The organism is uncultured Winogradskyella sp., assembly GCF_937958655.1.
In the GTDB taxonomy this organism is placed as follows: domain Bacteria; phylum Bacteroidota; class Bacteroidia; order Flavobacteriales; family Flavobacteriaceae; genus Winogradskyella.
The window spans coordinates 1-57671 of the sequence record NZ_CALGNH010000024.1 but is presented as its reverse complement, the minus strand read 5'-3'; the positions used below and the strand labels follow the sequence as shown (position 1 = coordinate 57671).

Below are 57671 nucleotides of genomic sequence, written 5' to 3'. Positions count from 1 at the left end.
AAAGTAATGAGCCTATTCCGTTTGCAAACGTTCTTTTTAAAGGATCTACAGAAGGAACCATTACCAATGAAGATGGAAAATTCTATTTAGAATCTGATGAAGTTTGGGAGACTTTAATAGTATCTTTCATTGGTTTTGAAGTATTAGAAATACCACTCACAAAACGTGTTAATTACGATTTAAAGTTTGTTTTAATAGAAGAGGCCGCCTCCCTTAATGAGGTTGTTATTGTTACTGGTAAGCAATCTAAAAAAGCTTCAGAGAATCCAGCAATACGTATACTCAAAAAGATTTGGGAGCGTAAGCGCAAGAACGGACTTAGGCAATTTAACCAGTATGAGTACGATCAGTACGAAAAGGTTGAGTTTGATATAAATACCATTGACAGTTCCCTCATTAAAAGCAAACTTTTTAAAGGTATGGAGTTTGTGTTTAAAGAAGTTGACACTTCTAAAATTACAGGAAAAACCTACTTGCCAATTTTTTTAAATGAATCTGTTAAAAGAGTTTACGGTAATAATCTTAAAAATGAAAAGCGCGAAGATTTAAAAGGAAATAAAAATTCTGGCTTTAGTAACAATCAGGTGATTATAGATTTTATCGATGATTTGTATGCAGATTATAATATCTACGATAATTACCTTAAATTTTTTGATAAGAGTTTTGTAAGTCCCTTAAGCAAAACAGGTGTGCAAACCTATAATTATGTGCTATCCGATAGTGCTTATATAGACAATAAGTGGTGTTACAATATTATTTATTACCCAAGACGTAAAAACGAGCTTACTTTTAAAGGAGATTTTTGGGTTAATGACTCTACATACGCTATTAAAGACATTAATCTCCAAGCTTCTAAAAGTGCTAATATTAATTGGGTAAAGGAGATTTATATAGAACAAGAATTTGAGGTGCTTAACGATTCTGTGTTTTTGATTAAGCGCGACTATTTTTTATCAGATTTTGCAATCAATAAGAAAGAAAAATCTAGAGGTGTTTATGGTAAAAGAACAACACTTTACGATAATTATCTCTTTAATGAATCAAAAGAAGATCCTAAGTTTTACGAAAAGCAAGTTTATAATTACGATGCCGATGTCTATAATAGAGAAGATGATTTTTGGGATAAGAATAGGCTAGAAGCCTTAAATAAGGACGAAAAAGGGGTTTATAAAATGCTAGATACGCTTAAAACGGTTAATAAATTTAAGCGTATTTACAATCTTGGTAGCATACTAGCATCGGGTTACGTTGAGTTTCCTAGTATTAACTTTGATTATGGTCCAATATTTTCAACCTTTGGTTTTAACGAAGTGGAAGGGCTGAGGTTACGAACTGGTGGTAGAACCTACTTTGGGCGTAATGACCTTTGGCGACTCGAAGGTTTTTTAGCCTATGGCTTTAGAGACGATAAGTTTAAATATGGTATTTCTGGCAAATGGTTATTAGATAAAAAAAGTCGCTTTACATTATTTGGTGGTAATAGACGCGATGTGGAGCAAATAGGAGCTAGTTTAACAAGTTCTACCGATGTTTTAGGGCGTAGTTTAGCTTCGTCTTCAGTTATAAATACTGGTGCTAATGATAAGCTCAGTTCTATTAAATTAACCAACTTTGGAATGTCAATAGAGCCACTTCGCAATTTTGTTATTCGATTAGATGGTAGTTTTAGAACTATCAGTTCTGCGTCACCAACGTTTAGTTTAGATTTTATTGATCCTAACGCTCTAAATGGTGTGTCATCTGAGGTGAGGCAATTTGAAACACGATTAGCCTTAAATCTTTATCCCAAGCGCGAAATGACAGGCTTTGGTGTAGAACGGAGAACTAAAAATGATAACTTTGCTAAGCTTTTTGCACAAATAACGAGAGGAGATCGTAATTGGTTTAATAGTGATTTTGATTATACTAAAGTACAGTTCTCTTACGTACAACCATGGCAAGTTGGAGGTTTCGGAAGACTCACCACATCCATTGAGGCTGGTAAAACCTTTGGAGAAATACCTTTGGCTCTCCTAAGTGTAGTGCCTGGTAATCAAACCTATTTTTCAATCTATAATACCTTTTCGCAATTAGATTTTTATGAATTTGTAACAGATACCTACACCTCTATGCACGTAGAGCATAATTTTAATGGACGTCTGTTTTCTAGAATTCCATTTTTAAAGAAGTACAATCTGAGAGCCATAGCTAGTATTAGAGGAGTCTGGGGGGAGTTATCTGATGAAAATAGAGCGCTTAGTACCACAGGAAATCCTGTAGAGATTCCATTAATTGCACCAAACACAAGGATCTATTACGAGTATAGTTTTGGCATTGCTAATATTTTTAAAATATTAAGATTAGATTTTAATTTTAGAGGGAATTACTTAGATAATCCTAATGCCAGACGTTTTGGTGTTACAGGTAGTTTTGGATTTTATTTTTAAAGGACACGGTTATAGTTATTGATTCAATACTCACTTATTCTTATAATACTTTTTTGTTTTTTTATAAACTTTAATGTTTGGGCTATAAAGAAAAGTTAACTACCGTCATTGATTAATAACAACTAATTCGTTAGTGTTTAAATATAATTTTAGTTGTTTACGTTGAATTGGGTTTCCGTGTTCTATAATAAAGTTAGTTTCACAATCCTTTATATCCACCCAATCTACAATTACAGGGTTTAAAAGCGGTCCAATATCATAAACGCTCTGCTGGGGAAATTCATCACTTTCGGAAACCGCAATCAGCAAACGATACAACGATTTACTTCTTTTATCTTTAGATGTGAATAAGTCGTTTTCAATACTATAGACTTTTACGTCAAAATAGTCTGAGGCAATTCCTTCAATTAAGTTAGCATAATTAAGGATTTTAATGAGCTGTGCATCATTAAACCTAGTTACGTTCAATGTATCCTGTCCTATTATATTTAGGGAAAAGAATAAAGTAGTTAGTACTAGTACTGCGGGTTTTAATTTTATATTTCGCGATCTCATTTAAGATTAATTATGTAGATAAACGTTTAATAAACGAATATTTGTCAGTGAAAATTGTGTAGTATTTATGTCTTCAAATTTTCTTTACAACGACTAATTTGTACAATGTTATAAAAGCCATAAAAAAAGATACTCATATTAAATCGTAACAAGATGTTGTTTGTTAAAAACCTTAAGCTTTTTAGTTGTCTTAATTAAAGACTTAGCTATCTTTGAGGCCTGAAAAATTTATCATCCCAAATTTGGGGTAAAATTAGAATGACAATGAATATAGATAAGAAAATAACTTTTGATGTTTTAATTGAAATCCCAAAAGGGAGTAGAAATAAGTACGAATACGATTTTAAATTGCACAAAATCCGTTTTGATAGAATGTTGTTCTCATCCATGATGTATCCTGGTGATTATGGTTTTGTGCCAGAAACGTTAGCCTTAGATGGCGATCCTTTAGACGTACTCGTTTTAACTGCTGAGCCTACGTTCCCTATGTGCGTCATGGAAGTTAAGCCAATAGGCGTGTTTCATATGGCAGATGAGAAAGGGCCAGATGAAAAAATAGTTTGCGTCCCAGTTTCAGATCCAATTTGGGGTAAAAGAAATGATGTTTTTGATCTTAATCCGCATCGTCTTAAAGAAATAGAACATTTCTTTCAGGTGTACAAAGATTTAGAAAACAAGAAAGTTGATGTAGGTGATTGGGGAGATGCAGCAGAAGCCATTAAAATTTACAATAAATGTATTGAGAGATACGAAAATAGTGAACACAAAGCAAAAGGTGATTTTAAGATCTAATTAGCTTTTAATACTAGCAATTATAAGACCCTTTGGCAATACTCGCTAAAGGGTTTTTCTATTCCCATTCATTTTACTACTTTAGCCCAGCTAAAATTTAATCAAAATTAAAAGTTATAATATGGAATCATACATGATTTATATGCCAGTAATATTGGCAATTCTGGGCTTAATATATATGGGAGTAAAGCGCTCTTGGGTAATGAAGCAAGACGCAGGCGATGGCAAAATGAAAGAGATTTCCGATCATATTTATGTTGGTGCATTAGCGTTTCTAAAGGCAGAATATAAATTACTTACTTATTTTGTTATTGGAGCAAGTTTAGCCTTAGCAGGTATTGCTGCGATTGTACCTACTACACATTGGATGATTATAATAGCGTTTATCGTTGGTGCAGTTTTCTCTGCTGTTGCAGGTAATATAGGCATGCGTATAGCTACAAAAACTAATGTTAGAACTACACAAGCAGCAAAAACAAGCTTACCAAAAGCACTAAGTGTTTCTTTTGGCGGTGGTACCGTAATGGGACTTGGTGTTGCAGGTTTAGCGGTATTAGGTTTAACAGCTTTCTTTATTATATTTTACCAAATGTTTATGGGTGGAGAATGGACAAATACAACAGACATGACGTTGGTATTAGAAACCTTAGCTGGTTTTTCATTAGGTGCTGAGTCTATTGCCTTATTTGCGCGTGTTGGTGGTGGTATCTATACTAAAGCAGCCGACGTTGGAGCGGATTTGGTAGGTAAAGTAGAAGCAGGTATTCCTGAAGATGATCCGCGTAACCCAGCAACCATTGCAGATAACGTTGGTGATAATGTAGGTGATGTTGCAGGTATGGGAGCAGATTTATTTGGCTCTTATGTGGCAACTGTATTAGCGGCAATGGTACTAGGTAACTATATCATTAAAGATATGGGAGGTGCAATTAATGATAATTTTGGTGGTATAGGAACCATCTTATTACCTATGGCAATTGCAGGAGTAGGAATTATAATTTCTATTATTGGAACATTTTTGGTTAAAATATCATCTAATGATGCAAAAGAAGCCCAGGTACAAAAAGCTTTAAATATTGGTAACTGGACGTCTATCGTATTGGTAGCGCTAGCATGTTTTGGTTTGGTAACTTGGATGTTACCAGAAACAATGAAGATGGAATTTTTTGGTGAAGGCTTAAAAGAAATTTCTTCAATGCGCGTATTCTATGCCACTTTAGTTGGTTTAATTGTTGGTGGTGCTATTTCTTCTTTTACAGAATATTATACAGGTTTAGGTAAAAAACCAATTTTAAATATCGTACAACAATCTAGCACAGGAGCTGCAACTAATATTATTGCAGGTTTAGCTACAGGTATGATATCTACATTTAGCTCTGTGCTATTATTTGCTGCTGCAATTTGGTCCTCTTATGCTTTTGCAGGATTTTATGGCGTAGCCATGGCTGCATCTGCTATGATGGCAACAACAGCAATGCAATTAGCAATTGATGCTTTTGGACCTATTGCTGATAATGCAGGTGGAATTGCTGAAATGAGTGAGCAAGATCCAATAGTAAGAGAGCGCACAGATATTTTAGATTCGGTGGGCAATACTACTGCTGCAACAGGTAAAGGATTTGCCATTGCTTCTGCAGCTTTAACAGCATTAGCATTATTTGCAGCTTATGTAACCTTTACTGATATCGACGGCATAAACATTTTTAAAGCGCCAGTTTTAGCTATGTTATTTGTTGGTGGTATGGTGCCCGTTGTATTCTCGGCATTAGCTATGAGTTCTGTTGGTAAAGCAGCCATGGAAATGGTAGAAGAAGTACGTCGTCAGTTTAAAGAGATTCCCGGTATTATGGAAGGTACAGGGAAGCCAGAATACGATAAGTGTGTAGATATTTCTACAAAAGCCTCATTAAAACAAATGTTATTGCCAGGTTTATTAACCATTGGTTTTCCTATTGTAATTGTATTAATAGGAATTCTTATCTATCCAGAAAATCATAAGCTCGTTGCTGAAATGTTAGGTGGCTACATGGCAGGTGTTTCTGTGTCTGGTGTGCTTTGGGCGATTTTTCAGAATAATGCTGGTGGCGCTTGGGATAATGCTAAAAAATCATTTGAAGCAGGTGTAGAAATTAATGGGAAGATGACTTACAAAGGTAGTGATGCGCATAAAGCAGCCGTAACTGGTGATACCGTTGGAGATCCTTTTAAAGATACTTCAGGGCCATCAATGAACATATTAATTAAGTTAACCTGTTTAATTGGTTTAGTGATTGCTCCAATTTTGGGAGGACATGGTGCTGAGGATGGTTTAGCAACGATTGAAGATAAAGTGTCTGTACAGATGACTGTTGCTTCTAAAGATATGGCCAAAGCTACTATAGATTACACGACCATAAAAGACGGTAAAAAAACAAGTGAGGTTATCACTTTTGATGGTACTGAAGCAGAGGTTGAAAAACAAATCAAAGCTTTTGAAAAGACATTAAAAAATGATACTGATGAGGTTGAAATAGTGATTCAAAAAGTAAATACGACAAAAAATTAAATAATAATGTTTAGAAATTAAAACCACGCTAATGAGCGTGGTTTTTTTATTACTTTTATTTAAAATACTATAACATGGGCTGGTTTAAAAAAGATCCGCTTCAAATAATAGCGTTTCAAGGCTATGGCACCAATTCACATTTCTATGCAAGAGGTAGAGCTCTAGAAGATGAATCTATTAATTTAGATCAACAGAATCTATGGCAAGTGATGCTTAATACCTGGAAACGTTTTGAAACCGATGAAGTAAAGCATGTAGCTATACACATAACACTTCCTGATGCAACTGTTTTAAAGGGCAAAACAGATAATCACGGGTATTATAGAATTGAAGCAAATCTCCAAAATTTAGCAGCCCTATCTAATGAAGAAGGTTGGTTGTCCTTTGAGTTGTCTTATGACGATGCTGTTATTAAAAACTATATTCAAAATAACAATAAGTTTGCTGGCAAAATTTTAATTCCAGCTTCTAATGCAGCATACGGAGTTATAAGTGATATTGATGATACGATTCTTCATACAGGTGTTATCTCTAAACTTAAGTGGCGAGTAATTGTTAATTCTTTTTTTAAGCACGCTACAGCTCGGATTCCTCTAGAAGGTGCGGCTTATTTTTACCATAAACTGCATAAAGGGGCTTTAGGGACTGATACTAATCCTATTTTTTATGTCAGCCATAGTCCATGGAATTTATACCGTTATTTAGAGTTGTTTCTAAGGCAGAATGATTTTCCTAATGGACCGATCTTATTAAGAAGTATGAAGCATATTTTTAGAAAAAAATCTGTAGATACTCAACCGCAAAAGCAAAAGGAAATATATAATCTTCTTAAAACCTATCCAAACTTACCTTTTATTTTAATAGGTGATAGTGGAGAGCATGACCCAGATATTTATATGGAAATTGCATCAGCATTCCCAGATCGTATTCTAGCTATTTATTTACGAAGTGTAAAGCATAAAAAGAAAATGCTACGTGTTAGAAGTTTATTAGAACACTTTAAAACCACCGAAGTTGTAATGGCTGAAACTAGTGCGCAAGCTATAGAGCATGCTAAACAACATGGGTTTATTGCTTAAAATAAGCCGTTAATCTGAGCATCAATTTTATTAATGATATCACCTAAATCTTCAGGATTAGTTACAAAATCTAAATCGTCCACATCTATAATAAGCAAGTTGCCTTTATCGTATTTAGAAATCCAAGCCTCATAACGTTCGTTTAATCGGCTTAAGTAATCAATACTAATAGTGTTTTCGTAATCGCGTCCACGTTTATGAATTTGGGCAACTAAATTAGGAATAGAACTGCGTAAATAAATTAATAAATCTGGACCTTTTACAAAGGATTCCATTAATTCAAATAAGGATGCATAGTTTTCAAAATCGCGATTGGTCATTAAACCCATAGCATGCAGATTTGGTGCAAAAATGTGCGCATCTTCATAGATTGTACGGTCTTGTATAATATCTTTTTTACCAGATTGAATTTGATTGACCTGACGAAATCTACTGTTTAAGAAATACACTTGTAAATTAAAGCTCCAACGTTCCATCTGATTGTAAAAATCATCTAAATATGGGTTATCTACAACATCTTCTAATTGGGCTTCCCATTTGTAGTGTTTGGCAAGTAATTTTGTGAGCGTCGTTTTTCCTGATCCTATATTTCCAGCGACAGCAACATGCATAATCTTATTCTAGTTTAAGTTGGTATTGACGTAGAATTTCGTCGTGGTAAATATACAAGGTTTCGTTGGTTACTAAAAACTGACTTATTAACAAAATTGGGTGCTTAATCGGTTGTATATCTTCACTTTTTTTAGACAAAATATGGAGTTTGTCTTGTTTTTTTAAAATCAAATGTGCCTTGCTAAACGCTAAACTTTTATAACCTGTATTTTTATGTTTAGCGATGAGGCTGCCAAAATAACTATACACGTACAAATAATTTTCGGTGAGCATGTAACAGTTGTTGTAATCGCTTTTTAAATCTAGTATTTGAGACTGAACAGGCACTGTTTTTAATCGTACTTTATTCGTTTTATAATCGTACAACTCTAATTGCTGTAAATCTTGATTAAAAATCCAAAGTGTATTATCAAATCCTGTAGAAACAAAACTCACATTTGTGTAAGGTTGTACGGTATTAAAATCTATTTTAAAAACTTCTGCCAAACGGTTATCTAAAATTACAACGGTATTAAAGTCTCTGTAAAACAAATTAATTTTTAAAGGATTAAACGCATCGGCAGAGGTAATTTCGCTAAGCTGAAAATTGGTATAGGTTATCGTGGTGTCTTTAGTCTTTTTATGAAACGTATTATCATCTGTTGTATAATACAAAGTGCCAAAGGTATCGACCCCAAAAATAGCCTTGGCTTTAAATACAGTTGAGTCTTTTAGTATTGTCTTAACTTGCTTTTGGGCAATCACAGTAGAACTAACTAGAACTAGTAAATAGAATAATTTTTGCATACCAATTTGAAAAATACAAAAATTGAACCAAAGGCACTTGTCATTCTGGACTTGTTTCAGAATCTACGTCTAAGTTTTTTAATTATATGCTGAAATGATCCCGAAAGTCGTCGGGACAGCATAACACGAATTTATATGGCTGTTTTAAACAGTGAGTTTATATCCAAAACCACGAACATTAATAATCTGAATATTATCGTCTTGCTTTAACTTTTTTCGAAGTTTAGTAATAAATACGTCCATACTGCGTGCCGAAAAAAAATCGTCTGTTCCCCAGAGTTTATTCAATATCAAAGAACGATCTAAAACTTGGTTTTTGTTTTTAATCAAATGAAATAGTAAGTGTGCTTCTCTATGTGTCAATTGTACTGCATTTTCTTCTCTAAATTGTAGTTGCTGCTTCATGAAGTCGAAGGTGTAATCTCCAACGGCTAAAACTTTCGTTGTTTTTTGAATCTGTGCTCTATTCACTAAATTATGCACGCGAACAATAAGTTCCTCCATGCTAAAGGGCTTTTTAAGATAATCGTTACCACCAATAGAAAAACCTTCTACAACATCGCTGGTTTGAGATTTGGCGGTTAAAAAAATAATAGGAATGCTATCGTCTAGCTTACGAATTTCCTTGGCTAAGGTAAAGCCATCCTTTTTAGGCATCATAACATCTAGTACCAAAACATCAGGTGACGTCGATTGGTATTTTTCAAAGGCCTTTTCTCCATTATCGCACAGGGTAACTTCGAAGTTACGAGTCTCTAAACTTTCTTTAATGATTTGCCCTAAAGCCGCTTCATCTTCGGCTAACAATAGTTTAATTTTTTCAGCCATTTGGAAGTGTAATTTTAAATGTGGTAAGCTGATTAGACAAATCTATGTCTATTTCACCTCCATGTTTTTCTACAATGGTTTTTGTGTAATACAAGCCAATACCAAAGCCTTTAACATCATGGGTGTTACCTTTTGGAACACGATAGAATTTTTCAAATATTTTGTCTTTGTTGGCTTTAGATAAATTAGTACCGTTATCCGAAATATGAATTTCAAAAGTATTGTCTCTAGGAATTAAGGCTACACAAATGATGTCACCTCCATATTTGACAGCATTGTCCAAAATATTATTGAGGGCATTTTCAAAATGAAAAAGATCCACATTAGCCAAGAGCTGATTTACCTTAAAACTTTTATTAAACGTTTTATCTGTAAATCGAATTTTGTAGCGGTTGGTTAAAGAAGTCAACAGTTCAACCATGTTGGCGGACTCTGTGTTTAAATTAAGGCTATCACTATCTAAGGTAGCCGTTTCTAGTAATTTTTCCACCATGGTATTCAATTTAGAGAGTTGCTCGTTAGACATGCCAATATATTTTTGTGTTTTGGCTTTATCGTCGATGCCATTAAAATTACTAATGCTTTCTAAGGCTACTCCTATGGTTGCAATTGGTGTTTTAAACTCGTGGGTAATGTTGTTAATGAGGTCATTTTTTACTTCGGCCAGTTGCTTTTGGTGTTTGATGATTTTTAGGAGGTAAAACAAGCAACTGATTACTGCTAAAATCAGAAGTGTTGAAATTAGTATGCCTGCTAAACTGCGTTTAATTATTGTAGCTTTAGGATTGTTAAATCGCAATTCTAAGGTGCTACCCTTCGGTAAAAATGTAGAGGTAGAGCTTATATGTAATTCAAATGCTTTGTTCTTAGCGTCTTTTTTAGAATTAAGCGAGTCCTTTTTTGGAATTGCCCATACAGGTTGATTTGGAGTATAATTTAGTTGCTGAGCCATATTAATATTTTTACGATCCAACTCAACATTTAAGAGACTATCTACTTTTTTTAAATCTAAGGTATCATTAGTAATAGAAAACAGGACTTTTGTAGTGAGCTTTTCTATATTTTCAAAATAAATACTATCATTTCGTTGTTTTTGATTCGCCTTATATTTAAAGGAATCAGTAACTTTACTTGGAGTCTTCTGGCTGTGAGTACTCATCATAGAATCCGCTCTTCTACCTCTAAAAACCGTTAGACCGTTTATGCGGTTTATATCTAAAGAATCTAAATTTTTAAATTCGTTTTTAGTGTCGTCAATTTCTCCTAAAATCTTATAAAGCTCGCTATCTTCACCCAAAGCATCAGTTTGCGCATCGCCAACTAATGAAATACCAATCGTGGTACGTTCTGCTAAACTGGCATAGTAATCATCGACAGTTTTATCTAAAATTGTTTGAACATCAATAATTAATTGTTGTTTATTCGTTTGGTAATTTTTGTAATTCCAAAACAGCTGAATACCAATAGTAATGATAATAAGAGCAACAATTGCATAAAGAATCCATTTGTATCTTTGATCATTCATGCTTTAAAAGTAAATGTTAAAACCTAGTTTAAAGAATCGCTTAACACACGTTAACACTAGTTAACTCAAAAGATAAAATTCTATATAGATATTTGGAGTGTATTAATCTTAAAAACATAAAATAATAATGAAAAATTTAATAATTTGTTTGGCATTGGTAATTACAAGTATAGGGTTTGGCCAATCAAAATCCTTAGTAAAACAAGTAGATGAAAGTGTAAAAGTAGAAAGTGTTGCTGTAACTGTAACTGTGGATTCTGCTAAAGACATTGAATCTTCTGTTAAAATGGAAGATATAAAAGAAATTTTAAAAATGTCCGATACCAATGAAACTATAAGTTTTAAAATTATTTGTAATGGAAAACGAATGGCTAACGGTGTAAAATCGCACCTGTCGTATTCAGTTGAAGGTAATACTGATGAACCTAAAAAGTTTTTGAAAAGTGTAGAAAAAATAAGAACTTCTGCCATAAATTTCTATAATGAGAACTAAATATTAATTACAATGGCAACAATTTTTAGGCTTTTGGTTTTGGCGTTAACAGTGATCGTTACCACTGTTAATGCCCAAGACTTCCAAGGAGTGGCAACTTACAAAACACAACGTCAAGTTGATATTAAGATAGACAGCACCAAGATGGATGCTGGTGTGCATGCCCAAATGCTGGAGATGATGAAAAAACAGTTTCAGAAGACATTTCAGCTAACTTTTAGTAAAGAAGAGTCCATTTATAAGCAAGAAGAAGAATTAGACAAACCACAAGTAGGTGGTAGCGGATTTAAAATGGTTATGATTGGCGGAGGCGGAGGCTCTGACGTATTGTATAAAAACACAAAAGACCAGAGGTACGCTGAGCAAGTAGATACCTATGGTAAACTATTTTTGGTAAAGGATAGTCTCAAAACGATTAACTGGCAATTAGGTACTGAAACCAAGTTTATAGGAGAATATAAATGCTTTAAGGCTACGTATACCAAAATGGTACCAAAACCAAGAGAAATCCTGTCTACAGACAAAGACGAGGAAATTGATTTAGATACCGAGCCAGAAATGGAGGAACGTACAGTAACGGCTTGGTACACACCGCAAATTCCTGTAAATAATGGACCAGATAATTACCAAGGTCTACCAGGATTAATATTAGAAGTACATGATGGAAAATTGACCATAATCTGTAGCAAAATTGTATTGAACCCTCAGGAAAAAGTTGAGATTACTCAGCCTACTAAGGGTAAAGAAGTTAATAAAGAGAAGTATGAAGAAATTATGGAGAAGAAAGCCAAAGAGATGATGGAGCGTTATCGACCTAAAAAAGGAGATAGAAATGAGGGCAATAGTTTTAGTATAAGTATTGGTGGTTAAAATTTTAGATTATTGATTGTGTTAATATTATGGTAAACCATTAAAAAATGTTTAATGTTTAGTTAAATTTACCAGACAAAAATAATTAAACAAAAGTCTTTATTATGAAATCTATAGCCTTCAATTTAGGTTTTACGCTTTTATTTGTTCTTTCTCTATTTCAATTTAGCACAAACGATTTATCTAAAAAAAGTACAGTTAAGTATTCAGATGATTTTCAAGGCCAGGCCTTTTACGTTTCTAAATCTACTATGGAACTCGGTCGATGGGGAGCGCGCTTAAGTGAAGCACAAAAGAAGCAAGTAGCAGCGCGCTTAAAAAACCGTTTAGAGAAAGAATATATTCTTACATTTAACAAGGAAGAGGCTTTGTTTTATGAAGATGAAAAACTAGACGCCATGTCTGGTGCTACAGACTCTTGGGGAAAGAATTTTGCCCCAGGAAGGCAGTATAAAAATGTAAAGACTAATACACAGATTCAAAGTCAAGAGTTCTACGGAAAAAAGTTTTTAGTAAAGGATAAGCTACAAAACATTGTGTGGAATCTAGAAAAAGAGTCTAAGCAAATAGGTAACTACATGTGTTTTAAGGCTACAGCATCAATACCAACAACAGATTTAACGTGGTATGATTTTTCTTGGGATCGTTTAAGAAACAATACTAATGAAGATGCAACGGATTCAAAAGAAGAGTCAGAAGAAAATAGTATAGAGATGACAGAGGTAGAAGCGTGGTACTCACCTCAAATCCCAGTAGGTCATGGGCCCTTAGAATATTGGGGACTACCAGGTTTAATATTGGAAGTCACTGCTGGTAATACCACAATGCTGTGTACTAAAATTGTAATAAATCCCAAAGATAAATTAGCGATTGAAGCACCAGATAAGGGTAAAGAAGTTACTAAAACTGAATATCAGTCTACCGTAATCGAAAAAATGAAAGAGTTTAGAAATAACAGAATCGGTAGAAGACGAGGATAATTTATTAACAGAATTTTAACGTAATTAAAGTTAACGTTTCGCATCTAAATAAGTCTAAATGAAAGTAAATCTTTGATTGAATGTAACTTTTTTAAGAATCTTAGAATTATAAGTCTACATTTGTTTATCAACATTAACCTTACAAGATGAAAAAGCCACTTTTAAAACTTACTACATTAATATTTTTCTGCTTTTGTGTAGCTTCTTTTGCTCAGCAAGATTTCCAAGGTAAAGCATACTACATGTCTAAAACCACTATGGATTTAGATCAATGGGGAGGACGCGAAATGAGCCCTGATCAAAAAAAGCGTATTGAAGAACGCATGAAAAGCTTTCTCGAAAAGGAATACATACTCACCTTTAATAAGGAGGAGTCTATTTATAAGGAAGATGAGAAGTTAGAAGCACCAGGTTCTGGGAGAGGATGGGGAAGTTTTGGAAGCAGTTTTTCTGGTGGCCCAAAATACAAGAATGTAAAATCTAAAGAGTTGCTTCAGGATCAAGAGTTTTTTGGAAAGCAGTTTTTAATCAAGGACGAATTAAAAACCCTTGAATGGAAAATGGGTACAGAAACTAAGCAAATTGGACAATACACAGCTTTTAAAGCTACGGCTACAAAAACTGTTGACCAATTTGATTGGAGAAGTATGAGACGTCGTGGACGAGGCAGAGACCGCGGAAATGATGAAAAGAAAGAAGGCGAAGTAGCTAAAGATTCTACGAAAGCAAAAGATGACGATCCAATGAGCGAAATTGAAGTGCCCAAAACTATTGAGGTTACGGCTTGGTATACTCCTCAGATCCCAATTAATCAAGGACCAGACGATTTTTGGGGATTACCAGGTTTAATTTTGGAAGTAAACGCTGATCGTACAACAATTTTGTGCACTAAAATTGTTATGAATCCAGATGAAAAAGAAGATATTGATAAACCAGAAAAAGGTGAAGAAGTAACTCAAGCCGAGTATAACGAAATAATTACTAAAAAAATGCAAGAAATGCGCGAGATGTATGGAGGTCGAAGAGGTGGCAGAGGTGGACGTAGAAATTAAGATAGCGCAAATCTAACAATGAAACCTGAGGTTTCGTTACCAATCAGAATAACACAATCAAACTAATGAAAAAATTAATTGTACTACTATGTTTTGTAGTAGCTGGGAGTTCTTTTGCTCAAGTTAAAATGCAAGGAGTAGTAAAAGACAGTATTGGCACACCGCTCGAGTTAGCCAATGTTATAGCTATAAATAATGAAACTAGTGCCCTAGAGTCTTATGCAGTAACCGATGCTAAAGGAAAATATGTTTTAGCTGTAGGTAAAAACGGTAATTACAAAATACAGGTAAGTTACATTGGTCTAAAAACGTTTGAACAACTCATCAGTACCAAGGAAGAAAATATTACCAAAGACTTTACGCTATTGCCAGATAACTCATTAGACGCTGTAGAATTAACCTATGAGATGCCAGTAACCATAAAGGGTGATACTTTAATCTATAATGCAGATTCTTTTAAAAATGGATCTGAACGAAAATTAGAAGATATTTTAGAAAAGTTACCAGGTGTTGAAATTAATGAGAATGGGCAGATTGAGGTTGAGGGCAAAACCGTTAATAAATTAATGGTTAATGGTAAGGATTTCTTTGATGGTGATACTAAACTAGCAACTAAAAATATTCCTTCTAATGCAGTAGATAAAGTTCAGGTTTTGCGAAACTATGCCGAGGTTGGGCAATTACGTAATGTTACAAATAATCAAGATAACGTCGCTATAAATATTAAGCTTAAAGAGGGCAAAGAGAACTTTTGGTTTGGAGATATCACTGCTGGTGCAGGTCAAGCTCCCTCACCAAATGACGAACTCTATTTAGTACAGCCAAAACTGTTTTACTATAGCCCTAAGTATAGTGTTAACCTTATTGGTGATGTAAATAATATTGGAGAAGTAGCACTGACCAATAGAGATTTACGAGGTTTTGGTGGTGGTTTTAGATTGCCAAGCAGAACTAGCGGTACTAACATTAGTCTCGGTAATAATGGTCTAAATGGTTTAACAAGTGTACAAAATGCTCAAGAAGCGATTACAAAATTGGCTACAGCTAATTTTAGTTATTCGCCAAATAAGGCACTGGATCTAAGTGGATTTTTAATATATAACAGTAGCCGCTTAAGAACACGAGAGGATAGTTTTATAGATTATATAGAAGTAGAGGATGATCCTAATACACCAATAGATGAGTCTGAGAGTCTACCTCCAGACGAGGCAACAATTTCTAGGGGAAGAGAAGCAAGTAATCAGGCAATAGCAAAATTAAGTGCTTCATACAAACCAAATGTAAATAATCAGTTGGATTATGATATTTTGGGACGCTTTTCTAATGATGAAGAACGTCAGGATTTATTTTCTTCAGTAATTGGAAATACGGATCAGGTTGATAATGTCACTCCTTTCAGTATCAACCAAAATCTAAATTACTATTACACTCTAAATGAAGATAATATTTTTGCACTAGAGGTTCAACATTTAATAAAAGATGAAGATCCTTTTTACAATGCTTTGTTGACAAATGATCCAGATCCAGCCAATCCTGATGCTTTTGATGCTACGGCTGCAAGTTTAGGGCTTAACGTAGATCAATTAGGTTATAACTTAAACCAACAACGACGTGTTAAAAGCAATCAACTTAATGCAAAATTAGACTACTACAACATCTTAAACGCAAAAAGTAACCTTAATTTGACCCTAGGTACTATATTTAGTAATCAAAGATTTGATTCTAACATTTTTCAGTTTCTTGATGATGATACACGATTAGACCCTACACCAACAATTACAGACTTAGAAGGTAATCCGCTATCAGCAGGTAATGATGATGTTGAGTATCGTTTCAATGATGTGTATCTAGGTGTTCATTACCGATTTAAAACAGGCAAATTTACATTTACACCAGGTGTGTCATTTCATGCTTATGGTAACCAGAACACACAAAATAATGTGACATTTAAAGATAACTTTTTTAATGTGCTACCTGATCTAGAGGCTCGAATACAGTTCAAAAAAAGCGAAGCCTTGCAATTTAATTATAGCATGCAAAACACATTTACAGATATCACCAACATTGCAGAAGGTTTAGTGCTCAATAGCTTTAATAATATTCAGTTTGGTACTGCTGAATTACAAAATGCGTTGTCTCACAATCTGAGATTATTTTATAACAGTTTTAATCTGTTTAATTATACCAATGTTTTTGCATTTGCAAATTATAGCAAGAACATTGATCAAATAAGGCCATTAACCAATTTTGAAAATGTCATTAGAACTAATACGTTTTTTAACTCTCAGTTCGCAGATGAGACATTCATACTTAGTGGAAGGATACAGCGAACATTTGGGAAATTAAGAGCATCAATAAGATCTACTTTTAATTACAGTAAATTCAACCAATTTATTCAAAGTGCCACAAACCCTACAATTAATGAGAGTTTTTCGCACACATACATTCCTGAAATCAGAACTAATTTTAGGGAAGCTCCTAATGTGAGACTACGCTACTCACATAGTATTACCAATAACGAGCAAGGTTCAAATTCAACACGCTTTGTTAGGCGAACACCGTCAGTTAGGTTTGATGCTTATATTTGGGATGCGCTCACTTTCATTACAGATTTTAGATATACAGAGCAAGACAATGGAAACGACGTCCAGTCTTTTAAAACTTGGGATGCTTCGTTACGATACAGAAAGGACAGAGATGCTAAATGGGAGTATTCCTTACGAGCTTCTAATATTTTAGATATAGCTTCTAATATTAGTAATGGAGCAGGTAATATTTCTGTATTTAGTTCTGAAACCTTTGTGCAACCAAGATTTATTACCTTTAGGCTAACCTATACATTATAAATAAAAGAGACTGAATTCTAAGTTAATAAAACAACAGTCTGTTACATAGAACATTGGTTGAAAGCAAAGTACACTTTGATTGAAAGCACACTGCGAAGCAGTCGAAATGCTTTGATAAGCAAGATTTAGATTCCTCGACTATGCTCGAAATGACAGAAAAATTTCTTTCCAGAAAGCCTTGTTATTTATATATGTTTTATGGTACTTATATATCAAAAGCAGCCTTTACCTTATCTACATAGTCTAATTTTTCCCATGTAAATAATTCAACCTCAACCGAAATAGGGTCTCCGTTTGGTCGCTCAAAAGTTTTGGTTACCACATCATGTTCTCTTCCCATGTGTCCATAAGCAGCAGTTTCGCTATACATAGGTTGGCGCAATTTTAAACGCTCCTCTATAGCAGCTGGTCGCATATCAAAAACTTCAGAAACCTTTTGTGCAATCTCACCATCGGTTAAGTTAAAAGCACATGTGCCATAAGTGTCAATAAATATACCCATCGGTTCTACAACACCAATAGCATAAGAAACTTGTACTAAAATTTCTTCGCACACACCTGCGGCTACTAAATTTTTAGCAATATGTCTTGTGGCATAAGCAGCACTACGATCTACTTTACTTGGGTCTTTCCCAGAAAAAGCACCTCCACCGTGAGCTCCTTTTCCGCCATAAGTATCCACAATAATTTTACGACCAGTTAATCCAGTATCTCCATGAGGACCACCAATAACAAATTTACCTGTTGGGTTAATATGGTACGTAATAGCATCGTTAAATAAAGGTTTAATATGATCTGGGACTTTAGCGACCACCCTTGGAATTAAAATCTCAACAATATCTTTTCTAATTTTAGCTAGCATCTGGTTATCCGAGCCAAAGTCATCATGTTGAGTAGATACAACAATGGCATCTATACGCTGAGGTGTATTGTCATCGCTATATTCAATAGTCACCTGGCTTTTAGAATCGGGACGTAAATACGTAATGTCTCTGTTTTCGCGTCTTAAAGCTGCCAGTTCTTTTAAAATTAAATGGGAGATATCTAAAGCCAAAGGCATGTAATTATCGGTTTCATTGGTGGCATAACCAAACATCATCCCTTGGTCACCTGCACCTTGCTCTTCTTTAGAAGCTCTGTCTACACCTCTATTAATATCTTCTGATTGCTCGTGTATAGCCGAGAATACACCACAAGAATTACCATCAAACATATACTCACTTTTAGTATAACCAATTTTATTTATGGTATCTCTTGCTATTTTTTGTACGTCTAGATAGGTGTTGGATTTTACCTCTCCGGCCAATACAACCTGGCCTGTAGTAACTAACGTTTCGCAAGCCACTTTAGATTCTGGGTCAAAAGCTAAAAAGTTATCAATTAAAGCGTCGCTTATTTGGTCAGCAACTTTATCTGGATGTCCTTCAGAAACACTTTCTGAGGTAAATAAATAAGGCATATAACTGTCTTTTATTAGGTGTAAATTGTTTAAATCCGAAAGATTGCTTTGTCGCTAGAGAAGTCGATTACTTACTGCTTTAGCATTTAATTCCCAATTTAATTGAGAATTCATTACGAAAATCCCAAACTTGGAAGAGGTTGCAATCAGACAAATTTTTCCTCTCTTATATTTAAGTCGCAAAGGTAAAGAAATAAAAAGAATTTTTATTTATTTAAAATATTATTAAAAAATTAGGAATTGTAAATTTTCATTTGCAATATTTGCACTCACAAAGTTCAAATCACGTATTGAAATGTTATCAAGAAAGGTGGAGGGATTAGACCCTGAGAAACCTTAGCAACCCTCAGATTTACTGAGAAGGTGCTAAATTCTACTTGAACACGCAAGTCATTTTTTGCAAATTCGGATAGATAACACAACACTAATTACGCTTTCGTAGTTGGTATTTTCTTAATAACATTTTTCTATTATATAGGCTTTTAATTGTGCAGTCTGTTTTGTTTGGCAAATAGTACTCACATATAATTAAAAAAAAACTAGAAAAATGACAACTGTTAATCTGGCTATATTTGGAATTGGTAATGTAGGTTCCATATTAATTGACCAAGTTCAGGATATAAAACAACGACTGCTTGATGAACAAGGATTAGATTTACGTATACCAGTTATAACTAATTCTGCCTTAGCATACTTTACTGATGATACTAATAAAAATTGGCAAACTGATTTTAAAAAGTCATCCGTAAACTATGATATCTTAGACGTAATTAAATATTTTAAGTCACAGCAATTAAAAAACGCCATTGCAGTTGATGTAACTGCTAGTAAAACCTTAGTTGATAACTACGAACTTTTAATAGAAAAAGGGTTTCATATTATTTCTGCTAATAAAATAGCAAATACACTAAGCCAAGATTATTATAATAGGTTAAGACGAGCCCTCAAAGAAAAGGGTAAAAGGTATTTGTACGAAACTAATGTTGGTGCAGGACTACCAATAGTAGAAACCGTTAAAAATTTATACCAGTCTGGTGAGAACGTCACCAAAATAAGAGGTGTGTTTTCAGGATCTCTAAGTTATATTTTTAATACATTTTCTGAAGCCGAAAAACCCTTTAATGACATTTTGAATACCGCTCTATTAGATGGCTTAACCGAGCCAGATCCTAGAGATGATTTATCAGGTAAAGATGTGGCCAGAAAGTTACTCATCTTAGCAAGAGAGTTGGGAATTAAGCATGAGCTAAATGAGATTAAGGTAGCCTCTCTTGTACCAGAAGAGTTAGGTGGGGAAACAACGTTAGAGCAATTTAAAGAACGTTCTTATGAGTTAAACTCAATTTTTGAAAATAAGAAAAAATCTCAAAGCCCAGACACTGTGCTTCGATATATTGGTGAATTAGATGACCTAAATAAAACCCTGGAAGTAAGGTTGACCTCGGTACCTAAGTCCTCACCTCTAGGGCAATTAAAAGGTACGGATAATTTATTTGAAATTTATTCGGAATCTTACGACAAACAACCATTAGTAATACAAGGTGCTGGTGCAGGTAAATCTGTAACGGCTAGAGGTGTTTTATCCGATATCATAAAACTTGCACAAAGTTTAAAATAAGTCAATGAAGAAAGTAAATATAGAAACTGAAGCCATAAGAACGCAAATAGAACGCACGCAATACCTAGAGCATTCTAATCCGTTATATCTAACATCGAGCTACGTTTTTGAAGATGCGGAAGACATGAGAGCGTCATTTGCGGATGAAAAAGACCGCAATATTTACAGTCGCTATTCAAATCCAAATACGTCTGAGTTTACAGAAAAAGTATGCAAAATGGAAGGTGCAGAACGTGGCTATGCCTTTGCTTCTGGTATGTCTGCTGTGTTTTCAACTTTTGCGGCATTGTTAAATTCAGAAGATCATGTTGTGTCTTGCCAAAGTACTTTTGGATCTACGCAAACCTTTTTTAATAACATTCTTCCGAAGTGGAATATCTCAACCAGTTATTTTAAAATTGATGAGGTAGATACTATTGAAGATTTAATACAGCCCAATACTAAGATCATTTATGCGGAGAGTCCAACAAACCCAGCGGTAGATATTTTAGACTTAAAGCGCTTGGGTGACATCGCAAAGAAACACAATCTTATTTTTATAGTAGATAACTGCTTTGCTACACCTTATTTACAGCAGCCTATTAAGTTTGGAGCGCATTTAGTGATTCATTCAGCAACAAAATTAATGGATGGTCAAGGCAGAGTTTTAGGTGGTGTAACCGTTGGCCCTGCGGATTTAATGCATAAAATCTATCTATTTGCCAGAAATACGGGTCCAGCCTTATCGCCATTTAATGCTTGGGTTTTGTCTAAAAGCTTAGAAACTCTGCCAGTAAGAGTAGAAAAGCATTGCGAAAATGCGTTAAAAGTTGCTGAGTTTTTAGAAACACATAGCAATGTCAATTTTGTAAAATACCCTTTTTTAAAATCGCATGCGCAATACAATTTAGCAAAACAGCAAATGAAATTAGGAGGTAATGTCGTTGCGTTTGAGGTAAAAGGTGGTGTGGATGCTGGCAGACGTTTTCTCAATTCCATAAAGGTATTGTCATTATCTGCTAACCTAGGGGATACCAGAAGTATAGTAACACATCCTGCATCAACCACACATGCAAAGTTGTCTGAAGAAGACAGACTACAAACTGGTATAACCGATGGTTTAGTTAGGGTTTCTGTTGGGTTAGAACATGTAGATGATATTATTAACGATTTAAAACAAGCTTTAGAAGCATAAAATAAAGAACTATGAGCGATCAAAATGTAGAATTCCCAATTATTGAAGAATACCTCAATAAAGGAGCTGTAATACTAGATGTTAGAACAGAAGAAGAATATGATCAAGGCCATGTAAAAGGATCTTTACATGTTGTCTTAGACGATTTAGAATACGAAATAGATGAATTAAAAGCTTTACAAAAACCAATCATTACCTGTTGTAGAAGTGGCGCCAGGAGCGAGCGAGCCAAAGATCTATTATTAGAAAATGATATAGATGCCATTAATGGAGGGCCTTGGCAAAATGTAGAATCCTATTTATAAGTAATTAAGGCATGAGTAATATTAGAGAAGAAATACAAAAGCGGATATTGGTGCTAGATGGTGCTATGGGTACTATGCTTCAAGCCTATAATTTCACTGAAGAAGACTTTAGAGGAGAACGGTTTAAAGATTACCCATCGCCATTAAAAGGTAATAACGATTTACTATCATTAACCCAACCAAAAGCTATAGCAGAAATTCATGCTAAATATTTTGAAGCGGGAGCAGACATCGTAGAAACCAATACATTTTCTGGTACTACCATAGCTATGGCAGATTATAATATGGAAGATCTCGTTTATGAACTTAATTATGAATCTGCCAAAATTGCTAAAGAAGTCGCAGATAAATTCACCAAAGAAAACCCAAAGAAACCGCGTTTTGTAGCCGGTAGTATTGGGCCAACTAATAGAACGGCAAGTTTATCTCCAGATGTTAACCGACCAGAATATAGAGCCGTAACTTTTGAAGAATTACGAATAGCGTATAAGCAACAAGTTGAAGCATTAATAGAGGGAGGTATAGACATGCTTTTAGTAGAAACCATTTTTGATACACTTAATGCCAAAGCGGCTTTATTTGCTATTGAAGAGGTAAAAGAAGAACGGCAGATTGAAATTCCTATTATGGTCTCAGGTACCATTACAGATGCTTCGGGTAGAACCTTGTCTGGCCAAACCGTAGAAGCATTTTTAACTTCAATTTCTCATGTGCCATTGTTAAGTGTTGGGTTTAATTGCGCATTAGGAGCAGAACAGCTAAAGCCTTATTTACAGCGTTTATCTAAAGAAACCAATTTTTATACGTCTGCGCATCCTAATGCAGGTTTGCCAAATGCTTTTGGCGAATACGATGAAAGCCCAGAAGAGATGAAGACTTATATAGAAGAATACCTTAAAGATGATTTAATAAATATTATAGGTGGCTGTTGTGGTACAGGTCCTTCACACATCAAAGCCATTGCTGAGGTGGCTAAAAATTATAGTCCAAGAGAATTAGTTGGTAGTTTTTAGTTGATATTGGTTGGGTAAATAAAGAAGAAATGAATTATACAGAGTTAGATGTTTGGAAATATTCTAGAGGACTTGTAAAAAAAGTTTATCTACTTACTGATGAGTTTCCTAAGGAAGAATTATATGGATTAACGAATCAGATTAGAAGATGTTCAATTTCAGTGCCCTCAAATATTGCTGAGGGATTAGGAAGACAGTCGAATAAAGAAACTATACACTTTTTATATATTTCTAAAGGGTCTTTATTTGAGCTTGAAACTCAGTTATACTTAGCTTTTGACTTAAGCTATATTTCAAAAGAGCAATTAGATAACATATCAGAAAAGATTACATCCTGTAAAAAACTATTGAATGGTTTCATTAATTATTTCAAATCAAAAAAATAGCATGAGTACAACCATGGGCCATCAACGATCAACCAATCACCAAAAGTATTTAACCTTATCTGGATTAGAACCTTTAGTGGTCACTCCAGAGAGTAATTTTGTAAATGTTGGTGAACGTACCAATGTTACTGGGTCTCGGAAATTTCTTCGGCTGATTAAAGAAGAAAAATACAACGAAGCTTTAGAGGTTGCAAGAAACCAAGTTGATGGTGGAGCACAAATTCTAGATGTTAATATGGATGAAGGGATGTTAGACGGTGTTTACGCCATGACTACCTTTTTAAATCTCATTGCTTCAGAACCCGATATTTCTCGAATCCCTATAATGATAGACAGCTCTAAGTGGGAAATCATTGAAGCCGGACTGCAAGTGGCACAAGGTAAATGTGTCGTTAATTCTATAAGTTTAAAAGAGGGCGAAGCAGAATTTAAACGCCAAGCTAAATTGGTTAAGCGCTATGGAGCAGCAGTTATCGTTATGGCGTTTGATGAAACTGGGCAAGCCGATAATTACGATAGACGTATTGAAATCTGCAAACGTTCGTACGATATTTTAGTTAACGAAGTCAACTTTCCTCCGCAAGACATCATCTTCGATCCTAATATATTCCCTGTAGCTACAGGTATGGAAGAGCATCGCAGAAATGCACTCGATTTTTTTGAGGCTACCAAATGGATTAGAGAAAATCTACCCTACGCAAATGTTTCTGGTGGTGTAAGTAATGTGTCCTTTTCCTTTAGAGGAAACAATGTGGTTAGGGAAGCCATGCATTCATCATTCTTATTTCATGCAATAAAGCATGGTATGAATCTAGGTATTGTTAACCCAACAATGCTCGAGGTTTATGACGAAATTGATAAAGAATTATTAGAGCGCGTCGAAGATGTGTTGTTTGATAGGCGTGCTGATGCTACAGAACGCTTATTAGATTTTGCAGAATCTGTAAAAGGACATAAAAAAGAACAAGACAGCGCAGTGCAAGAGTGGCGAAATGAGCCTTTACAAAATAGAATAACACACGCCTTAGTAAAAGGAATTGATGCTTTTATAATTGAAGATGTAGAAGAGGCTAGGCAAGAATCTAGTAAGCCTATAGAAGTTATTGAAGGGCATTTAATGATGGGGATGAATGTTGTAGGAGATTTATTTGGTAGTGGTAAAATGTTTTTACCGCAAGTGGTGAAATCTGCTCGCGTCATGAAAAAAGCAGTGGCTTATTTACAACCGTTTATTGAAGCTCAGAAAGAAGGAAAAGCCTCTTTCGCAGGCCGAATATTAATGGCAACCGTTAAAGGCGATGTGCATGATATTGGTAAGAATATTGTAAGTGTGGTTTTAGGTTGTAATAATTACGAAATTATAGACCTTGGTGTTATGGTGCCACCCGAAAAAATTATTGAAACGGCAAAAAAAGAAAACGTAGATATTATAGGACTAAGTGGTTTAATAACACCATCCTTAGATGAGATGGTTTATGTCTCTAAATCTATGGAAAAAGAGAACTTAAACATTCCGCTTATTATTGGTGGCGCAACAACATCTAGAGCACACTCTGCCGTTAAAATTGCACCAAACTATAGCAATACAGTAGTTCATGTTAACGATGCGTCTAGAGCGGTAACCGTTGTTGGTAATTTATTGCAAAAAGATAGTAAAATATATAAAGACCAGATACGAGAAGAGTACGATGCGTTTAGAGCGCAATTTATGAAACGCGGAAAGAAAAAAGAATACCTATCGATAGAAGACGCTCGTAAAAATAAATTTAAAATTGATTGGAATACCTCAGAAATCGTAAAACCTAAACAAATAGGAATACAAGTCATTGAGGATTTTGATATTACTAAGCTTGAAGATTTTATAGACTGGTCACCATTTTTTAGAAGTTGGGATTTACACGGCAAATATCCCGATATTTTAAAAGACGATATTGTAGGTACACAAGCCACAGAATTGTTTGATGACGCCCAAGTATTGCTCAAAAGAATCTTTGATGAAAAGCTGTTAAAGGCAAAAGCCATTTTTGGATTGTTTAAAGCCAATACAGTAAATGATGATGATATTGAAGTAACAATCTCTGATAGTCATGCTGAACTTGATTCAGCATCTCATGATGCAACCTATAAGTTTCTAACTTTAAGACAACAATCAAAAAAATCAGCAGGAAAACCAAACATAGCCTTAGCAGATTTTATAGCACCTAAAGCATCTAACAAACACGATTATATGGGTTGTTTTTGCGTTTCAACAGGTTTTGGAACTAAAGAACTCGCAGAGCAATTTGAAGCTGATAATGACGATTACAATTCTATAATGATAAAAGCATTAGCAGACAGACTAGCGGAAGCCTTTGCAGAATATTTGCATAAAGAAATAAGAACAAAACATTGGAATTATGCGCATAACGAAAATCTTAGTAACGAGGAATTAATTAGGGAGAGTTATAAAGGTATTCGTCCTGCACCTGGTTATCCTGCATGCCCAGATCATTTAGAAAAAAATACCATCTGGGATTTACTTAAAGTTGAAGAATCTATTGGTGTAAAACTAACCGATAGTTTAGCCATGTGGCCAGCAGCAAGTGTTAGTGGTTATTACTTTGGTAATGCAGAAGCTAAATATTTTGGATTAGGAAAAATAACTAACGATCAACTTAAAGATTATAGTAATCGTAGAGGCATATCAATACAAGAGGCTGAAAAATGGTTAAGCCCAAATTTGAGCCCATCCTAACCTTCCCAGAAGGAAAGAACTCGTTCTAAAATGTGAAAGAAATAAAATTATTAAAATTAAAACAGTTCTATTTAGGGATATAAAGGAATGGAAAGCCTGGCTTTTTGCATACCTGCAAGGTTTCTAAAACCTTGTAGGTATGCGTAAAAAGTAACGCTATAAATAAATATTAATTTAAAAGATACCTGCTTTCGCAGGCATAAAATGAAAGTAACAGAACATATAGAAAACGCAAACGGTAAAACACAATTTACATTTGAAATTTTACCACCTTTAAAAGGACAACATATTCAATCTATTTTTGATAATATAGATCCTTTAATGGAATTTAAACCTCCGTTTATTGACGTCACTTATCATAGGGAAGAGTATGTGTTTAAAGAAGTAGAAAACGGATTGTTAAAAAAACAAGTGGTAAAAAAACGTCCTGGTACGGTTGGGATTTGCGCTGCCATACAGAATAAATATGGTGTGGATGCCATACCGCATATTTTATGTGGTGGCTTTACTAAAGAGGATACTGAGAACTTCTTGGTAGATTTAGACTTTTTAGACATTGATAATGTTATGGCATTACGTGGAGATGCTGTTAAGAGTGAAACTTATTTTAAGCCAGAAAAAGAAGGGCACGCCTATGCAAGCGAATTAATTTCTCAAATAAAAGATTTAAATAACGGAAAGTATTTAGATGAGGAATTACAAAATACATCTAAAACAAATTTCTGTATAGGAACAGCGGCTTACCCTGAAAAGCATATGGAGGCACCAAGTTTAGAAAGTGATATTCATTTCTTAAAAAAGAAAATAAAAAATGGTGCCACTTATATTGTTACTCAGATGTTTTTTGATAATGAAAAGTATTTCAATTTTGTAGATAAGTGTAGAAAGGAGGGTATCACAGTACCTATTATTCCTGGTTTAAAGCCTATAGCCACTAAAAAGCAATTGAATTTAATTCCGCACCGTTTTCATGTTGATTTACCAGAAGATCTTATCATTGAGGTGGTAAAATGTAAAGACAATAAAGCGGTGAGAGAAATTGGTATTGAGTGGTGTATTTCGCAATCAAAAGAACTTCAGAAATCTGGTATACCAGTGCTGCATTACTATTCTATGGGAAAAAGCGATAATATTAAATCTATTGCTGAGGCCATTTTTTAATCTTGTATTTAAACCTATGAAGTTATTGTAAGCAAAGCACAATTAGAGTTTTAAAAAAACTTAGATTTGTAGTATGCTTTCAAAGAAAACAAAATACGGAATAAAGGCATTGGTTTATTTGGCCAAGCAAGAAGATCGCCATCCAGTTCAGATTTCTGATATTTCAAAATCAGAAAATATTTCAAGAAAGTTTTTAGAAAGCATACTATTAACGCTAAGAAAAAATGGAATTTTAGGATCTAAAAAAGGTAAAAAAGGTGGCTATTACCTATTAAAAGAACCTAATGAAATTCCGATGACCTCAGTAATGCGCCTTCTAGAGGGGCCAATTGCAATGGTGCCTTGTGTAAGTCTTAATTTCTACGAAAAGTGCGACGACTGCCCAGATGAAAATACTTGTGCAGTACACACCATTATGCTTAAAGTACGAGATCAAACTCTTAATATTTTTAGAAATACTACATTGGCAGATTTATCAAATTAATAACATATATTTTTAGTTTTTTGTGAGGTGTTTTTAAAAAAGTTTGTGTACGTTTGTACAATAATCCTAGTATTCCGATAGGAATTAAAGATTTATAATAAATTATAAGCGTGGGAGCAACAATTAGAGTAGAATTAAATAAAGGAAAACTAAAGGAGATCGAACGCTCTTCCAAAGAAAATATAAGACAAAGTTTAGGTGAAATTATAAGCTGGAGAACAGTTGGTACTATAACTACAGTTGCAGTATCTTATATTATAACAGGTACAATGGCATTGGTATTTTATATACGAGGTATAGAGCTGGTTTCAAAAATGGAACTTTACTTTTTTAATGAGCGCACGTGGAATACAATAAAATGGGAAAATGATAAATATTGATATTGATTTTTGGAATAAAGAATTAAAAGATAAAACACCAGTTGAAATTGCGCAATGGGCAGTGCAATTATCAGACAATTATATAGTAACTACCAGTTTTGGAATTTATTCCTCAGTGTTGTTAAGTACCATGGCTAAAATCGACAAAGATATACGTGTAGTATGGTGCGATACATTATATAATCAACCAAGTACTTACGAGCATGCTTCAAGTCTAATAAACAAGTACAATCTTAATATTGTTAAATACCAGTCGCTATATTCTAAAGAAGAGATTGATGCTAAGATTGGTTTGCCGAGTTTAGAAGACGATAATCATACTGAGTTTTCTGAGGCCGTAAAGTTAGAGCCTTTTAGAAGAGCGTTAAAAGAGCAAAATCCGGATATCTGGTTTACAAATATTAGAGTAAGGCAAACAGAATATAGAGATAAGAAAGATATTTTAAGCTACAGTAAAGATGGTATTTTAAAAGTGAGTCCCTTTTATTACTGCAGTGACGAAGATTTAGATACCTATATAGAGGACAATGAATTAGCAAAAAACGTACATTATTTTGATCCTATAAAAGCATTACTTAACAGAGAATGTGGTATTCATTTTGAATAATTAAGAGCTATGAGAAGTTTTAGAACAGAATTTGAGAATCCGGTAGTAGAAAAGGATATTATTGAGTTAGCCAATAAAATTGAGCTTTTTCGTAATGGTAAAATAGATGAAGAAAAATTCCGAAGCCTAAGATTGGCAAGAGGTGTCTATGGACAGCGCCAAGAAGGTGTTCAGATGATTCGTATTAAATTACCGTATGGTAAAGTATTGAGTCACCAATTACGTCGTATTGCAGAGGTGTCCGATGAATATTCTAGAAGTAGATTGCATATTACAACACGGCAAGATATTCAAATTCATTATGTAGATCTAAATCGCACACCAGAACTTTGGGCAGAATTAGAGCGCGATAACGTAACGCTAAGAGAGGCTTGTGGTAATACAGTAAGAAATGTAACCGCTAGTGAAACGGCAGGTATCGATGTTAACGAACCATTTGATGTTTCTCCGTATGCAGATGCTTTATTTAAATTCTTTTTAAGAAATGCCATTTGCCAAGAAATGGGGAGGAAATTTAAGGTGTCTTTCTCAGCCTCTGATGAGGATACAGGATTGTCTTACATGCACGATTTAGGCTTTATTGCTAAAATAAAAGATGGTGTAAAAGGCTTTAAGGTGATGTTAGGTGGTGGTTTAGGATCCCAGCCAAGGCATGCTGATTTGTTCTACGAATTTTTACCGTCAAATAAGATTATTCCTCTAATGGAAGGAGTCTTGAGAGTTTTTGATCGTTATGGAGAACGCAAAAGTAGAGCTAAGGCCAGATTAAAATTTTTATTAAAGGATATTGGTTTAGAGGCATTTGTAAAACTTGTTGAAGAAGAGCAAAATGCTATTGAATATAAAACGGTAGAGATAGATGAATCTAATTACTCTGCTTCAAAGCCCGTGTCTACTGCTGCACCTGAGGTTAAAATTCAGAATAAGGAAGCCTATAACCTATGGAAATCAACAAATGTCATCCCACAAAAACAAGACGGTTATTTTGCTATAGGAATTAAAGTTTTATTAGGAGATTTTTATACCGATAAAGCAAGATTATTAGCAGATTTAGTTGAACAATACGCTGCTGGAGAAATAAGATTAAGCTTACGTCAAAATATTTTAATACCCTTTGTTAAAGAAGAATCACTTCCTTTTTTCTATTCTGAATTAGAAAAACTAGGTTTTGTTGAAGCGGGTTACAATAAAGCGGTAGATATTACCGCTTGCCCAGGTACGGATACCTGTAATTTAGGAATAGCAAGTAGTACAGGTATTGCAGAAGAGTTAGAGCGTGTTATAAAAACCGAGTATCCTCAATATTTAGAGAATAAAGATTTAGTGATTAAAATTAGTGGTTGTATGAATGCGTGTGGTCAGCATAATATGGCCAATATTGGTTTTCAAGGGATGTCTATCCGTACAAAAGATAAATTAGTAGCACCTGCACTGCAAGTACTTTTAGGCGGTGGAAACTTAGGTGACGGTAACGCTTATTTTGCAGATAAAGTAGTTAAAATCCCGAGTCGTAGAGGACCAGAGGCTTTGCGCCGTATTTTAAATGATTACGAAGCTAATGCTAATGCAATACCTTTTGTTGAATATTATAAAGCGCAGGGCGAAAAGTACTTTTATCAACTACTTACAGATTTATCTTCAACAGACAATTTGACACAGCAAGATTTCATTGATTGGGGAACGGAAGAAGAATATGTAAAAGCTATTGGTGTAGGAGAATGTGCAGGTGTCATTGTAGATTTAATTGCAACACTTTTCTTAGAGAGTGAAGAGAAAATAGCAGATGCTAAAGAAGCCTTTGGGAATGAAGTTTACTCTGGTGCTATATACGAAGCTTACCGCTCTATGGTAAATTCGGCAAAGGCTATATTACTTTCAGAAAATATAAAAACAAATACGCAGGCAGGTATAATTAAACAATTTGATGAAGGTTTTGTAGAAACGAAACGTATAGATTTAGGAAGTTCATTTTCTGATATCATTTATCAAATTAAGAAATTTCCGCCAACTAAAGATTTTGCAGTGAGTTATATAAAGGCTGCTGAACAATTTTTAGAAAAAGTAAAAGCTTTTAGAGAAGCTGATGTTTCAAATGACTAGTGTTGCCTTGGCATACAAAATGTTTAAATCTCTATAAGTGATTAAAAATTAAGAATATGACACCAAGATTAACCGTAGTAGGAGCAGGACCAGGTGATGTGGATCTAATCACATTAAAAGCTATAAAAGCTATAAAATCTGCAGATGTAATTCTTTATGATGCGCTTGTAAATGAAGAACTATTGCAATATGCCTCTCGTAAAGCTGAGAAGATTTTTGTAGGTAAACGACGTGGATGTTATTCGTACCAGCAAAATCAAATAAACGAGTTAATAGTTGAGCGCGCATTACGTTGTGGTCATGTGGTTCGTCTTAAAGGTGGAGATCCTTTTATATTTGGTCGTGGCGCAGAAGAATTAGAGTATGCTAAAGACTATGCTATTGAAGTAGCGGTAGTGCCTGGTATTTCATCATCTGCTGCAGTACCTGCCTACCACGGCATAGCCTTAACCAAACGTAATGCCTCAGAAAGTTTTTGGGTCATTACAGGGACAACAAAATCACATAAAATGTCTAGTGATATTGCATTGGCTGCAAAATCAACAGCTACAGTTGTGATTTTAATGGGTATGGCTAAACTACTAGAAATAGTAAAAACCTTTAAAAAACAAGGTAAAGGAAAAACTGCTGTTGCCGTTATTCAGAATGGTACAAGAGCTAACGAAAAAGTAGGTATCGGAACCATAAATACCATTGAAGCTGTAGTTAAAGCAAAAGCGTTATCAAATCCGGCAATTATTATTATAGGAGACGTTGTAAATCAACGTGTAGATTTAAGTGATATATATGCAAAAGCTGATTTAGCAATTCAAAGCTCTAATGGAGAAATAGCATAATTATGGATAGAAATAATCTGTATCCCATATTTCTAAAAACAAAAAACCTTAATATTTTAATCGTTGGTGGTGGCTTTGTGGCAGAGGAAAAGTTAACGTTTTTATTAAAATCTAGTCCAGATGCGCATGTGCTTATGGTAGCACCATTTTTTAGAGAAGGTACCATTGCCTTGGCAAAAAAAGGTTGCGTTACTTTAATAAAAGATAATTATAAAAAAGCGTATATAAATGGAAGGCATATGGTTGTTGCCACAACAGATATTCCTGAGGTTAATGTTCAAGTTTGGGCAGATTGCAGAGCAGAGGCTAAATTAGTTAATGTTGCGGATAACCCTCCATATTGCGATTTTTATATGGGAGGTATTGTTACCAAAGGCAATGTAAAGGTGGCCATTTCTACCAACGGAAAATCACCAACAACAGCAAAACGATTACGACAATTTTTTGAAGACGTCATTCCAGAGAATATAGATGATTTAGTAAAAAATCTCAATGAATATAGAAAAACGATAAAAGGAGATTTTGAAGAAAAAGTTGAACAATTAAATGAATTTACTAAAGGATTAGTAGAAAAAATAAAATAATGATAAAAACAGATATATTAATAATAGGCGCAGGACCAACAGGATTGTTTACCGTTTTTGAAGCAGGTTTATTAAAATTAAAGTGTCATTTAATAGATGCATTGCCACAGGCAGGTGGTCAGTGTTCGGAGTTATACCCAAAGAAACCAATCTATGATATTCCTGGTTTTCCAGAAATATTAGCAGGAGATTTAACCGCTAATTTATTAGAACAGGGTAAGCAATTTCAGCCAGGATTTACATTAGGTGAGCGTGCTGAAACTATAGAAAAACAAGAGGATGGTAGTTTTATAGTAACCACAAACAAAGGAACACAACACCATGCTCCAATTATTGCTATAGCAGGTGGTTTGGGTAGTTTTGAACCAAGAAAGCCACAGTTAGAAAATATAGAAAAGTACGAAGACAGAGGCGTAGCTTACTTTATTAAAGATCCAGAAGTGTATAGAGATAAAAAAGTAGTGATTGCAGGTGGAGGGGATTCTGCATTAGATTGGAGTATATTTTTAGCCGATGTCGCCTCAGAGGTAACTCTAGTGCATAGAAGAAATGAGTTTAGAGGTGCTTTAGATTCTGTAGAACGTGTACAAGAACTTAAGTTATTAAACAAAATAAACTTAATAACACCAGCAGAGGTGACGGCTTTACATGGTGAAGATAAAATAGAAGGTGTGTCTGTTACTCGAGATGGGGAAACTCAAACCTTAGAGGCAGATGCTTTTATTCCACTTTTTGGCTTATCACCAAAATTAGGGCCAATAGGCAATTGGGGATTAGAGATAGAAAAGAATGCAATAAAGGTAGATACCCTAGATTATCAAACCAATATCCCTGGGATTTATGCCATCGGAGATGTTAATACGTATGAAGGTAAATTAAAACTCATTCTATGTGGATTCCACGAGGCCACATTAATGTGTCAATCAGCCTATAAAAGATTAAATCCTAATAAGAAATTTGTTTTAAAATATACAACGGTAAGCGGTATCAATGGTTTTGATGGTACACGTAAAGAATCACCAAAAGCAGTTGTAAAAGCTATAGTATAATGCAAGATGTTACCATACATATTACGGATAGAGAGGGGAAAAAGCATTCTGTTTTAGCACCAACAGATATGGCCATGAATTTAATGGAAGTGGTGCGGTCTTATGAGCTAGCACCAGAGGGGACAATAGGCGTTTGTGGTGGTATGGCCATGTGCGCTTCTTGCCAATGTTACGTAAAATCTAACCATGAGTTAAACCCTATGGAAGACGATGAGGATGCCATGTTAGCTGAAGCTTTTAATGTAAAGGATAATAGCCGTTTAAGCTGTCAAATTCCTATTACTGAAGTTTTAAATGATTTGGAAGTAGAACTTGCGCCAGAGGTCTAAAAGTAGAATTTTTTAATTATTTTGATTATAGCGATCCAAACTACTGAGTTTAGGAAGTGAAAACAAAGTTAATAGTGTTTTTACCCTAGAATTAGTAGTATTGGTATGATGTCATCATCTTTTACTTTTGGCACTACACATCTATTTATCTATTAAACGTAACGATTTCTTTAGTTTAACTTAACAATTGGTGTCTCTATTAATAAGATCTTTGTACAGAATTTTAAGTCTAAAGCATAATGAAACATTTTGCAAAACACAAAACAGAATTTAAATTTATAGTGAAGTTATTAGCTTTAACATTAATATCTTTAGTTGCGACCTTGTTTATAAATTAAATATTCTGCTACTTTTGCCAGTAAGCATTTTTATTAATGAAACACTGGCTTACGTATTTAATTTTCTCTATAGTACTACTATCTTTTTCTCAAGAAAAAGTGCCTTCTAATACGTTTTTTGATCTCAGCTACTTCGGTGGAAATATTGCACTCCATAACAATGATATACTTCATTTAATACAAGGCCGTCCCAACGGTGTTATTTTAAGTTGGAACAAAAAAACTTTAGGAAATAAAGCTTGGGAGCAACGCTTTAATTATCCAGATTATGGGGCGTCTTTTATTTTTCAGGATTTAAAAAATGACGTTTTGGGAAATAGCTTTGCGCTATATGCACATTATAATTTTTACTTTTTAAATAGGCATTTAATGTTTAGGATTGGACAGGGTATTGCCTATAATACTAATCCCTATGATAAAGTAGAAAATCCTAAAAACGTTGCCTTTGGTTCTCATCTGTTGAGTTCAACCTATTTTATGTTAAATTATAAAAAAGAACGGCTTATAGATAGGGTAGGCTTACAAACGGGTTTGTCTTTTATTCACTATTCTAATGCTAATATTAAGGCGCCAAATACAAGCATAAATACTATAGCTTTTAATGTAGGTCTAACTTACAATTTAGACAAAACGCATTCAGAGTTTATTAGTAATCTTAGTGATGAAAAGTTTACAGAGCCTATAAAATATAATTTGGCATTTAGAACAGGTATTAACCAAAGTGATGTTATAGGAAGTGGTCAGTTTCCGTTCTATATTATTTCAGCCTATGCAGATAAACGCTTAAGCCATGTTAGTGCTATTCAATTTGGAGCAGATGTATTTTTTTCTAATTTTTTAAAAGAATTAATTTATTACCAATCGGTATCTTTTCCTGAATTAAATGTAAGTGGTAATGAAGATTACAAACGAGTGGGTTTATTTGTTGGTCACGAGTTATTTATTAATAAGATATCTATAGAAACGCAAGTAGGTTATTACGTTTATTACCCTTTTAATTTTGAGGGAAGAACATATTTTAGAATAGGCATGAAACGTTATTTTGGTGATAAATTTTTTGGCGCAATAACTTTAAAGACGCATGCCTTTAAAGCCGAAGCTGTAGAATTTGGAATAGGAGTGAGATTATAATTAGCTATGCTATGTTGGTCACTAAGCCAAGTCTAAGTGAAGCAGGAATCTATTTTTATATAATGAAAAAGTTTATTTACATATGGGTATTGTCCATTTTCGCTTGCAATAGTGAGGATGCTAACGATTGTTTTCAGACTGAGGGAAACCGTATTCAACAGGAGGTGATGGTTTTAGATTTCGATCGCATTATAGTTAATAGAGGTATTGAGTTAATTGTAACCGAGGCAGAAAATTATAAAGTGACAATAGAAACAGGCCAAAATTTAATCAACGAGGTTAATGCCGAAGTAATTAATAATCGTTTGGTCTTAACCGATGGTAATACGTGTAATTATGTTAGAGATTTTGGGAGTACAAAAATTTATGTAGAAGCACCAAATTTAACTGAAATTAGAAATTCTTCGCAATACGAAGTCTCTTCTAACGGAACATTATCGTATCCAAGTCTTAGTCTAATTTCTGAAGATTTTAATGAAGCTGTAGCCTTTACGGTTGGGGATTACAGATTATCAGTAAATACCCAAAATCTTATTGTAGTGTCTAATAACTTGTCTTCATTTTATATAAATGGTACTACGGAGGATTTATCAGTAAGTTTCTTTGCTGGTTCAGGACGTTTTGAGGGACAAAATTTAAGTGCGCAACATGTAGAAATAAGCCATCGTGGTAGTAATGATATGATTGTAAATCCGCTTCAATCCATAACAGGTTTAATAAGAGGTACAGGCGATGTTATTGCGGTAAACCAACCAGCAGTAGTTAGCGTTAATGAAGTTTATATTGGTCAGCTAATATTTCAATAAGATTATTTAAATGAATTTATAATAATGATAATAATGATCACTAGTGTTATAAACCCTACTCTTAAGTTCCAATCTTCAGTTAAAATTACATTAAGTTTCTTTCTGCCTAAGTAAAATAACCAACGAATACATGCGCCAAAAAATTTTATTAATTGAGGTAGTGCTTCGGTAATAAAACCAGCTAAAAATTCTAAAAAGAACTCACCCATATTAATGTGAAAAAGGGAATAAGAGTAATTTCAATTTCAATTTTAACTTCAACTTCTTTGGGTTAATTCCCTAAACAAAGTCTCTAAACTTGCGTTTTTCTGATTGAGTTGTAAAATCTTTAACTCATTATCGTGGGCAAAATCAAAGACATGAGAACGCATATCGTCATTTGTTGAGAATGTGATTTCGTAAATAAAGCCGTGCGTATTTTTTACAGCGGAAACTTTTGGGAGTTTTAATAAAAAAGCATCCTCTACACGGTAATCAAACTCCACCATAACCACTTGGTCTTGTCCTGCTCTTAAATCCTTTAAGTATTTATCGGCAACAATTTCCCCTTTATTAATAATAATGACACGATCGCACATAGCCTCTACCTCTTGCATAATATGTGTAGAAAGAAATACCGTCTTTTCCTTACCAATGGTTTTAATAAGATTTCTAATATCTACTAACTGATTAGGATCTAATCCTGTAGTGGGTTCGTCTAAAATTAAAACATCAGGATTGTGTAATAAAGCATTAGCCAAGCCAACACGTTGGCGATACCCTTTAGAGAGTTGCCCTATTTTTTTATGTGCCTCTGGCGTTAAACCGGTGAGCTCTATAACTTCGTTTATTCTAGATTTTGAAGTGCCATACACATTAGCATTAAAGTTAAGGTACTCTCTAACATACAAATCTGTATATAACGGATTGTGCTCTGGCAGATAGCCAACCGAGCTTTGTACATTTTTTCTTTCAGTATTTACATTAAAGCCATTAACTGCGGCAGTACCATTAGAAGGAGCTATGTACGTAGTCAAAATCTTCATCATTGTAGATTTACCAGCACCATTTGGTCCTAAAAAGCCAACAATTTCGGCATTATTAACTTTAAACGATACATCATTAAGTGCTTTTTGGTTTTTATACAATTTGGTAATGTTATTCACTTCAATAGACATATTGGCAAAAATTTATTCAAAAATAAGTATTAAATAATATTAAAGGGGCTTTATTGTTAAATCCTTAAAACTTATGCCTTAAGATTAAAAAGATTAAAGTACAATTTTGAATTCTAAAAATAATAACTACTTTAGCATCATAATAATAACAATGCAAGCAACAAAAACATATTTTAGCTGGTTTTATTTCTTTTTTAAGTAAAGGAACGAGACTGCGTATGTTTTTAATTACACATAAAATTATTAAGTCTCGATTTTAAATCGGGACTTTTTTCTTTTCAATCCCTTTTGGTTGAAAAGTCCTAAACCGTCATACTGAGCTTGTCGAAGTATAGTTTTAGGATCTCATTGAAGAAAATTAAAAGTTTGAAAAAACCAATAGCAATACAAGGTATAAAGGGCTCATTTCATCATACGGTAGCTCAGCAATATTTTCATACATCTACCGAAGTTGTTGAGTGTATGTCATTTGATAGTGCTGTAGATAGTCTATTAAAAGGCAATACAGACACTATGGTTATGGCTTTAGAAAATTCTATAGCCGGATCCATTATACCTAACTATGCGCTAATTGATAATCATAATTTATGTATTGTTGGTGAATATTATTTAGATATTCAGCATCATCTAATGGCTTTAAAAGGTGAAACATTAGCCTCTATTAAAGAGGTACATTCTCACCCAATGGCCTTGTTGCAGTGTAAAGTGTTTTTTAAGAATTATCCGCATATAAAATTGGTAGAAGCCAAGGACACTGCAGACGTAGCAAAACAAATAGAAGCGCAACAAACTAAAGGTATAGCGGCTATTGCTAGTAAAAATGCAGCGCATTTGTATGGTTTAGATATTTTAGCAGAAAGCATTCAGACTATTAAGCATAACGAAACCCGATTTGCAATAGTTACACAACAAAATCATAAAATAGAAGCTGATGGATTTAATAAGGCCTCATTAAAATTTGAATTAGATCACAAACGTGGTAGTTTAGCAACAATACTCAATGTAATGAGTGACTGTAAGTTAAACCTAACCAAAATACAGTCCTTACCAAAAATTGAAACCCCTTGGAAGTATGCCTTTTTCGTAGATGTAACGTTTGAAACCTCTAAGAATTACCAAAAAGCACATACAATAATGAAGCTAATGGCAGAGAATTTTAAAGTGCTGGGTGAATATAAAAATGCAAGATTATGATAGAAGTAGCCGACCGTTTAAAACACGTTGAAGAATATTACTTTTCTAAAAAATTAAGAGAAGTTGCTTTTCTAAAATCTCAAGGAAAACCTATTATTAATCTCGGTATCGGAAGCCCAGATTTAGAACCTCCTTTTAATGCTACAATGCATTTAAAAGATAGTTTAGATGATGAAGGTGCAAATAAGTATCAGAGTTATCAGGGTCTGCCAGAGCTTAGAGAAGAAATTGCATATTTTTATAAAAAAAGATACAAGGTAAGTCTAAGCGGACAGACTGAAGTGTTGCCTTTATTAGGGAGTAAAGAGGGTATAATGCATATCTCAATGGCTTTTTTAAATAAAGGAGATGAAGTTTTAGTGCCAAATCCAGGGTATCCTACCTATTCGGCTGTTACAAAACTACTAGAAGCCAAACCAATTCTCTACGATTTAAAAGCAGATAACCATTGGTTACCAGATTTTATAGCCTTAGAGCGCTTAGATTTAAGTAAGGTAAAAATTATGTGGGTTAACTATCCGCACATGCCTACAGGTACTAACGCGCCCAATAAGTTTTATGATGAGGTTATAGCCTTTGGTAAACGCCATAATATTTTAATAGTTAATGACAACCCTTACAGTTTTGTGCTCAACAACAGACCTATAAGCATTATGCGCTATAGTAATGCAAAGTTGGTATGTTTAGAGTTAAACTCACTGAGCAAAACATTTAATATGGCAGGTTGGCGCGTAGGTACTTTAGTTGGTAGTTATGAGCATTTAAGCGCAGTATTAAAAGTAAAAAGTAATATGGATTCTGGTATGTTTTATGGCATTCAAAAAGGGGCTATAGAGGCTTTAAAATCTTCCGATATGTGGTATGCAAGTTTAAATAGCATCTACGAAAAAAGACGCAAGCTTATATGGCAATTAGCAGAGGCACTAAACTGCACTTACGATAACGATGCAACAGGCATGTTTATTTGGGCAAAACTACCATCAAAAATTAAATCAGAAGCCTTTACAGATAAGGTGCTAAAAAAACATTCAATTTTTATAACACCAGGAACAGTATTTGGTAGTAATGGTGAAGGTTATGTGCGTTTTTCGTTATGTGCACCAGAAGAAACAATTAAAGAAGCGATAACAAGAATAAAATAATGAAATATTCAGACGTAGTTTTCGGTCTCAATATGAGCAATAAAAGCGTAGTTAAACAAGAAATAAGTTCCCTTTTCAATTTGAAAGGGATAGATATATGAATACTGTTTTTGTCATAGGAGTTGGGTTAATTGGCGGAAGTTTTGCTTTAGATATTAAAAAGCACAATCCTGAGGCTACTATTTATGGTATCGATAAAAATGACGCCTATTTAGACGAAGCTTTATCCCTTGGTGTTATTGACAAAAAAGCAAAAATTGAGGATTTAGAAAAGGCAGATGTAGTTATAGTAACCGTACCTGTTGATGCTACTTTAGATGTATTACCTAAGGTGTTAGATGAGATTTCTGATAAAGCCATTGTTTTTGATGCAGGATCCACAAAAGTAGATATCTGCTTAAAAGTAAAGCATCATCCAAAACGGCGAAACTTTTTGGCCGCACACCCAATTGCAGGTACGGAACACTCTGGACCAAATGCCGCAATTCATGGTTTGTATAAAAATAAAACCAATATTATTTGTGAGGTAGAAGAAACCGCATTTAAGCTTCAGGAAAAAGCCTTAAAGTTGTTTTCAGATTTGGGTATGCGTATTCGTTATATGAATCCTAAAGCCCACGATAAGCACATTGCTTACGTGTCGCATTTATCGCATATCAGTTCATTTATGTTAGGTAAGACCGTCATAGATAAAGAAAAAAATGAACGCGATATTTTTGACATGGCTGGCAGTGGATTTGAAAGTACCGTACGATTAGCAAAAAGTTCGCCAGCAATGTGGACACCCATATTTAAACAAAACAAAACCAATGTTATAGAAACTCTAAATGAGTATATAAACAATCTAAAACACTTTAAACAGCTTATGGAGAATGAAGATTTTGAAGCGGTTTATAATGAAATGCAAAAAACAAATCATATAAAAGACATTCTAAACGGAATACAATAACACTTACACACATATTAATAAGCAAAATGGAAAACAAAAAAGAAATGAGAACATGGTTGGATGATATGAAACTAAATCATCCACTAGTAATAGCAGGGCCATGTAGTGCAGAAACAGAAGAGCAGGTATTAAAAATAGCACATGATCTAAAAGATACAGACGTTAATTATTACAGGGCTGGTATTTGGAAACCAAGAACGCGCCCAGGTAATTTTGAGGGTGTTGGAGCACTAGGTTTAAAATGGTTGCAAAAAGTAAAAAAAGAAACAGGTTTAAAAACAGCTACCGAAGTTGCTAACAGAAACCATGTAGAATTAGCTTTAGAACATGATGTAGATTTACTTTGGATTGGTGCACGTTCTACGGTGAGTCCTTTTATAATGCAAGAGTTGGCAGATGCCTTGCAAGGAACCGATAAGATTGTATTGGTAAAAAATCCCGTAAATCCAGATTTAGCATTATGGTTAGGTGGTATAGAGAGATTATATACGGCCGGTATTAAAAATTTAGGAGCTATCCATAGAGGGTTCTCTACTTACGAAAAATCTAAATATAGAAATATACCAGAATGGCAATTGGCTATTGAGTTTCAAAATAAGTTCCCAGATTTACCATTAATCAACGATCCATCTCACATTACAGGAAAACGAGATATGATTTTTGATGTATCTCAGACCGCGTTAGACCTTAATTTCGATGGTTTAATGATAGAAACGCACACAGACCCTGACAATGCTTGGAGTGATGCGGCACAGCAAGTAACACCAAGTACTTTGGTTCAGATTATGAAAGACCTTAAGATTAGAAAAGAATCTGATCCAGAGGCAGAATATAACTCAGAATTAAATACACTAAGAGCTCAGATTGATGTTGTAGATAACCAGATTATTGATTTATTAGGAAAGCGTATGAAGGTAGCAGACGGTATAGGTGCATTAAAAAAGAAAAAGAATGTTTCTGTTTTACAGTCTAAACGTTGGAATGAAATCCTAGGTAAAATGGTACTAGAAGGTGAGGAAAAAGGACTAAGTGAAGAATTTATTTTACGCATGTTTAAGGCCATTCACCAAGAATCTATTAATCATCAAGAGAAGATTATTAAACACTAACATTATATCTAAATTAAAAAAGGCTCGCACGTTGCGAGCCTTTTTATTATCTTATTTTTTTATTAATCAGTATATCCAAGTCTTCTAGACGCTTTTCTCATTAATATATTTACTAAATCATCAGAATCACTACCGATGCTTCCTCTCACTTTTTTATTATAATTCCATAATAATTCAGCATCACTACCATTATGAATACTCATGTTAATAGTGGCGCTATTTGTATTGCCAAAAAAGCCAAAAACTACACCTAGAGCTATTGATGCACCATCTGACATTGGCTTGTCGGTTTCAAATGTTCCTGAAATAACAGCATCAACATCTAAAAGCTTTGCTAAATCTTCGGGTAATTGGTCTTCAATATTTTCATAGCTTATATCTGACTTCTTTAAAATTGCATTTGTTCGTTTAGGGTCCTGGACATCCACTTCCATAGTACCGCGTTTTCTTCTTTTTAAGAACCAAGAATGCATAGCTACTTGCAGTCCAATGCCTTCCGCTTTTTCAATTTTTTCTAAATCCCCTTCTTTAAGTTCTTTCATTTTTCGAGGTCTAAGCTTTACGGTTGTTTTAAAAGGAACAATAGCTATTTTTTTATGATCTTTGGTAAGATTCTCAAAATCTTCATGTTGAAATAGATTTGTTTGTCCTAAAATTGTAAATGTGCTAAGTGAAAAAATAGCTAATAGTAAAATTTTTTTCATTGTAGTTAAGTTTTGATTTGTGAGACCAAAGTAAAAATATTTATTTAAATGTTGTTAATTTGTGAAGATATTTATTTGAATGACAGGAACCGTATACAAATCTACCGGAAGTTGGTACACCGTAAAAACCCTAAACGGTAAAATCTACGAGTGCCGTATTAAGGGTAAATTTAGATTACAAGGTATTAAAAGTACCAATCCTATTGCTGTTGGAGACCAAGTAGAATTTGAACTCGAAACTAAAAACAATTCTGAGACCGGAGTCATTAACAGAATTGAAGAACGAAAAAATTACATCGTCCGCAAATCTGTAAACTTATCTAAACAAACCCATATTATTGCGTCTAATATAGATCAGGTTTTTCTTTTGGTTACTATAGATAATCCACCTACGTTTACAAGTTTTATAGATCGTTTTTTGGTAACTGCAGAAGCCTACTCTATAAAAACAATTCTGTTATTTAATAAAATAGACGCTTACGATAGCGAAACCCTCTTAGAGGTAAAGTATATGGCCAGTATCTACAGTAAGATTGGGTACCAATGTATTGAAATTTCTGCTAAAACAGGTCAAAATATAGAGAAAGTAAAAGGTTTAATGGTTGGTAAGGTGAGTATGTTTGCAGGGCATTCTGGTGTTGGTAAATCTACCTTAGTAAATGCTATTGAACCATCCTTAGATTTAAAAACTAAAGCAATTTCTGAGCAGCACATGCAAGGCCAACATACAACCACCTTTGCAGAGATGTTCGATTTAAGTTTTGATGCTAAAATCATAGATACACCAGGTATTAAAGGTTTTGGTGTTGTGGATATGGAAAAGGAAGAAGTTGGAGATTATTTCCCTGAATTTTTTGCTCTTAAGCAAAATTGTAAATTCAATAATTGTTTGCATTTAAAAGAGCCAAAATGTGCCATTAAGGAAGCCCTAGAAAATGATGAAGTCTCGTATTCTAGGTACAGAAGTTATCTTCAGATTTTAGAGGGAGAAGACGAGCATTATAGAACTGATAATTGGGACGAAATTCAGTAAATAGTGAGCATTCTTAGTATGCAATAGTGAACCTGCAAGGTTTTAAAAACCTTATAGGTCTAAAATTAGTAAGATTAATAAAGTAGTATGAAAGTAGTGATCCAAAGGGTTTCAGAAGCTTCTGTTATTATAAATAAAAAAGAAGTTGCATCCATTAAAACAGGTCTTCTCGTGCTATTAGGCATTGTAAATGAAGATACCCAAGAGGATATTAATTGGTTGTGCAACAAAATCACGAATCTTCGCATTTTCCCAGACGATAAAAATGTAATGAATACATCAATCACAGACAATAATGGTGATGTAATTTTAGTCAGCCAATTTACATTACATGCCAGTACTAAAAAGGGAAATCGTCCTAGCTATATAAAAGCTGCCAAGCCAAATATTGCCATACCGTTGTATGAAAACTTTATTGCTCAACTTCAAAATGATTTAGGAAAACCCATACAAACGGGCGAGTTTGGAGCGGATATGAAGGTAAACCTTATAAATGACGGGCCAGTGACTATAGTTATAGATTCTAAAGACAGAGTGTAGTTAAGCTATAATTTAGTATATAAAAACCAAAAATTATAAAAACATTTTGGAATAATAGCTATCATTATTATATTGAGGCACCTAACTAATCAATTTTATGTTGTCCCAGAAACTATTTTTTTCAGGCTTACTCTTCTATAGCTTGTTTTTCTCCTATTCTCAATCAGACGAAGATTATGTGGCTCTATTAGTACCTGCCGAATTAAAAACTAACGCTAATGCTATCGTTCGTTATGAAAGTAAAGTTGTAGAAATTAACGATTATGATGATATGACGGTAAAGACCAAGCGTTTAGTTACCGTTTATAACGATTACGGTGACAGGCATGTTAATGCTGTGGAATTCTATGATAAGAATACATCAATCAAAACGTTAAAAATTAAAATCTTTAATGCGCTAGGAAAAGAAATTAAAGAAATTAAGGAGAAGGATTTCTCGGACCAAAGCGCAGTGAGCGGTGGTACACTTTATTCAGATAACCGTTTAAAATATTACGAATATAAACCCATAAGTTATCCGTATAGTATAGAATATATTTCTGAGGTAAAATATAAAAGTACTGCATTTGTACCAAAGTGGCGACCTATTTATGGTTATTATCTTGGAGTACAATATTCAGAGTACAGAATTATTAACAACTCGTCAATTGACTTAAGAAAAAAACTTATAAATACGTATAATTTCCCCATAGAAGAAATTACTAATAATTACTATACAATTAAAAACGCAGGAGCTGTAAAATATGAAGCCTACTGTCCGCCTTTATCAGAGGTAACTCCATTACTCAAGGTTGCTATGACAAATTTTAATATGGAAGGCGTGCAAGGCGTTAATAATAATTGGAAAGATTTTGGGAAATGGATGTACGATAAACTTTTAATGGGAACAGATGAGTTGCCAGAACATAGTATTAGCGAAGTAAAACGGTTAACTTCTGGTGTTGAGGATAAGATTGAACGCGCAAAAATTGTTTATAATTACTTACAGGAAAAAACAAGATATATTAGTGTACAAGTAGGTATTGGTGGATGGAAACCTATAGCTGCAGAAGAAGTAGATCGTTTAGGTTATGGAGATTGTAAAGGGCTTTCTAATTACACAAAAGCGCTGCTAGAAGCTGTGGGTGTACCGTCATATTATACAGTGGTTTATGGAGGCGAAGCTATTAAAAGTATGGACGAAGATTTTTCGGTTACAGAAGGTAATCATGTTATATTATGTGTACCTAATGGAGAAGAAAATGTCTTTTTAGAATGTACAAGCCAAACTAACCCATTTGGCTTTACCGCAGGTTTTACAGATGATAGAGATGTACTACTAATAAAACCAGATGGAGGTGAAATTGTTCATACCAAGAACTACGATGCAAATGATAGTACGCAAAAAACAAATGCGTTAGTATCTATCAATGACGCAGGTACCATTTTTGCAGAGGTAGATGTAATGTCAACGGGTTATCAGTATAATAAACACGAAGGAGTACAAAGACAACCACTCAGAGATCAAAAGCTATACTACAAAGAATATTGGGATAATATTAATAACCTAGAAATAGATAATATTAATGTGGTAGACGATAGGGATAATGTAATTTTTAATGAAAACGTAAAATTATCCGCTAAAAAATATGCATCGCAAAGTGGCAGTAGATTAATATTACAGCCTAATATGTTTAATAAAGTAACTAATATTCCTCAACGTTACCCTAATAGAAAATTAGATTTCGAAATAGAAAGATCTTTTAAAGATGTAGACGAATTTATAATTGAGTTTTCTAATAATTTAAAAATTGAAGCAATGTCAGATGGGGAAAGTCTAGACACCAAATTTGGATCTTATTTTTATAAAATAGAAAAATTGGATGACACTAAAATTAAATATACAAGGAATTACATTCTCAATAAAGGAACATATGATAAGTCGGAATATAAATCCTTTAGAGATTTTATGAAAACTATTGTAAGATTTGATAAAACAAAAATTGCACTTGTACAAGCTAACTAAATCGCACCTAATATGAAAAAACGATTAACCATCGCACTTATTTTTTTAGTTTGTTTCTGTAACGCACAAAATTTTAAATTCGGGAAAGTATCCAAAGAAGAGCTACAGAAAAAAGCCCATGTAAAAGATACATCAGCAAATGCTACAGTACTTTATAAAAGTGAAGATATATATTTTGTTTATACCCAGACTGATGGTTTTGTGCAGCATAGAATTATTCATGAACGCATCAAAATATATAATAAAGAAGGATTTGATTGGGCTACAAAGAAGGTCTATTTGTACAAAGGTGGTACATCTGGTAGTAAAGAAAAAATCTCTGATCTAAAAGCAAACACCTACAATTTAGTGGGTGGTAAAGTCGAAAAGGAGAAGCTAAAAAAGGATGGGATTTTTAAAGAAAATTTTAATGAGTTTACCGATATTAATACTATCACCATGCCTAACATCAAAGAGGGTTGTGTTATTGAATATAGTTATAAAATAACATCACCATTTTTGGCTATTGATGATATTATTTTTCAATATAATATACCTATAGATAAGTTCGATTTAAAGGTAAGAACTCCAGAATACTATATGTATAATCACAGCGTTAACCCAAGAGCTTTTTATTACCCAAACATTACAAAATCTATAATTAATAATAAAGCTACATATACATCAAAAACTCAAAGTAGATCTGATGATCTTACAACTGGTGGAAATGATTATAGTAGAAAGGCCTTTAACTATCAAGAAAATATTTTAGAGTCTCACGAAACAGATATCCCAGCTTTAAAAGTTGAAGCATATGCTGGTAGTGTTAATAATTACAGGGCTTTATTAACTATGGAGCTCTCTGCTATCTTAAATTCTTATGGCGCAATAGAGAAATCTTTTTCTAATAATTGGGATCAGGTCTCAAGAAGTATCATGGCAGATTCAGATTTTGGTAATCAACTTTCGCGTTCGGTTTTTTTTAAAAAAGATATAGCGGATATTACTTCAGAAGAGGATAATGATTTTCAAAAAGCATTACGTTTACAAAACTATGTAAAGCGTAAAGTAAAATGGAATGGTATTAATGGGTTTATGACCATGAAAGGAACAAAAAAAGCTTACGAACAAGGAGAAGGTAATGTTGCTGATATTAATCTACTACTTATAGCAATGTTAAGATCTAAGGAAGTTAATGCTAATCCTGTATTAGTGAGTACCAGGAATAATGGAATTCCAATATATCCTACCAGAAAAGGGTTTAATTATGTTATTTGTATGGTAGAAAATGAAGATAGCTACGTGCTTTTAGACGCAACAGAAAATTATAGTACGGTCAATATTTTACCACAAAGAACTTTAAATTGGCAAGGGCGCGTTTTAAGAGATAATGGAAATTCATCTTGGATATCTCTAAGACCCAACGCAAAATCTAGTGAGACAACGTCTTTAAATATTAAAATACTTGACGATTTTAGTGTTGAAGGTAAAGTAAGGCAGAGTATTACAGAACATAGAGCTCTAAATTATCGTAAAAACTATGCCAAATTAAGTAACGAAGCACACATTAAAAGACTAGAAAAGAATAAAGGCGACGTTGAAATAATAAACTTAGATTTTAAAAATGACGACAATATTTCAAAACCTGTAATGATTACTTATGATTACGAAGCTTCTGACGTTATAGACGATATAGGTGGCAATTTATATTTTTCACCTTTACTATTTTATACCTTAGAAGAGAATCCATTTAAATTAGAAAAACGAGAGTATCCTATAGATTTTACCTATCCGATAAAGACAAAATATTTAGTCAACATTATGTTACCAGAGGGTTATGTCGTTGAGTCTCTCCCAAAAAGTGCCATTATGGATTTTAAGAATGGTGGGTCAAAATTTGAATATGTTGCCAGAGAGAATGGTAATTTTTTACAATTTAATATAGAGTTTGATATTAGCAGTTCTCTTATTCAGCCAGAAGATTACGAAAGTTTCAAGAATTTTTTTAATGGTGTTGTAGAAAAGCAAACGGAACAGATTGTTCTTAAGAAGTTGTAATATGGAATTAAAAAACGCCCAAAAAGCGGTAGATAAATGGATTAAAGCACACGGAGTGCGTTATTTTAACGAACTCACAAACATGGCTCAATTAACAGAAGAAGTTGGAGAGGTTGCTCGTATAATAGCCAGACGATATGGCGAACAAAGTGAAAAAGACAGTGATAAGGACAAAGATCTCGGTGAGGAATTGGCAGATGTAGTATTTGTTGTTTTATGTTTAGCTAACCAAACAGGTATAGATCTTCAGCAGGCATTTGATAAAAAATTAGATAAAAAAACAAAACGAGACCACAATAGGCATCATAATAACGATAAATTAAAGTAATTTTATGCCCACGTAAATGTGGGCATTTTTTTATGGATATACAAATTCTTAAATCAACGGTTAGTAGCAAAAATACAGTAGCAATTACGGGTTCAAAAAGCGAATCTAATAGACTATTACTTTTAAAGGCACTTTACCCAGACATTAGTATTGAGAATATTTCAAATTCAGACGACTCTGTATTAATGCAAAAGGCATTAGCATCAAAGGAAACACTTATTGATATTCATCATGCAGGCACAGCCATGCGTTTTTTAACGGCTTTTTATGCTACACAAGATGGCAGGGAAGTAACACTAACTGGTTCTGCCAGAATGAAAGAAAGACCAATAGGCATTTTAGTAGATGCATTAAGGGCTTTAGGAGCAGAAATTGATTACTTAGAAAATGAAGGTTTCCCACCTCTAAAGATAAAAGGTAAGAACCTAACCCAATCTAAAGTTAACCTAAAGGCTAATATAAGTAGTCAATATATTTCGGCATTATTACTAATTGCTTCAAAGCTTAAAAACGGCATAGAATTGGTATTAGAGGGTAAAATTACATCGGTGCCTTATATAAAAATGACCTTAAGCCTTTTGAATTCAATAGGTATAGTTACCAGCTTTAAGGGCAATACAATCTCCGTACAACCGTTAACTAAAAATTTACAAACGCAAAATTTAGTAGTGGAGTCAGACTGGTCTTCGGCTTCGTACTGGTATAGTATCATAGCCTTAAGTGATGATGATACAGCAGTGGAGTTAACATCTTACAAGGAGACCTCTTTACAAGGGGATTCTGTATTAGCTAATATCTATGAGCAGTTTGGCGTTACAACAACATATCAGTCCAATACCATAAGATTAAAAAAGGTAGAACGTATAGAATCTACGGATCGTATAGATTTAGAATTGAGCAATGCACCAGATATAGCACAAACTATAGCCGTAACCTCATTTGGATTAGGTTTAGAATGTTACTTAACAGGGCTTCACACCTTAAAAATAAAAGAGACCGATAGGTTAATGGCATTAAAAACAGAACTTAATAAGCTTGGCGCTGAGATCATAATTACAGAAGACACATTGCACCTAAAATCTTCAAATACAATAAATGCAGATAGCACAATAGCCACTTATAATGATCATAGAATGGCTATGGCATTTGCTCCTTTAGGCTTAAAAACATCATTATTTATTAAGGATGCAGATGTCGTTAGTAAATCCTACCCAGAGTTTTGGTCAGATTTAAAGCAAATAGGATTCAAAATAAAATAAACAATTAATTACTTGACAAGGCCTATGTTGAGATTGTATATTTGCAACTTCGAATATATTCTGCGGCGTAAGACTATAATTATTTAATGTCTGCCCGTGTAGAATAAATAAATCAACAAATACATACAAATGAAATTATCACATTTTAATTTTGACCTTCCTGAAGAATTATTAGCAGAACATCCAGCAGAACACAGAGATGAATCAAGATTAATGGTTCTTAATAGAGAAAATCAAACTATTGAGCATAAACTTTTTAAAGATGTAATAGATTACTTTGATGAAGGAGATGTGATGATCTTAAACAACACCAAAGTATTTCCTGCCAGACTATTTGGTAATAAAGAAAAAACAGGTGCCAGAATTGAAGTATTCTTACTAAGAGAATTAAATCAAGATCAACGTTTATGGGATGTATTGGTAGATCCTGCTCGTAAGATAAGAATTGGAAACAAATTATATTTTGGAGATGATGAAACCTTAGTAGCTGAGGTTATATATAATACAACATCTAGAGGTAGAACACTACGTTTTCTTTACGACGGATCTTACAGTGATTTTAGAAGAAAATTAACTGAGCTCGGCGAAACACCATTACCAAAATATATAAAAAGAGACGTAGAGCCAGAAGATGAGGAACGTTACCAAACTATTTTTGCAAAAAACGAAGGAGCAGTGGCTGCACCAACGGCAGGTTTACACTTTTCAAAACATCTTTTAAAAAGATTAGAGATTAAGGGTGTTGAAATGGCAGAAGTAACGCTTCATGTTGGTTTAGGAACCTTTAATCCTGTAGAAGTGGAGGATTTATCTAAACATAAAATGGATAGTGAGGAAATCGTAATATCTCAACAAGCGGCTAATATTGTTAATAGAGGTATTGAAAATAAAAGACGCGTTTGTGCCGTAGGTACAACCTCAATGCGAACTATAGAAAGCTCAGTATCCTCCAATGGACGCTTAAATGAATATGATGGGTGGACTAATAAGTTTATTTTTCCACCATACGATTTTAGTATAGCCAATTGTATGATAACAAATTTTCATACACCAAAATCAACGTTATTAATGATGGTTTCTGCGTTCGCAGGTCATGATTTTATGAAGGAAGCTTACGACCAAGCTGTAAAAGAAAAATATAAATTTTATTCTTATGGTGACGCCATGCTTATTATATAATTAAAAAAACAAAAGTAAATGAGCCTCTTAATTGAGGCTTTTTTTATGCTTAGGTTATACACTTCATTTAAGTAACTTTGCAACGATATGGAAACTAAAAAGAAAGACATACGTGCCCTTACCAAAGAACAGCTTAGAGAATTCTTTCTAAAACAAGGAGATAAAGCGTTTCGAGGTAATCAGGTGTATGAATGGTTATGGCAAAAATCGGCTCATAGTTTTGAGGATATGACCAACATATCTTTAGAAACACGCCAAATGTTGCAAGATAACTTTGTAATCAATCATATTAAAGTAGACCAGATGCAACGAAGTGCAGACGGAACAATAAAGAACGCAGTACGTTTGCATGATGATTTAATTGTAGAGTCTGTTCTAATTCCAACAGCAACACGTACTACAGCTTGCGTATCTTCTCAGGTTGGCTGTAGTTTAGACTGTAAATTCTGTGCCACAGCACAATTAAAACGTATGCGTAACCTCAATCCTGATGAAATATACGATCAGGTTGTAGCCATTGATAATGAAAGTCGTTTATACCACAATAGACCATTAAGTAATATTGTTTTTATGGGTATGGGAGAACCACTGATGAATTATAATAACGTACTTAAAGCTATAGATAAGATTACATCACCCGAAGGTTTGGGCATGTCTCCAAAACGCATTGTAGTTTCTACCTCTGGAGTGCCCAAAATGATTAAAAAAATGGCGGATGATGCCGTTAAGTTTAAGCTAGCGGTATCTCTACATTCTGCTATAGATGAAGTAAGAACCTCTATAATGCCATTTAATGCCACCTTTCCATTGAGTGATTTACGAGACGCTTTACAATATTGGTATTCTAAAACAAAGAACCGCATTACCTATGAGTATGTGGTTTGGGATGGTATTAATGATAAACGAAAGGATGTTGATGCCTTAGTAGAATTTTGCACGTTTGCACCAAGTAAGGTAAATCTTATAGAGTATAATCCAATTGATGATGGAGAATTTCAACAAGCAGATTCTAAGGCTCTAGATATGTATATAAATATTTTAGAAGCAAATAATATTACTGTTACCGTGAGACGAAGTCGCGGAAAGGATATTGACGCCGCTTGCGGTCAGTTGGCTAATAAAGGCCAATAGTAATTTTGCTTAGAAAAACAATCGATTCTGTCACTTTGAGCGTAGTTAAAAAAATCTAAAAAATTAATTTTTAAATAATTTTGACTACACTCTTCCTATGTCTTAAGGTGTGACAGTTCGCTATAATATCAATGCTTCAGAAGATCTCTTAACAGAGAAAATCTAAAATTTAATTTTTAACGAATTTAATTGTTTTAGATTTAGATCCAATGCTAATTTTAGCGATATAGATACCATCATTTAAAGAGCTCAGACTAAGAATCTCATTGTTTTGCGATAACTGTTTAGTGAAAACTTCTTGGCCTAAAATGTTATATAAGTTTACGTTAGTAAAAGTGCTAGTTTCAGATTCTAAAGTTAACTCCTTGGTAGTGTTATTATAGTAGTGACGAATTGAGTTTAAATCAAATTCATTAACATTTAAAATTGTACTACTAGTAGTAAAATTCCAAGTTGGACAACCAGTTGCGGCACCAAAACAATTAGAAGGAATTAAGGACCAAGTGTAGGAAGTGTTAACTTCAAAACCAGTAAATGTAATACCAGATGCACGCGTGCCTTGAGAGAATCCATTAATAAACATCTCATAACTTGTAGCTGTAGGAACATCATCCCATGTAAAAGTTATTGCACCGCCAGTACCAAGTTGAGCAGAAGCTTCATTGTCTACAGGTGAAAAAACTGTAACACATGCAGGTGGTGCAGTGTCAACACAATCTTCAGTAGTAAAACTCCACACTGCACTAGAAGTTGTTCCAAAACAGTTAACGGCGTCGATTTTCCAAAAGTAAGTTGTGTTATTAGCAGCACCAAAAGTAATAACATCTCCACTTTCAACATCGGCCAATGATCCAATATCGTCACCAGTTGCTGTTAAGCCTATACTAATTGTGAAACTCTCGGCTACATCACCTGTAGTATCTTCTACCCAAGAAAAGGCAACACCATCACCAGCTTCTATAGCAACACCAGTGGCGCCGTCCACTGGTGTTGGTGTTGTTACCGCACCAGGAGCAGTTGTTGCTAAACACGAAGTTTCGGATAACACAAAATCAAAACCTGCAGCATTCCATCGATCATCCCAAGCAATTAAATACGTGGTACCGTTAGTTACAGGGAATGAAGCATCAGATAAAAAATTAGCACCACTAACATCATCATTTCCACCTATACATGTTAATAAGGTACAATCACCAGAATAAATGTGAACACGAGTATCATCACTATTTGGTGCAACATTTGCTGGTAAATCGGATGTAACATTGGCAGTACCATCTACAGAAGCGGTAAAGGAATACCAAACGCCAGCCGTTCTCGTCCCATTAGCATTAGCAGCACATTCTGGTAATGGAACTTCACCACCGTTTAAAGCAGGTACACTGATTGTGCCCGGAGTTATTGGTGTTGAAGTAGAGCACGTATTTTGCCCATTGCTATATAAGCTAAAGACAAATAGTGTACATAATAAAAAAGTAATTTTTTTCATAAAATTTTAGTTTAATAGATTAATCGTTTGAAAGTTACAAATAAATTATATACATGATAGGTTAAACGACTAAAATTCTAATTATAAGAATATGTGGAGGTATTAATTCGTAATTTTGTAGAATTCATTATATAAAAATGAAAATCACCGAACAAATAAAACAACCAATCGCTTATGAAATGGAACTTTTTGAGCAAAAGTTTCGTTTATCAATGTCGAGTCAGGTTGCCTTACTTAACCGAATAACACATTATATTGTAAACCGTAAGGGTAAGCAAATGCGCCCTATGTTTGTATTTTTGGTTGCTAAAATGCTTAACAATGGGCAGGTTAGCGAACGCACCTACAGAGGAGCGTCGGTTATTGAGTTAATACATACAGCAACACTAGTACACGATGATGTTGTGGACGATAGTAATAGACGACGCGGTTTTTTCTCTATTAATGCACTTTGGAAAAATAAGATTGCCGTACTCATCGGTGATTATTTACTCTCTAAAGGACTTTTACTCTCCATAGATAATAATGACTTTGATTTACTAAAAATTATATCAGTTGCCGTAAGAGAAATGAGTGAGGGTGAATTGCTTCAAATTGAAAAAGCAAGACAACTCGATATTACAGAAGAGGTCTATTACGACATCATAAGGCAAAAAACAGCGACACTTATTGCGGCATGCTGTAGCCTAGGAGCAGCTTCCGTAAAGCCAAATTCCCAAGAAGTGGAACTAATGCGTAAATTCGGCGAACTCATCGGTATGGCATTTCAAATAAAAGATGATTTATTTGATTATGGTGAAGAAGCCATAGGCAAACCCACAGGCATAGATATTAAAGAGCAAAAAATGACCTTGCCTTTAATTTACGTGCTTAACAATTGTACTAAAAAAGAAAAGTCATGGCTTATTAATTCTGTCAAAAATTATAACAAGGATAAAAAACGAGTTAAGGAAGTCATAGCTTTTGTAAAAGCCAATAAAGGTTTAGATTATGCCATTTCAAAAATGAAAACCTTTCAAAAAGAAGCACTTAATTTATTAGATAACTATCCTCAATCACCATATAAAACTTCACTAAAAATTATGGTAGATTACGTTATTGACAGAAAAAAATAGAAATTAAAGCACTTAAAGTCAGCACCTTAAGTTTTTTCTGAAAATATTTTTCATCCTCAAAGCAACCCTTTCTAAATAATTGGCATCTTTATAAATAGAAGCCAACTACAATCAATACTATGAAAGTTATACAACTTCATAAAAACGAGACTAAACTTATACAAAGAGCAGCGAAACATAATCGTGAGGCACAGCATGTATTGTATACGTTACACGCGCCAAAAATGATGAGTGTCTGTAGGTATTACATTAAAGATGTACAACAGGCAGAAGAAGTAATGCTTAACGGTTTTTTTAAAGTGTTTAAGTATCTAAAGACATTTAAAAATGAAGGTAGTTTTGAAGGTTGGGTACGACGCATTATGGTAAGAGAGGCAATCTCATATTTAAGACAGAAAAAGCGTATAGAGTTTGCGGCTGAAGATGACTATTTAGAACATGATTATTCAAATAATATTAAGACGAATATAGAAGTTGCAGAAATTCAACAACTGATCGATAGTTTGCCCGAAGGTTACAGAATGGTTTTTGTAATGTATGCTATTGAAGGCTATAAACACAATGAAATTGCAGAATTATTAAAGATCTCTGAAGGAACCTCAAAGTCGCAATTATTTAAGGCGCGACAAATGCTTCAGAAGAAATTAAAAGAATTAAATAACAACAGTTATGGCACCAATTAAATTTGAAGAACAATTAAAAGATAAGCTCGAAAAGCGAAGCTTAGAGCCGTCCGAAGCGAGTTGGGCAAAACTGTCCGAACGCTTAGATGCGGAGGAAAAGAAAACCAAAAACCCGTGGTTTTGGTGGATGAGCATTGCAGCCGGACTTATTATTATGGTAGCTGTTGCAGTACAAACATTTTCCTCAAAGGATACAAAGAATAGCGATCCTATTTTGGTTGAAGAGGACACTAAAGAAGACACTATTAATCCAATAGAACCTAATGATAATAAAACTCAAATCACAGAATTTGGTATTGAAAATCAATATATTAAGACTGAAAATAATACTAAACCTGCTGCTGAACAACCAGAAATTATTAAATATAAATCGGTAACTAAGCAAAATCCAAAAGTTGAAAATCAATTAGTAGAAATAAATAAAACCCCAAAGACAAGACTTAAGCAGCCAAATGAAATAGAGCAACAACAAAGTCTAATAAATCAATCAGAAAGTATTAAGACAGCTATTGCCCAAGCGGTTAAAGAGTTTAAGTCAGAAAATAAAGCCGTAACGGATAGGGAAGTAGATTCCTTATTAAAATTAGCAAACAAAGAACTTTTTAAGTTGAAATTACAAACTGAAACCAGTAGAACTGTAAATGCAGAGGCTTTGCTGCAAAAAGTAGAGGAAGACATGGGACAATCCTTTAGAAGTAGAGTATTTGATGCTCTAAAGACTAGTTACGAAACTGTAAAAACAGCAGTTGCTGAGCGTAACAACTAACATATTCCTGCGCAGGCAGGAATCTCGAAAAGAAACAGAAATTATAATACACTAAAAACAAACATCAATTAATAATCATAAGATGCTGAAACAAGTTCAGCATTAAGAAAAACGAACAGTTATGAACACAATTACTAGAGTAGTAGTTTTAGCAATTATAGCTTTAATGCTTAATAATGCTAATGCACAGAAAAAAGAAGCGGATAGTACAATTACCAGAGTGCAACAGCGAATTGCATTTATTGAAATGAAAAAGGAACTTATAGAATCTGAAGAACGTCGCCTTTTAAAGGAGGAAATAATAGCAATTAACAAACGCTTAGATGTTAAAGAAATTACAGCAGAAGAAGCAGAAAAGTTAAAAAAAGAAGCTGCAAAAAGACGTGCTCAAAATATAGAAGACCGTTTAGCTATACAAGATATTGAATTAGCCTTACTAAAACGCAATGGTCTTCCGCAAAGAGAAAAAGATACTATAGATGTAGGATTTATTAGGGTTATTGGTCCTAATATAAAAGCCAGAAATACAAAGTACGATAGGCGTACAACTACAGATTTTGTTTTTGGTATTGGTTTTAATAATGCTTTAATAGAAGGGCAAAGTATAAACGATTCCCCTTATAAGTTAGGAGGATCAGGATTTGTAGAATTAGGCTATGCATGGAAAACAAGAATTTTTAAGAATACTAACTTTTGGAGACTTAAATATGGGCTGTCCGTTCAATGGAATAAGTTAGATATAAAGAATAATCAATTCTTTGTTAATAATAATGGTGAGGTGTCTTTGCAAGAATTTCCTTTAGATTTGGATAAAGCAAAATTTAGAACTACCAACCTCGTATTCCCAGTACATGTTGAGTTTGGACCATCTAAAAAAATTGAAAAAGATAATTATTTTAGATATTCCACAAGAGATAAGTTAAAGATAGGCTTAGGTGGTTATGGTGGTCTTAACATAGGCAGCATACAAAAACTTAAATACAAAGAAAATGGTGATCGGGAAAAAGAAAAGCAAAAAGGCGATTTTGAAGTAAGTGATTTAGTCTATGGCCTTAGTGGTTACCTTGCTTGGGGAGGAACGGCTTTATACTTAAAATACGATCTTAATCCATTATTTAATAACCAACAGGTAAGCCAAAATAATATTTCCGTTGGTGTTCGTTTTGATATGGATTAATAGATTTTAATTACTAACCTTTACATTCAGCTTAATGTAATTTTGACCTAAGTTGAATTGTTTAAGGTGAACATCAATCAATGTTTGAGTGTTAAAAAGCCTAGTCTCAGTTAAAAGACTAAGGCTTTTTTCTATTCCTTAGCATCACTAAATGCATCTTCAAACTCAATGTCATCATCAATGACTCCTTTAAATGCCTTTACCCATGCATTACCAAAAATATTTGCAACGGTAGGTATAATATTGGTCTCTACGTTACTAAGATCACCTTCAATAGGTATTCTGGTTGCAAGTGTATCTGTTTTTTGATTTTTTAGAATAAATTTAAAGAAACCAACAAAACCTTCCCATAGTACACCAAGGAATCCGTCATCTTTACCAACTAATTTAGAGTCTGTAAGTAATGGCTTCATATAGCCTTTTAGATAACCATCAGCAATTGCAATTTCGCTAAAGAGCTCAAAAGTTCCACTTTCAAAATCTATACCAGCGTAATGCTTAGTAAAATCATTGAGCGCTTTGGCATCAGCTTTTTCTAAAGCAAACTCAATATTCATATCGGGTATGTCTTTAATAAGATTTAGATTACCATTAAGCGATACATTACCATTGCCAACAGAAATAGCTGTGGCATTTATGGGAGATGGTAGGGTTCTTTCTTTTGCGGTAACATTTCGCAAATTTTTGGCATAGAGTTCTAAGTTTTCAAAATGTAAATCTATGGTTGGGTCTGCTTGTAGCTCAATAAATGCAATTTTACCGTTTTGGATTTCAAAATTATTTACGTCAATAGG

The 57671-nt window shown here is 33.9% G+C and carries 53 protein-coding genes and 1 riboswitch (1 of these 54 running past the window's edge); of the genes, 42 read left to right on the top strand and 11 right to left on the bottom strand.

Going from position 1 to position 57671, the window contains the following annotated elements; translation table 11 throughout:
- Positions 1 to 2426: the 3' portion of a DUF5686 and carboxypeptidase-like regulatory domain-containing protein gene (locus tag Q0800_RS04940; protein ID WP_299128080.1), read on the top strand. The gene continues 88 nt to the left of window position 1, outside the view; only the last 2426 of its 2514 coding nucleotides appear in the window; the start codon falls outside the window, past its left edge; its stop codon occupies positions 2424 to 2426.
- Between the two features lie 105 nt (positions 2427 to 2531).
- Here Q0800_RS04940 and Q0800_RS04935 read toward each other — a convergent pair whose 3' ends face one another.
- Positions 2532 to 2894, bottom strand: a complete 363-nt coding sequence (locus tag Q0800_RS04935; protein WP_299128077.1) for a hypothetical protein — start codon at positions 2892 to 2894, stop codon at positions 2532 to 2534.
- Positions 2895 to 3245: 351 nt separating this feature from the next.
- Here Q0800_RS04935 and Q0800_RS04930 point away from each other — a divergent pair, with 351 nt between their 5' ends.
- The 3 genes from Q0800_RS04930 (at position 3246) to Q0800_RS04920 (ending at position 7397) form a co-directional block, all read left to right on the top strand.
- Complete coding sequence (locus tag Q0800_RS04930; protein WP_299128075.1) at positions 3246 to 3773, top strand: inorganic diphosphatase; 528 nt, start codon at positions 3246 to 3248, stop codon at positions 3771 to 3773.
- A gap of 121 nt (positions 3774 to 3894) precedes the next feature.
- Positions 3895 to 6318 carry a sodium-translocating pyrophosphatase gene (locus Q0800_RS04925; RefSeq protein WP_299128072.1) on the top strand — a complete coding sequence of 808 codons (2424 nt, stop codon included), beginning with the start codon at positions 3895 to 3897 and terminating at the stop codon, positions 6316 to 6318.
- Positions 6319 to 6392: 74 nt separating this feature from the next.
- Positions 6393 to 7397, top strand: coding sequence for a phosphatase domain-containing protein (locus Q0800_RS04920; RefSeq protein WP_299128071.1), 1005 nt, complete (start codon positions 6393 to 6395; stop codon positions 7395 to 7397).
- Here the strand turns inward: Q0800_RS04920 and Q0800_RS04915 are convergent.
- From Q0800_RS04915 to Q0800_RS04900, 4 genes are all read right to left on the bottom strand, one after another.
- Positions 7394 to 8008, bottom strand: a complete 615-nt coding sequence (locus Q0800_RS04915) for a deoxynucleoside kinase (RefSeq protein WP_299128069.1) — start codon at positions 8006 to 8008, stop codon at positions 7394 to 7396. The genes Q0800_RS04920 and Q0800_RS04915 overlap by 4 nt on opposite strands.
- Positions 8009 to 8012: 4 nt before the next feature.
- Positions 8013 to 8795, bottom strand: a complete 783-nt coding sequence (locus Q0800_RS04910) for a hypothetical protein (RefSeq protein WP_299128068.1) — start codon at positions 8793 to 8795, stop codon at positions 8013 to 8015.
- Positions 8796 to 8939: 144 nt separating this feature from the next.
- Complete coding sequence (locus Q0800_RS04905; RefSeq protein WP_299128065.1) at positions 8940 to 9623, bottom strand: response regulator transcription factor; 684 nt, start codon at positions 9621 to 9623, stop codon at positions 8940 to 8942.
- Positions 9616 to 11148: an ATP-binding protein gene (locus Q0800_RS04900; protein WP_299128064.1), complete on the bottom strand. Its 1533-nt coding sequence runs from the start codon at positions 11146 to 11148 to the stop codon at positions 9616 to 9618. Before Q0800_RS04900 ends, Q0800_RS04905 begins: the two co-directional genes overlap by 8 nt.
- 127 nt (positions 11149 to 11275) lie before the next feature.
- Between Q0800_RS04900 and Q0800_RS04895 the strand changes: the two genes are divergently transcribed.
- From Q0800_RS04895 to Q0800_RS04875, 5 genes are all read left to right on the top strand, one after another.
- Entirely contained in the window at positions 11276 to 11641 is a 366-nt protein-coding gene (locus Q0800_RS04895; protein WP_299128063.1) for a hypothetical protein, read from the top strand.
- Positions 11642 to 11653: 12 nt separating this feature from the next.
- Positions 11654 to 12511 carry a GLPGLI family protein gene (locus Q0800_RS04890; protein WP_299128062.1) on the top strand — a complete coding sequence of 286 codons (858 nt, stop codon included), beginning with the start codon at positions 11654 to 11656 and terminating at the stop codon, positions 12509 to 12511.
- 104 nt (positions 12512 to 12615) lie between these two features.
- Complete coding sequence (locus tag Q0800_RS04885) at positions 12616 to 13491, top strand: GLPGLI family protein (protein WP_299128061.1); 876 nt, start codon at positions 12616 to 12618, stop codon at positions 13489 to 13491.
- Between the two features lie 146 nt (positions 13492 to 13637).
- Positions 13638 to 14543, top strand: coding sequence for a GLPGLI family protein (locus Q0800_RS04880; RefSeq protein WP_299128060.1), 906 nt, complete (start codon positions 13638 to 13640; stop codon positions 14541 to 14543).
- A 65-nt stretch (positions 14544 to 14608) separates the two neighbouring features.
- Complete coding sequence (locus tag Q0800_RS04875; RefSeq protein ID WP_299128059.1) at positions 14609 to 17389, top strand: carboxypeptidase regulatory-like domain-containing protein; 2781 nt, start codon at positions 14609 to 14611, stop codon at positions 17387 to 17389.
- A 205-nt stretch (positions 17390 to 17594) separates the two neighbouring features.
- On the opposite strand, the gene metK is transcribed toward Q0800_RS04875, so the two are convergent.
- Positions 17595 to 18848: a methionine adenosyltransferase gene (gene metK / locus Q0800_RS04870; protein WP_299128058.1), complete on the bottom strand. Its 1254-nt coding sequence runs from the start codon at positions 18846 to 18848 to the stop codon at positions 17595 to 17597.
- Between the two features lie 295 nt (positions 18849 to 19143).
- Positions 19144 to 19268, top strand: a riboswitch (SAM riboswitch).
- Positions 19269 to 19395: 127 nt separating this feature from the next.
- On the opposite strand from metK, the gene Q0800_RS04865 reads away from it, so the two are divergent.
- From Q0800_RS04865 to Q0800_RS04785, 17 genes are all read left to right on the top strand, one after another.
- A complete protein-coding gene (locus tag Q0800_RS04865; RefSeq protein WP_299128057.1) occupies positions 19396 to 20466 on the top strand; it encodes an aspartate kinase in 1071 nt (356 codons plus the stop codon).
- A 4-nt stretch (positions 20467 to 20470) separates the two neighbouring features.
- Entirely contained in the window at positions 20471 to 21640 is a 1170-nt protein-coding gene (locus tag Q0800_RS04860) for an aminotransferase class I/II-fold pyridoxal phosphate-dependent enzyme (protein WP_299128056.1), read from the top strand.
- 11 nt (positions 21641 to 21651) lie between these two features.
- Positions 21652 to 21945, top strand: coding sequence for a rhodanese-like domain-containing protein (locus Q0800_RS04855; RefSeq protein WP_299128055.1), 294 nt, complete (start codon positions 21652 to 21654; stop codon positions 21943 to 21945).
- A gap of 11 nt (positions 21946 to 21956) precedes the next feature.
- Positions 21957 to 22958, top strand: coding sequence for a homocysteine S-methyltransferase family protein (locus tag Q0800_RS04850; protein WP_299128054.1), 1002 nt, complete (start codon positions 21957 to 21959; stop codon positions 22956 to 22958).
- Between the two features lie 29 nt (positions 22959 to 22987).
- Entirely contained in the window at positions 22988 to 23344 is a 357-nt protein-coding gene (locus Q0800_RS04845; protein ID WP_299128053.1) for a four helix bundle protein, read from the top strand.
- 1 nt (position 23345) lies between these two features.
- Positions 23346 to 26078, top strand: coding sequence for a methionine synthase (gene metH / locus Q0800_RS04840; RefSeq protein WP_299128052.1), 2733 nt, complete (start codon positions 23346 to 23348; stop codon positions 26076 to 26078).
- Between the two features lie 204 nt (positions 26079 to 26282).
- On the top strand, positions 26283 to 27239 hold the full coding sequence (gene metF / locus Q0800_RS04835; protein ID WP_299128051.1) for a methylenetetrahydrofolate reductase [NAD(P)H]: 957 nt from the start codon (positions 26283 to 26285) through the stop codon (positions 27237 to 27239).
- A 73-nt stretch (positions 27240 to 27312) separates the two neighbouring features.
- Positions 27313 to 27723 carry an Rrf2 family transcriptional regulator gene (locus tag Q0800_RS04830; RefSeq protein WP_299128050.1) on the top strand — a complete coding sequence of 137 codons (411 nt, stop codon included), beginning with the start codon at positions 27313 to 27315 and terminating at the stop codon, positions 27721 to 27723.
- Positions 27724 to 27833: 110 nt separating this feature from the next.
- Positions 27834 to 28103 (top strand): DUF2061 domain-containing protein, encoded by a 270-nt coding sequence (locus Q0800_RS04825; protein WP_299128049.1) that lies wholly within the window; start codon positions 27834 to 27836, stop codon positions 28101 to 28103.
- A complete protein-coding gene (locus Q0800_RS04820) occupies positions 28090 to 28710 on the top strand; it encodes a phosphoadenosine phosphosulfate reductase family protein (protein ID WP_299128048.1) in 621 nt (206 codons plus the stop codon). The genes Q0800_RS04825 and Q0800_RS04820 overlap by 14 nt, the downstream gene beginning before the upstream one ends.
- Before the next feature lie 9 nt (positions 28711 to 28719).
- Positions 28720 to 30810: a HEPN domain-containing protein gene (locus tag Q0800_RS04815; protein WP_299128046.1), complete on the top strand. Its 2091-nt coding sequence runs from the start codon at positions 28720 to 28722 to the stop codon at positions 30808 to 30810.
- Positions 30811 to 30866: 56 nt separating this feature from the next.
- A complete protein-coding gene (cobA, locus tag Q0800_RS04810) occupies positions 30867 to 31646 on the top strand; it encodes a uroporphyrinogen-III C-methyltransferase (protein WP_299128044.1) in 780 nt (259 codons plus the stop codon).
- 2 nt (positions 31647 to 31648) lie between these two features.
- Entirely contained in the window at positions 31649 to 32230 is a 582-nt protein-coding gene (locus Q0800_RS04805; RefSeq protein WP_299128042.1) for a bifunctional precorrin-2 dehydrogenase/sirohydrochlorin ferrochelatase, read from the top strand.
- Positions 32230 to 33279, top strand: coding sequence for an NAD(P)/FAD-dependent oxidoreductase (locus Q0800_RS04800; RefSeq protein WP_299128041.1), 1050 nt, complete (start codon positions 32230 to 32232; stop codon positions 33277 to 33279). Before Q0800_RS04805 ends, Q0800_RS04800 begins: the two co-directional genes overlap by 1 nt.
- Complete coding sequence (locus Q0800_RS04795) at positions 33279 to 33608, top strand: 2Fe-2S iron-sulfur cluster-binding protein (RefSeq protein ID WP_299128040.1); 330 nt, start codon at positions 33279 to 33281, stop codon at positions 33606 to 33608. The genes Q0800_RS04800 and Q0800_RS04795 overlap by 1 nt, the downstream gene beginning before the upstream one ends.
- 374 nt (positions 33609 to 33982) lie before the next feature.
- Entirely contained in the window at positions 33983 to 35077 is a 1095-nt protein-coding gene (locus Q0800_RS04790; RefSeq protein ID WP_299128039.1) for an acyloxyacyl hydrolase, read from the top strand.
- Positions 35078 to 35139: 62 nt separating this feature from the next.
- Complete coding sequence (locus Q0800_RS04785) at positions 35140 to 35883, top strand: head GIN domain-containing protein (protein ID WP_299128038.1); 744 nt, start codon at positions 35140 to 35142, stop codon at positions 35881 to 35883.
- Between the two features lie 2 nt (positions 35884 to 35885).
- Here Q0800_RS04785 and Q0800_RS04780 read toward each other — a convergent pair whose 3' ends face one another.
- Together Q0800_RS04780 and gldA are read right to left on the bottom strand one after the other, a co-directional pair.
- Positions 35886 to 36092: a hypothetical protein gene (locus tag Q0800_RS04780; RefSeq protein WP_299128037.1), complete on the bottom strand. Its 207-nt coding sequence runs from the start codon at positions 36090 to 36092 to the stop codon at positions 35886 to 35888.
- Positions 36093 to 36140: 48 nt separating this feature from the next.
- Entirely contained in the window at positions 36141 to 37040 is a 900-nt protein-coding gene (gldA, locus tag Q0800_RS04775) for a gliding motility-associated ABC transporter ATP-binding subunit GldA (RefSeq protein ID WP_299128036.1), read from the bottom strand.
- A gap of 366 nt (positions 37041 to 37406) precedes the next feature.
- Between gldA and Q0800_RS04770 the strand changes: the two genes are divergently transcribed.
- The 4 genes from Q0800_RS04770 (at position 37407) to Q0800_RS04755 (ending at position 41434) form a co-directional block, all read left to right on the top strand.
- Entirely contained in the window at positions 37407 to 38234 is an 828-nt protein-coding gene (locus Q0800_RS04770) for a prephenate dehydratase (protein ID WP_299128035.1), read from the top strand.
- Positions 38231 to 39376 (top strand): aminotransferase class I/II-fold pyridoxal phosphate-dependent enzyme, encoded by a 1146-nt coding sequence (locus Q0800_RS04765; RefSeq protein WP_299128034.1) that lies wholly within the window; start codon positions 38231 to 38233, stop codon positions 39374 to 39376. Before Q0800_RS04770 ends, Q0800_RS04765 begins: the two co-directional genes overlap by 4 nt.
- A gap of 97 nt (positions 39377 to 39473) precedes the next feature.
- Positions 39474 to 40325 carry a prephenate dehydrogenase gene (locus Q0800_RS04760; RefSeq protein ID WP_299128033.1) on the top strand — a complete coding sequence of 284 codons (852 nt, stop codon included), beginning with the start codon at positions 39474 to 39476 and terminating at the stop codon, positions 40323 to 40325.
- Between the two features lie 26 nt (positions 40326 to 40351).
- The gene (locus Q0800_RS04755) at positions 40352 to 41434 is read left to right on the top strand and encodes a bifunctional 3-deoxy-7-phosphoheptulonate synthase/chorismate mutase type II (protein ID WP_299128032.1); all 1083 of its coding nucleotides are present in this window, start codon (positions 40352 to 40354) and stop codon (positions 41432 to 41434) included.
- Positions 41435 to 41496: 62 nt separating this feature from the next.
- Here Q0800_RS04755 and Q0800_RS04750 read toward each other — a convergent pair whose 3' ends face one another.
- Entirely contained in the window at positions 41497 to 42138 is a 642-nt protein-coding gene (locus tag Q0800_RS04750) for a hypothetical protein (protein ID WP_299128031.1), read from the bottom strand.
- Between the two features lie 79 nt (positions 42139 to 42217).
- Here Q0800_RS04750 and rsgA point away from each other — a divergent pair, with 79 nt between their 5' ends.
- The 8 genes from rsgA to rlmN all read left to right on the top strand — a co-directional run bounded on the left by rsgA (position 42218) and on the right by rlmN (position 51650).
- Complete coding sequence (gene rsgA / locus Q0800_RS04745) at positions 42218 to 43171, top strand: ribosome small subunit-dependent GTPase A (protein ID WP_299128030.1); 954 nt, start codon at positions 42218 to 42220, stop codon at positions 43169 to 43171.
- Between the two features lie 87 nt (positions 43172 to 43258).
- Complete coding sequence (dtd, locus tag Q0800_RS04740) at positions 43259 to 43711, top strand: D-aminoacyl-tRNA deacylase (RefSeq protein WP_299128029.1); 453 nt, start codon at positions 43259 to 43261, stop codon at positions 43709 to 43711.
- 97 nt (positions 43712 to 43808) lie between these two features.
- A complete protein-coding gene (locus Q0800_RS04735) occupies positions 43809 to 45716 on the top strand; it encodes a DUF3857 domain-containing protein (protein WP_299128028.1) in 1908 nt (635 codons plus the stop codon).
- Between the two features lie 12 nt (positions 45717 to 45728).
- Positions 45729 to 47753 (top strand): transglutaminase domain-containing protein, encoded by a 2025-nt coding sequence (locus Q0800_RS04730; RefSeq protein WP_299128027.1) that lies wholly within the window; start codon positions 45729 to 45731, stop codon positions 47751 to 47753.
- Between the two features lies 1 nt (position 47754).
- Positions 47755 to 48081 carry a nucleotide pyrophosphohydrolase gene (locus tag Q0800_RS04725; protein WP_299128026.1) on the top strand — a complete coding sequence of 109 codons (327 nt, stop codon included), beginning with the start codon at positions 47755 to 47757 and terminating at the stop codon, positions 48079 to 48081.
- Between the two features lie 32 nt (positions 48082 to 48113).
- Positions 48114 to 49340, top strand: a complete 1227-nt coding sequence (locus tag Q0800_RS04720) for a 3-phosphoshikimate 1-carboxyvinyltransferase (protein WP_299128025.1) — start codon at positions 48114 to 48116, stop codon at positions 49338 to 49340.
- 129 nt (positions 49341 to 49469) lie between these two features.
- On the top strand, positions 49470 to 50519 hold the full coding sequence (gene queA, locus Q0800_RS04715; RefSeq protein WP_299128024.1) for a tRNA preQ1(34) S-adenosylmethionine ribosyltransferase-isomerase QueA: 1050 nt from the start codon (positions 49470 to 49472) through the stop codon (positions 50517 to 50519).
- A gap of 87 nt (positions 50520 to 50606) precedes the next feature.
- The gene (gene rlmN, locus Q0800_RS04710) at positions 50607 to 51650 is read left to right on the top strand and encodes a 23S rRNA (adenine(2503)-C(2))-methyltransferase RlmN (RefSeq protein ID WP_299128023.1); all 1044 of its coding nucleotides are present in this window, start codon (positions 50607 to 50609) and stop codon (positions 51648 to 51650) included.
- A gap of 169 nt (positions 51651 to 51819) precedes the next feature.
- On the opposite strand, the gene Q0800_RS04705 is transcribed toward rlmN, so the two are convergent.
- Positions 51820 to 53136: a T9SS type A sorting domain-containing protein gene (locus Q0800_RS04705; protein ID WP_299128022.1), complete on the bottom strand. Its 1317-nt coding sequence runs from the start codon at positions 53134 to 53136 to the stop codon at positions 51820 to 51822.
- A gap of 137 nt (positions 53137 to 53273) precedes the next feature.
- Here Q0800_RS04705 and Q0800_RS04700 point away from each other — a divergent pair, with 137 nt between their 5' ends.
- The 4 genes from Q0800_RS04700 (at position 53274) to Q0800_RS04685 (ending at position 56877) form a co-directional block, all read left to right on the top strand.
- Positions 53274 to 54251 carry a polyprenyl synthetase family protein gene (locus Q0800_RS04700; RefSeq protein WP_299128021.1) on the top strand — a complete coding sequence of 326 codons (978 nt, stop codon included), beginning with the start codon at positions 53274 to 53276 and terminating at the stop codon, positions 54249 to 54251.
- 119 nt (positions 54252 to 54370) lie between these two features.
- Entirely contained in the window at positions 54371 to 54934 is a 564-nt protein-coding gene (locus tag Q0800_RS04695) for an RNA polymerase sigma factor (protein ID WP_299128020.1), read from the top strand.
- Complete coding sequence (locus Q0800_RS04690) at positions 54921 to 55700, top strand: hypothetical protein (RefSeq protein ID WP_299128019.1); 780 nt, start codon at positions 54921 to 54923, stop codon at positions 55698 to 55700. The genes Q0800_RS04695 and Q0800_RS04690 overlap by 14 nt, the downstream gene beginning before the upstream one ends.
- A gap of 121 nt (positions 55701 to 55821) precedes the next feature.
- On the top strand, positions 55822 to 56877 hold the full coding sequence (locus Q0800_RS04685) for a hypothetical protein (protein WP_299128018.1): 1056 nt from the start codon (positions 55822 to 55824) through the stop codon (positions 56875 to 56877).
- A 131-nt stretch (positions 56878 to 57008) separates the two neighbouring features.
- Here the strand turns inward: Q0800_RS04685 and Q0800_RS04680 are convergent.
- The coding region (locus Q0800_RS04680; protein ID WP_299128017.1) for a DUF748 domain-containing protein at positions 57009 to 57671 on the bottom strand (663 nt) is incomplete at its 5' end.

What these genes read in the sequence shown, in the direction of transcription:
- Q0800_RS04930 (WP_299128075.1), top strand. Translation starts at nt 3,246, where the DNA reads ATGAATATAGATAAGAAAATAACTTTTGATGTTTTAATTGAAATCCCA.
- Q0800_RS04925 (WP_299128072.1), top strand. Translation starts at nt 3,895, where the DNA reads ATGGAATCATACATGATTTATATGCCAGTAATATTGGCAATTCTGGGC.
- Q0800_RS04920 (WP_299128071.1), top strand. Translation starts at nt 6,393, where the DNA reads ATGGGCTGGTTTAAAAAAGATCCGCTTCAAATAATAGCGTTTCAAGGC.
- Q0800_RS04915 (WP_299128069.1), bottom strand. Translation starts at nt 8,008, where the DNA reads ATGCATGTTGCTGTCGCTGGAAATATAGGATCAGGAAAAACGACGCTC.
- Q0800_RS04910 (WP_299128068.1), bottom strand. Translation starts at nt 8,795, where the DNA reads ATGCAAAAATTATTCTATTTACTAGTTCTAGTTAGTTCTACTGTGATT.
- Q0800_RS04905 (WP_299128065.1), bottom strand. Translation starts at nt 9,623, where the DNA reads ATGGCTGAAAAAATTAAACTATTGTTAGCCGAAGATGAAGCGGCTTTA.
- Q0800_RS04900 (WP_299128064.1), bottom strand. Translation starts at nt 11,148, where the DNA reads ATGAATGATCAAAGATACAAATGGATTCTTTATGCAATTGTTGCTCTT.
- Q0800_RS04895 (WP_299128063.1), top strand. Translation starts at nt 11,276, where the DNA reads ATGAAAAATTTAATAATTTGTTTGGCATTGGTAATTACAAGTATAGGG.
- Q0800_RS04890 (WP_299128062.1), top strand. Translation starts at nt 11,654, where the DNA reads ATGGCAACAATTTTTAGGCTTTTGGTTTTGGCGTTAACAGTGATCGTT.
- Q0800_RS04885 (WP_299128061.1), top strand. Translation starts at nt 12,616, where the DNA reads ATGAAATCTATAGCCTTCAATTTAGGTTTTACGCTTTTATTTGTTCTT.
- Q0800_RS04880 (WP_299128060.1), top strand. Translation starts at nt 13,638, where the DNA reads ATGAAAAAGCCACTTTTAAAACTTACTACATTAATATTTTTCTGCTTT.
- Q0800_RS04875 (WP_299128059.1), top strand. Translation starts at nt 14,609, where the DNA reads ATGAAAAAATTAATTGTACTACTATGTTTTGTAGTAGCTGGGAGTTCT.
- metK (WP_299128058.1), bottom strand. Translation starts at nt 18,848, where the DNA reads ATGCCTTATTTATTTACCTCAGAAAGTGTTTCTGAAGGACATCCAGAT.
- Q0800_RS04865 (WP_299128057.1), top strand. Translation starts at nt 19,396, where the DNA reads ATGACAACTGTTAATCTGGCTATATTTGGAATTGGTAATGTAGGTTCC.
- Q0800_RS04860 (WP_299128056.1), top strand. Translation starts at nt 20,471, where the DNA reads ATGAAGAAAGTAAATATAGAAACTGAAGCCATAAGAACGCAAATAGAA.
- Q0800_RS04855 (WP_299128055.1), top strand. Translation starts at nt 21,652, where the DNA reads ATGAGCGATCAAAATGTAGAATTCCCAATTATTGAAGAATACCTCAAT.
- Q0800_RS04850 (WP_299128054.1), top strand. Translation starts at nt 21,957, where the DNA reads ATGAGTAATATTAGAGAAGAAATACAAAAGCGGATATTGGTGCTAGAT.
- Q0800_RS04845 (WP_299128053.1), top strand. Translation starts at nt 22,988, where the DNA reads ATGAATTATACAGAGTTAGATGTTTGGAAATATTCTAGAGGACTTGTA.
- metH (WP_299128052.1), top strand. Translation starts at nt 23,346, where the DNA reads ATGAGTACAACCATGGGCCATCAACGATCAACCAATCACCAAAAGTAT.
- metF (WP_299128051.1), top strand. Translation starts at nt 26,283, where the DNA reads ATGAAAGTAACAGAACATATAGAAAACGCAAACGGTAAAACACAATTT.
- Q0800_RS04830 (WP_299128050.1), top strand. Translation starts at nt 27,313, where the DNA reads ATGCTTTCAAAGAAAACAAAATACGGAATAAAGGCATTGGTTTATTTG.
- Q0800_RS04820 (WP_299128048.1), top strand. Translation starts at nt 28,090, where the DNA reads ATGATAAATATTGATATTGATTTTTGGAATAAAGAATTAAAAGATAAA.
- Q0800_RS04815 (WP_299128046.1), top strand. Translation starts at nt 28,720, where the DNA reads ATGAGAAGTTTTAGAACAGAATTTGAGAATCCGGTAGTAGAAAAGGAT.
- cobA (WP_299128044.1), top strand. Translation starts at nt 30,867, where the DNA reads ATGACACCAAGATTAACCGTAGTAGGAGCAGGACCAGGTGATGTGGAT.
- Q0800_RS04805 (WP_299128042.1), top strand. Translation starts at nt 31,649, where the DNA reads ATGGATAGAAATAATCTGTATCCCATATTTCTAAAAACAAAAAACCTT.
- Q0800_RS04800 (WP_299128041.1), top strand. Translation starts at nt 32,230, where the DNA reads ATGATAAAAACAGATATATTAATAATAGGCGCAGGACCAACAGGATTG.
- Q0800_RS04795 (WP_299128040.1), top strand. Translation starts at nt 33,279, where the DNA reads ATGCAAGATGTTACCATACATATTACGGATAGAGAGGGGAAAAAGCAT.
- Q0800_RS04790 (WP_299128039.1), top strand. Translation starts at nt 33,983, where the DNA reads ATGAAACACTGGCTTACGTATTTAATTTTCTCTATAGTACTACTATCT.
- Q0800_RS04785 (WP_299128038.1), top strand. Translation starts at nt 35,140, where the DNA reads ATGAAAAAGTTTATTTACATATGGGTATTGTCCATTTTCGCTTGCAAT.
- Q0800_RS04780 (WP_299128037.1), bottom strand. Translation starts at nt 36,092, where the DNA reads ATGGGTGAGTTCTTTTTAGAATTTTTAGCTGGTTTTATTACCGAAGCA.
- gldA (WP_299128036.1), bottom strand. Translation starts at nt 37,040, where the DNA reads ATGTCTATTGAAGTGAATAACATTACCAAATTGTATAAAAACCAAAAA.
- Q0800_RS04765 (WP_299128034.1), top strand. Translation starts at nt 38,231, where the DNA reads ATGATAGAAGTAGCCGACCGTTTAAAACACGTTGAAGAATATTACTTT.
- Q0800_RS04760 (WP_299128033.1), top strand. Translation starts at nt 39,474, where the DNA reads ATGAATACTGTTTTTGTCATAGGAGTTGGGTTAATTGGCGGAAGTTTT.
- Q0800_RS04755 (WP_299128032.1), top strand. Translation starts at nt 40,352, where the DNA reads ATGGAAAACAAAAAAGAAATGAGAACATGGTTGGATGATATGAAACTA.
- Q0800_RS04750 (WP_299128031.1), bottom strand. Translation starts at nt 42,138, where the DNA reads ATGAAAAAAATTTTACTATTAGCTATTTTTTCACTTAGCACATTTACA.
- rsgA (WP_299128030.1), top strand. Translation starts at nt 42,218, where the DNA reads ATGACAGGAACCGTATACAAATCTACCGGAAGTTGGTACACCGTAAAA.
- dtd (WP_299128029.1), top strand. Translation starts at nt 43,259, where the DNA reads ATGAAAGTAGTGATCCAAAGGGTTTCAGAAGCTTCTGTTATTATAAAT.
- Q0800_RS04735 (WP_299128028.1), top strand. Translation starts at nt 43,809, where the DNA reads ATGTTGTCCCAGAAACTATTTTTTTCAGGCTTACTCTTCTATAGCTTG.
- Q0800_RS04730 (WP_299128027.1), top strand. Translation starts at nt 45,729, where the DNA reads ATGAAAAAACGATTAACCATCGCACTTATTTTTTTAGTTTGTTTCTGT.
- Q0800_RS04725 (WP_299128026.1), top strand. Translation starts at nt 47,755, where the DNA reads ATGGAATTAAAAAACGCCCAAAAAGCGGTAGATAAATGGATTAAAGCA.
- Q0800_RS04720 (WP_299128025.1), top strand. Translation starts at nt 48,114, where the DNA reads ATGGATATACAAATTCTTAAATCAACGGTTAGTAGCAAAAATACAGTA.
- queA (WP_299128024.1), top strand. Translation starts at nt 49,470, where the DNA reads ATGAAATTATCACATTTTAATTTTGACCTTCCTGAAGAATTATTAGCA.
- rlmN (WP_299128023.1), top strand. Translation starts at nt 50,607, where the DNA reads ATGGAAACTAAAAAGAAAGACATACGTGCCCTTACCAAAGAACAGCTT.
- Q0800_RS04705 (WP_299128022.1), bottom strand. Translation starts at nt 53,136, where the DNA reads ATGAAAAAAATTACTTTTTTATTATGTACACTATTTGTCTTTAGCTTA.
- Q0800_RS04700 (WP_299128021.1), top strand. Translation starts at nt 53,274, where the DNA reads ATGAAAATCACCGAACAAATAAAACAACCAATCGCTTATGAAATGGAA.
- Q0800_RS04695 (WP_299128020.1), top strand. Translation starts at nt 54,371, where the DNA reads ATGAAAGTTATACAACTTCATAAAAACGAGACTAAACTTATACAAAGA.
- Q0800_RS04690 (WP_299128019.1), top strand. Translation starts at nt 54,921, where the DNA reads ATGGCACCAATTAAATTTGAAGAACAATTAAAAGATAAGCTCGAAAAG.
- Q0800_RS04685 (WP_299128018.1), top strand. Translation starts at nt 55,822, where the DNA reads ATGAACACAATTACTAGAGTAGTAGTTTTAGCAATTATAGCTTTAATG.